The organism is Xanthomonas sp. D-109 (assembly GCF_017746095.1).
GTDB classification, from domain to species: Bacteria; Pseudomonadota; Gammaproteobacteria; order Xanthomonadales; family Xanthomonadaceae; genus Xanthomonas_A; species Xanthomonas_A sacchari.
Genome location: NZ_JAGHWV010000010.1, coordinates 1 through 56153 on the forward strand (window position 1 = coordinate 1; position 56153 = coordinate 56153).

Below are 56153 nucleotides of genomic sequence, written 5' to 3' on the forward strand. Positions count from 1 at the left end.
GCACCTGCAGCGCGACCGGCACGGCGGCGCCCTCGGCCGGAGCCTCGAACAGTGCGCGCTCGACCGCGACCACCGCCTGCGCGAACGGCTCCAGCCGCTCCAGCGCATGCGCCGTGTCCGCCGCCGCCGCGCGCGCCTGCGGCAGGCTCGGCAAGGCCTCGGCCAGTTGCGTCCACGGCGCGGCCACCGGCTCCAGCACCCGGCCCAGCGGATGCCGCGAGCGCTGCCCGGCCCAACTGCGCAGTTCCTCGCCCCACCACGCCAGCTTGGCGTCGGCCGGCAGCGGATCGCCGGCGATGTTGAGGATGTCGTCGAACTCCTGCAGCAGGGCGAACCAGGCCACGGTGCGGGCGCGCTGCGGCGCCGGCACGAAGGCCTCGGCCACGGCCCATTCCGGCCAGCGTCGGCGCCATTTGTCGAGGAAGGCATCCAGGGCGGACGAACTGCTCATGCGATCGGTGGATCCGGATTCAGGCGCGCGCAGCGAAGACGTCGCACACGGGGAAGGTGAGCGCGGGCGTCGCGCAGGACGCGCAGTTTACGTGGGTGGCCGGTGGATGCCGAGCGACGTCGACATGCATGCAGCGACGCGGCGGTCGCCGCATCTGCACGCGTCGCCGCTGATGCGGCCGCGCCGCCGGCTTCAGGAAGCGGCGGCGGCCACCGGCCAGGCCGCAGCGGGATACAGCTCGGCCGGCGCCGCGACCATCGTATCGGCGCGCCAGGCCAGCGGATCGTCCTCGTCCAGCCGGTAGCCCCACAGCACCGCCACCGAGGCCATGCCGGCGGCGCGCGCGGCGAGGATGTCGCGTTCGTCGTCGCCGACGTAGGCCACCTCGTGCGGCGCGACGCCCAGGCACTGCGCGGCGACCTGCAGCGGCAACGGATGCGGCTTGCGCTCGGGCAGCGTGTCGCCGCCGATCAGCACCGCGCAGCGACGTTCCCACTGCAACTGCGGCAGGATCAACCGGGCCAGCGCCTCGGGCTTGTTGGTGACGATGCCCCACACGCTGCCGGCGTCTTCCAGTCGCTGCAGCAGTTCCGGGATGCCGTCGAACGGCTGCGAATGACGGCCGATCAGCGCCTCGTAGTGACGCAGGAACGCCGGGATCAGCGCATCGCGTTCGGCCGCTGGCAGGTCCGGGAAGGCGATGCCGAGCATCGCCCGCGAACCCTTGGACACCACCGGCCGCAACTGCGCCAGATCGAGCGCAGCACGCCCGTGCTCGGCCAGCAGCGCATTGGCCGCGGCCAGCAGATCCGGCGCACTGTCCAGCAGCGTGCCATCCAGATCGAACAGCACCACCCGCGGGTAACCTCGCCGCGGCAGCGGCGCTTCCCTATTCCCCATTCCCGATTCCCGGCTTTGCAGCACACGCCAGGTAATTCACCTCGGTCCGCGAGGACAACCGCGCACGATTGCGCCACGGCTCGTAGGCCAGGCCGCTGACGTCGCGCAGCTGCAGTTCGGCCTGGCGCAACCAGGCGGCCAGCTCCGCCGGCTTGATGAAATCCTGGTAGCGGTGGGTGCCGGTGGGCAGCAGCCGCGCCACGTATTCGGCACCGACGATGGCCAGGGCGAACGCGGCCGGGGTGCGGTTGAGGGTGGACAGGAACAGCTGCCCGCCCGGCTTGAGCAGGGTTGCGCAGGCGCGCACGATCGCCGCCGGGTCGGGTACGTGCTCGAGCATCTCCATGCAGGTGATCGCATCGAAACTGCCCGGCTGCGCCGCCGCCAGGTCCTCGACCGACTGCACGCGGTAGTCGACCTCGACCCCGGATTCGAACTGGTGCAGGCGCGCGACCTTGATCAGTTCCGGCGACAGGTCGATGGCGGTGACCTGCGCGCCGTCCTTGGCCAGCGCCTCGCTGAGCAGGCCGCCGCCGCACCCCACGTCCAGCACCGTCGCGCCGCGCAGCGGCAGGCGTTCGGCGACGTAGCGCAGACGCACCGGGTTGAGCGCGTGCAACGGCTTCTGCGGGCCGTCGGCGTCCCACCAGCGGGTGGCCAGGGCGCCGAACTTGTCCAGTTCGGCCTGATCGAAATTGGCGGAGGCGTTGGCGGCGGAAGCGGTCATGGCGAATTCTCGTTGGGGCCGCGCGCACGGCGCGGCGCGGCGAACATAGCGGATCAGGCGTGGACGCTGCGGATACGTTCGCGCCATTCGCGCGCATTGGCGACCAGCGCGTCGACATCCATGTCCACCAGCACGCGCTGGCTCAGCTTGGGCTGGCCGGCGATCCACACGTCGCTGACCTGCTGCCGGCCGGTGGCGTAGACCAGCTGCGACAGCACGTTGTGCAGCGGCTGGGTCTCCAGCGCCGACAGGTCCACGCAGATCAGGTCGGCCTGCTTGCCCGGCTCGATCGAGCCGATCGTCTCGCCGAAGCCCAGCGCGCGCGCGCCGCCCAGGGTGGCCGCGCGCAGCGTGCTGGCCGCGTCCAGCGCCGTGGCGTCGTTGGCCACTGCCTTGGCCAGGATCGCCGCGGTGCGGTTCTCGCTGAACATGTCCAGGTCGTTGTTGCTGGCGCAGCCGTCGGTGCCGATCGCCAGGTTCACGCCCGCACGCTGCAGCGCGCAGGCCGGGCAGAACCCGGAAGCGAGCTTGAGGTTGGATTCGGGGCAATGCACCACGCTGACCCCGCGCTCGGCGCACAGGTGGATCTCCGCGTCGGTGAGCTGGGTCATGTGCACCGCGATCAGGCGGTCGTTGACCAGGCCCAGCCGGTCCAGCCGCGCCAGCGGGCGCTGCCCGTACTGCTTGAGCGAGTCGGCGATTTCCTGCGCGGTCTCGTGGGTGTGCAGGTGCACCGGCACCTCGAGCTGGTCGGACAGCATCCGCACCCGCTCGAAGTTGGCGTCGTTGACCGTGTACGGCGCATGCGGGGCGAAGGCGATGCCGACCAGCGGATCGTCGCGCCACTGGTCGTGCACCTCGCAGGCGCGGGCGAAGTACTCGTCGGACGTCTTGGCCCAGGCGGTCGGGAAATCGATGATCACCGTGCCAACCCGCGCGCGGAAGCCGTGCTGCTTGTACACCGCGGCCTGCACGTCGGCGAAGAAGTAGTTCTCGTTGGCGCAGGTGGTGCCGCCGCGCAGCATCTCGGCGATGGCCAGCGCGGTGCCGTCGGCGACGAACTCCGGGCCGATCACCGCGGTCTCCACCGGCCAGATGTGCTGCTGCAGCCACACCATCAGCGGCAGGTCGTCGGCGATGCCGCGCAGCAGGGTCATCGGGTTGTGCGTGTGCGCGTTGACCAGGCCGGGCAGCAGTGCCGCATCCGGGCGCGAGACGGTACGCGCGGCGGCGAAGCGCGTGCGCGCCTCGGCGGTCGGCAGCACCGCCACGATCTCGCTGCCGCGCACCGCCACCGCGTGGTCTTCCAGCACCACCGCATGCGGCTCGATCGGGACCACGTAGCCGGCTTCGATCAGCAGGTCGCAGGATTCGGGAATGGAGGTCATCGCAGGGACTCGGGAAAAGGAAGGATCACGGTGCCGGTGCCGCCTGGGCCTGGCGGATGCGCCGCTGGTACACACGCAGCACCAGCCACTGCAGCAGGAAGATCGCCAGGAAGCCGAAGCGGCCCAGCCAGGGCGCGACGATGCCCAGCGGAATGCACAACGCGAACACTACCGGCGAGACCGCCGCGCGCAGCTTCATCGCCTGCGCCTGCAGCGGGCCCAGCCGCTGCGCCAGGCCTTCCTTGCGCACCGCGTAGGCATGCAGCCAGTACCCAGCCAGGCCGATCGCGGCCAGATGCGCGCAGTACACCGAGAAGGCCTCGTGGCTGCCGAAATAGTCCGAATACAGCGCGGTGGAGAACGGCAGCAGGCCGATCAGCAGCAACTGCAGCACGTTGAGCCAGATCAGCCGGTCGTCGAACTGGCGGATGTGCCGGCACAGCTGCAGGTGCGACTTCCAGAACAGCGCGGTGACCAGGAAGCTGACCGCGAAGCCGATGAACAGCGGCAGCATCCGGTGCAGGGCGGCCAAAATGCCGCCAGCGGCCTCGACCTCGGCATGCCCCGGCACCTTGATCTCCACCGCCAGCAAGGTGATGGCGATGGCGAACACCGCATCGCTGAAGAACACGACCCGGTCGTGCGGGTACTTGCTGTCGGCGCTGTCGGCGTGGCTGGTGGTCACGGGAATTCCTGGAAGCGAGGTGGTCCTTCACCGCCGCGCGGCGCTCCGGCGCTCCGGCGCTCCGGCGCTTGGCGCTGCCTGGCCGCCGCACGCCAGCGCGTGCACATGCCCGCGGCCAGCGGCGGCCGCGGGCGTGCCGGCTTACTTGACGCGCGAGACGTATTCGCCCGAACGCGTGTCGACGCGGATCACTTCTTCCTGGCCGACGAACAGCGGCACGCGCACCACCGCGCCGGTCTCCAGGGTGGCCGGCTTGCCGCCGCCGCCGGAGGTGTCGCCGCGCACGCCCGGGTCGGTCTCGACGATCTTCAGTTCGACGAAGTTCGGCGGGGTGACCTGGATCGGCGTACCGTTCCACAGCGTCACCACGCAGTCTTCCTCGCCCTTGATCCACTTGGCCGCGTCGCCGACGCCGGCCTTGTCGGCCTGCACCTGCTCGAAGGTTTCCTGCTGCATGAAGTGCCAGTACTCGCCGTCGCTGTACAGGTACTGCATGTCGGTGTCGACCACGTCGGCCGCTTCCACGCTGTCGGTCGCCTTCATGGTCATTTCGACCACGCGCCCGGACTTGATGAAGCGGTACTTGACGCGGGTGAACGCCTGGCCCTTGCCGGGCTTGACGTATTCGGTATCGGTGATGATCGCTGGCTCGCTGTTGACCAGGATCTTCATCCCGTTCTTGACGTCGTTCATGCCGTAGCTGGCCATCTGAAACTCCTCGGGTAAGGCAAACCCGCCGCGTTCGGCGGCCGGCCGGATAGAATGGAAGCCCCGCCGCAACGGCGGGCGCTCGTGTGATGACCGCCTATGATAACCGCAGCCCCCCGCCCGATGCAGCCGTCCCCGCCCCTGCCCACCGCCGCGCCGCCGCGCTGGCAGCAGGCCTGGCGCGACGCCGTGCGCGATCCGCGCGAGCTGCTGGCCTTGCTGGGCCTGGATCCGCAGGCGCTGGGCGTCTCCGAACAGGCTGCGACGCAGTTCGCGCTGCGCGTGCCGCGCAGCTTCGTCGCGCGCATGCGCTCGGGCGACCCGCACGATCCGCTGCTGCGCCAGGTGCTGCCGATCGACGACGAGCAGCGCCTGGTCGCCGGCTTCGCCCTGGATGCGGTCGGCGACACCGCGGCCAAGAAGGCCGACGGGGTGATCCACAAATACCGCGGCCGCGCCTTGCTGGTGGCCACCGGCAGTTGCGCCGTGCACTGCCGCTACTGCTTCCGCCGGCATTTCCCGTATGCCGACGAGACCGCGGCGCGCGATGGCTGGCGCACGGCGGTGGCGGCGATCGCCGCCGACCCCAGCATCGAGGAAGTGATCCTGTCCGGCGGCGATCCGCTGTCGCTGGCTACACCGAAACTGGTCGAACTCACCGAGGCGCTGGCCGCACTGCCGCAGCTCAAGCGCCTGCGCATCCACAGCCGCCTGCCGGTGGTGCTGCCCGAACGCGTCGATGCGCCGTTGCTGGCCTGGCTGCGCACACTGCCGTGGCCGCTGGCGTTCGTGATCCACGCCAACCACGCCAACGAATTCGATGCCGGCGTCGATGCCGCGCTGGCGCGCCTGCGCGAGGCCGGTGCGCAGCTACTCAACCAGGCGGTGCTGCTGCGCGGGGTCAACGACAGCGTGGAGGCGCTGGCCGCGCTGAGCGAGCGCAGCTTCGCCGCCGGCGTGCTGCCCTACTACCTGCACCAGTTGGACCGGGTGCAGGGCGTGGCCCATTTCGAAGTGGACGATGCAACCGCGCTGGCGCTGCACCAGGCGCTGGCCGCGCGCCTGTCCGGTTATCTCGTGCCGAAGCTGGTGCGCGAGATCGCCGGCGACACCGGCAAGCGCCCATTGATGCCCTGATCCGCGTGATGGTCACCGCCCGTTGCGCGGCAGCCGCGGACCGCAGTGCCGGTGCCGGTGCCGCGGCGATGCTCAGGCATCGGCCGGCGGCGCATCCTCGTTGGCCAGCAACTTGCGGAACTCCTCAGCGCTCAGCGGGCGGCTGAGCCAGAAGCCCTGCCCCAGTTCGCAGCCGCGCTCGCGCAACAGTTCGAACTGCGCCTCCTGCTCGATGCCCTCGGCGACCACGGTGATGTCCAGCGAATGCGCCATGGCGATGATCGCGGTGGTCAACGCCAGATCGTCCGGATCGCGCTGCAGGTCGGCGACGAAACTCTTGTCGATCTTGACCCCGTCCACTGGCACCTGGCGCAGGTGGCTCAGGCCGGAGAAGCCGGTACCGAAGTCGTCCAGCCAGACCTTGACCCCGGTGCGGTGCAGCCGCGCCAGCATGCTCGCCGCCTGCAGCTCGTCGCCGATCACCGCGGTCTCGGTCAGCTCCAGGTGCAGTTGCGCCGCCGGCAGCCCGGACTCGCGCAGGCAGTCGGCCACCACTTCGGGCAGATCGCCGCTGCGCAACTGCCGCGGCGAGACGTTGACCGAGACGAACAGGTCGGCGCTGCCGTCGGCGCGGCGCCACTGGGTGGCCTCGCTGCAGGCCGCGCGCAGCACCTTGGGGCCGATGGTTTCGATCAGCCCGCTCTGTTCGGCCACGTCGATGAACACCGTCGGCGAGATCGTGCCCATCGCCGGATGCTGCCAGCGCAACAGCACTTCCACGCCGACCATGCGCCGGTCCTGGGTGCGGAAGATCGGCTGGTAGGCCAGCTTGAGTTCGTCGCGCTCCCAGGCGCCGCGCAGCTCGTGCTCCATGTGCACGCGCCGCTCCACCGCATAGTCCATCGCGCGGCTGTAGAAGCGATGGCAGTTCTTGCCGGCCAGCTTGGCCTGGTACATGGCGATGTCGCCATTCTTCAGCAGCGCCGACGCATCCTCGGCATCGCCCGGATAGACGGTGATGCCGATCGAGGTGCCCATGAACACCTCGCGGCCCTGGATCCGCAGCGGCTCGCGCAGTTCCTGCACCAGCCGCTGCGCCAGCGCGGTGGCGACCTTGGCCGCCTGCGCGTCCTCGACCAGGATCACGAACTCGTCGCCGCCGAAGCGCGCCAGCAGCGCGTCGTCGCCGCCCAGTTGCTCGACGGCCAGCTGGATGCGCCGCGCGAACTGCAGCAGGGCTTCGTCGCCGGCCTCGTGACCGAGGGTGTCGTTGATCCGCTTGAAGTCGTCGATGTCGGCGAACAGCAGCGCCAGCCGGCGTTGCGAGGCGCGTGCCGACAGCATGCGATGGTCCAGCGCCTCGCGGAACGCGAGCCGGTTGGTCAGCCCGGTCAACGCATCGGTGTAGGCCATGTGGCGCACATCGCGGTCGTGGCGGGCGATCGCCTCGCTCATCCGCCCGAATGCGCGCAGCAATTCGCTGACCTCGTCGTGGCGGCCGCTGTCGCGACGCTCCACCGCGTAGTTGCCGGCCTCGATCTGGCGCGCGGCCGCCGCCATCCAGCGCAACGGCGCCACCAGCGTGCGCTGCACGTAGACCGTCACCATCGCCGCGGTCAGGCCCAGGGCCGCCAGCAACAGCAGCAACCAGCCGAGATGGCGCTTGCCCAGTTCGCCCAGGCGCTGGTCGAGGTTCTGCCCGGCCTTGCGCTCGTATTCCTGCGCACGCGCCCAGGACATGCCCACCCGTACCCCGCCCACGCGCTGGTCGCCGATCATGATCGGCATCGACACGTCGAGGAACTCCGGCGACTCCTGGGCCAGCAGTCCCTTTGCGCGGATCGCGGCCTCGGCCATCGGCCCGCGCATGCGCTGTCCGTACCCCGCCATGCCCTCGCTGCCGTCGTGGATCAGCCGCCCATCGGCGTCGTAGACCAGCACATAGGCCACCGCGACATAGCCCAGCGCGCCGCGCACCTGCGTGCCGATCGCGTCCAGGTCGGAGTAGTACACCGGGTTGGCGAGCGAATCGGCCAGTTGCCGCGCCAGCGACTCGCCGCGGGTGCGCATGCTGCTGTCGAACAGGCTGTGGATGGCGTTGCCGCTGAGCGTGCGCACCTCGCGCTGCATCGCCGCCTGGCGTTCCAGCAGCAGGGCCAGGATCGCCATCACCAGCAGGGCAGCCACGCCCATGGCCAGCAGGAACCTGGCCTGCAACCCGAAACGCATGCTCTTCATTCCACTTCCAGCCTCACCCGCGCCACGCCGGCGCGCAGGGTGTCCAGGCGCTTTTGCGACGCCGGATCGATCGGATAGAACCCGGAGGTCCCGAAGAATTGGCGCAGCGCCGCGCGCCCCTGGGGATCGTCGGCGGCATGCAGCAGGACCTCGCGCAAGCGCGTCTCCACCTCCGTGGGCAGGTCGCTGCGGACCATCTCCACCGCGCGCGGATACGGCTCGCTCCGGTAGATCACCCGGAAATCGCGCAGGAATGCCGGCGGAATGCGGCGCTCGTCGTCCCAGTCGAGGTTGCTGAACGCCCCCGCATCCACCAGATGCTTGTGCACGAAGGCGGCGATGTTCAGCTCCGAGCGCGCGAACACATAGCCGACCGTGTCCGCCGACGGCTGGTCCTTGGTCGAGAGCAGGATCTCCGGATGCAGATCGTGCTCGAACAGCGTCATCATCGGCACCAGGTAGGCGCTGGTGGACAGCGTGCTCTGCAGCGCCAGGGTATGGCCGCGCAGATCGGCAAGCGCATGCATCGGCGCATCGCGGCGCACGAAGAACACGGTGTGGTACTGGCGCACGCCGTTGCGCTCGGTCAGCAGCAGTGGCTTGGCACCGCCGCGCTGTTCCAGCGCCATGGCGGTGGCGGCGGTCTCGGTGACCCAGTCGACCCGGCCACGGCGCAGGTAACTGCTCATCTGCTGGCTGTCGCGGGCCATCAGGATCTGCCCGGAGGTGATGCCGACCTCGCGCATGCGCGGCACCACGTAGTCCAGCAGCGGCTTGAGTTGCTCGTAATGGGCCTTGGGGTTGTCGCTGATGCGCCCCAGCACCAGGACCGAGGGCCGCGCGTGCACGGACGCGGGCCAGCAGATCGCCAGCGCCAGCCACACCACGACCACCCGCCAACGCGAACTGGACAAACCACGATCCCCAAATAGACCTTGCAAAGCCTAGCCGAAAGCGCATGCCGGTGACAGCGTCACAGAATGGCGCCCGCCGCGCCCGCGTCCCTGGCCCCGCCCGCGCCTCGCGACAGGTGCCGCGCTCGTCGCCTTCGCGCCTCGACGGGCCTCAGTTTCCGGCCTGTCCGGCCAGCCGCGCCATGCGCTGCGCATCGGACAGCACGCCACGCAGCAGGCGCACCTCCTGTTCGGTCAGCTCGGTGCGCAGGAACAGCCGGCGCAGCTTGCGCATCGCCGAATCCGGGGCGCGCCCCTTGTGGAAGTCGATGTCGTCCAGCGTCTCGGCCAACTGCCCGAACAGGCCTTCCACCTGCGCGTGACTGGCCGGCGCCTCGCGAAAGCCTGGTGCCGGCGCGGGTGCCGGGGCGACGCCGCGCAGCTGCGCCAGGCGCAGCTCGTAGGCCAGCACCTGCACCGCCGCGGCCAGATTGAGCGAGCTGAACGCCGGATCGGAGGGAATGTGCACGGCCGCATGGCATAGCTGCAGTTCCTCGTTGGTCAGGCCGGTGCGCTCGCGACCGAACACCAGCGCCACTTCCGCCGGCTCGGCGCTGGTCGCGGTCAGGCGCTGCGCGGCATCGGCCGGCAGCAGTTCCTCCAGCGACACGCGGCGGCTGCGTGCGGTGCAGCCGAGCACCAGCCGGCAATCGGCCACCGCGTCGCTCAACGCGGGCAACACCGGCGCCTGCTGCAGCAGGTCCTCGGCCCCGGCAGAACGCCGGTAGGCCTCGGTCTCGAGCTCGCACTCCGGCGCCACCAGCACCAGCCGCGACAGCCCCATGGTCTTCATCGCGCGCGCGGCCGCACCGATGTTGCCGGGATGCTGGGTCCCGACCAGGACGAAGCGGATACGGGTGGAATCGGTCATGGCGGCACGGCAGGCGAAGCGAACGGGGGCGTAGATGGTAAACTGTGCGGCCGGCCTTCGCGCCGGACTGCTCTTTTCCTCCTCCAGACCCACCTCCGCCTTCTCGGGAGCCGTTGCCATGCAAAAACCCGCCGTCACCGTCATGGTCAAGGCCGCCCGCCTCGCCGGCAACGTCCTGTTGCGCCACATCAACCGTCTGGAAGCGCTGAACGTGGTGCAGAAGGACCGCATGGACTACGCCAGCGAAGTCGATGCCGATGCGGAAAAGGTGATCGTCAAGGAACTGCGCCGCGCCTACCCCGACTACGGCGTGATGGGCGAAGAAGGCGGCGTGCAGGGCGGCGGCCGCTACATGTGGGTGATCGATCCGCTCGACGGCACCAGCAACTACCTGCGCGGCTTCCCGCACTACTGCGTGTCGATCGCCCTGGTCGAGAACGGCGAGCCGGTCGACGCGGTGATCTTCGATCCGCTCCGCAACGAACTGTTCACCGCCAGCCGCGGCAATGGCGCGGTGCTCAACGACCGCCGCATCCGCGTCAGCGAGCGCAAGGAACTCAACGGCGCCATGGTCCACACCGGCTTCGCCCCGCGCGAGCGCAAGCGTGCCAGCCCCCAGCTCAAGTGCGTGGATGCGCTGCTGGTGCAGGCCGAGGACATCCGCCGCACCGGCTCGGCGGCGCTGGATCTGGCCTATGTCGCCTGCGGCCGCAGCGACGCCTACTTCGAAGCCGGGGTGAAGGCCTGGGACATCGCCGCCGGCGTGCTGCTGGTGCGCGAGGCCGGCGGCCGCGTCACCGATTTCAAGGGCGGCACCCTGGGCCGCATCGACGACCGCGGCCCACAGCAGTTCCAGGTGGTGGCCGGCAACCTCAAGGTCGGCGACGCGCTGCAGAAGCTGATCGTCAACACCGGCTTCGCCGGCGAGTTCGACGCGAAGTTCTGAGCGAGACGACCGGCCCTGCGCCGGCGCAGCGACATCGACACAGCAGAAAGCCGCGCACTCGCGCGGCTTTTTTTTGTGCCCGGCATTCGCAGATCACGCACTCTGGGATTCCCGGCGATCGCCGCGCGCGGTGCCGGCCGCGTCCTGCGAGAACGACATCGGCGCCCGAGGGCGGCACGCGGCGCGTCAGTCGCCTCACGCCATGCTCACGCATTGCACGCCGCGCGCTTCACCGCTGCTTGATTGGCGCTTGCGTAGAAGAACACGTTACGACGTGCGCCATGCAGGCGCCGCGGCCTGGGGCGATGCGCACGCTGCGATCGGCGAAGACAACCCTAAAGATCCCGAAAACACGGCCGATACCGATGCGGGTTTCTGCCCGAACTTCCCCCGCTGATCCGTGCCTGCATTGCCGTCCCTGCGGCAATGGAGCCGGTGGCGCCGCTCTCTCGCATCTATCGGAGATCTCGCGTGTCCTTCCATCATCTCACCGTCACCAAGCGCCTGGCAATCGGCTTCTGCGGCGTGATCGCCATGTTGTTGCTGGTGGGCATCACCAGCCTGATCGGCTTCCGCAAGTTCACCAGCGCCGCTGCGCTGGACGCGCATACCTACAAGGTCATCACCCTCGGCGACCGCATGCTGGTGAGCCTGCTCAACATCGAGAGCGGCGCGCGCGGCTTCGCGCTGACCCGCGACAAGTCCTACCTGGAGCCGTTCGACCTCGGCGAACGCGAGTTCCAGGCGCAATGGCAGGAGTCCAAGCAGCTGACCGCCGACAACGCGGCGCAACAGGCACGCCTGCAGACCCTGATGCAGGACTACACGCAGTTCATGGCCACCAAGCGCAAGGCGGTGGAGCACATGCGCACTACCGTCGCCGACAGCGACGACGCCTAGCTGGAAGCGTTCCGGACCGTCGGCAAGCAACAGATGGACGGGCTGCGCGCCACCATCGGCCAGTACGAGGACGCCGAACGCGCACTGCTGCAGGTGCGCAAGGCCGAGAGCGAGGCGCGTGCGCAGTCCGGCGAATGGACCAGCCTGGGCGGCATGCTGGTCGGCATCGTCGCGGCGATCCTGCTCGGCCTGCTGGTGCGCAGCAGCCTGATGCGCCAGCTCGGCGGCGAGCCCGCCTACGCGGCCGACGTGGTCCGCCGCATCGCCAGCGGCGACCTGTCGCAGGACGTGCGCCTGCGCACGCAGGCGCCGTCGCTGCTCAACGACATGCGGCAGATGCAGGAGGAACTGCGCACGGTGATCCAGGCGCAGACCGAGATGGCCCGGCAGCATGCCGCCGGCCAGATCAGCTTCCGCATGGACGAGGCGCGTTTCCCCGGCGACTACGGGCGCATGGTGCACGACACCAATGCCCTGGTGCACAGCCATATCGCGGTCAACCAGCGGGTGATCGCGCTGATGGGCGAGTACGCCGAAGGCGACCTCAGCCGCGACCTGGAGCAGTTCCCCGGCGAGATGGCGATCCTCACTGAGACCATGGCCAAGGTGAAGCGCAACCTCGGCGCGATCAACCACGAAATCGACCTGCTGGTGCGCGCCGCGGCGCAGGGCGACTTCTCGCGCCGCGGCGAAGCGCAGCGCTTCCGCCACGCCTTCCACGACATGGTCGCCAATCTCAACACGATGATGACCGGCACCGAGACCAATCTGGCGGCGCTGTCGCAGTTGCTGCGCGCCATCGCCGCCGGCGACCTGACCCAGACCATGCAGGGCGAGTTCCACGGCGTGTTCGCACGGATGCGCGACGACGCCAACGCCACCGTCGCGCAGCTGACCGACATGGTCGGCCGCATCCAGCAGGCCGCGGCCAGCATCGACACCGCCGCCGGCGAGATCGCCAGCGGCAACGACGACCTGTCGCGCCGCACCGAGCAGCAGGCCGCCAGCCTGGAGGAAACCGCCGCCTCGATGGAGGAACTGACCGCCACGGTGAAACAGAACGCCGAACACGCGCGCCAGGCCAACCAACTCGCCGCCGGCGCCGCCGCGGTCGCCTCGCAGGGCGGCAGCGTGGTCGGCCAGGTGGTCACCACCATGGACGGCATCGAGGTCGCCTCGAAGAAGATCGCCGACATCATCGGCGTCATCGACGGGATCGCCTTCCAGACCAACATCCTGGCGCTCAACGCCGCGGTGGAAGCGGCACGTGCCGGCGAACAGGGCCGCGGCTTCGCCGTGGTCGCCAGCGAGGTCCGCACCCTCGCCCAGCGCTCGGCCAGCGCCGCCAAGGAGATCAAGACGCTGATCGACGACTCGGTCGAGCGCGTGAGCGCGGGCTCGACCCTGGTCGCCCAGGCCGGCACGACGATGCAGGACATCGTGGCCTCGGTGCAGCGCGTCACCGACATCATGGGCGAGATCGCCGCCGCCTCGCAGGAGCAGTCGGCCGGCATCGAGCAGGTCAACCAGACCGTTACCCAGATGGACGAGACCACCCAGCAGAACGCCGCCCTGGTCGAGGAAGCCACCGCCGCGGCACGCGCGATGGAGCAGCAGGCCGGCGACCTGGTGGAGATCGTCGGCCAGTTCCAGGTACGCAGCGAGACCTACCCGATGGTGGCGCAACTGGTCGCCCGCGCGACCGCCAACGCGGCCTAGTCGGAACGCCCCACGCGGCGCGCACGGGCACGGGCCGTCGTCGACGGCCCAGCCCCATGCTGCCGGCACGCGCTGCAACCCAGCCGACGTTGCCGTAGGAGCGGCTTCAGCCGCGACGCATTACCGGTCAGGCATCGCGGCTGAAGCCGCTCCTACGGCAGAGGAACCCCGGCGTCCGCACAAAGAAAAAGCCGCGCATCCGCGCGGCTTTTTTGTCACAGAAGGAGGTGCTTCAGGCCCAGGACATCATGCTTCTACGATTCCCCATTCCCGATTCCCCACTCCCCGCCCATCAGGGCCGACGCGCCAGCGCCTCCACATCCTTGGCCTTCGGCAGCAGGTCCTGCTTGGTGACCTGGAACGGCCCGATCGACAGCAGCGGCACCGCCACGATCACCGAGGAGACCACCACGATCACCGCACCGATCATGTGGGTCAGCGCCAGGCCTTCCATCGACTCGCCGCCGTACAGGTACAGCGCCAGCGCCGACAGGAAGAACATCACCGCGGTGATCACCGTACGCGACAGGGTCTGGTTGATCGAGCGGTTCAGCACCTCGATCGGTTCCACGCGCAGGCTGCGGAAGTTCTCGCGCACGCGGTCGAACACCACGATGATGTCGTTGATCGCAAAGCCCATCACCGACAGCAGGCCGGCCAGCACGGTGAGGTCGAACTCGCGGCCGGTGACCGACACGTAGGCCACCGTCACCAGCAGGTCGAACAGCGCGGTCAGGCTGGCCACCACCGCGAACTTCCACTCGAAGCGGAAGGCGATGTAGATCAGGAAGCCGACCAGCATGAACACCGTGGCGTAGACGCCGTTCAGCGCCAGGTCCTTGCCGACCTGCGGGCCGACGAACTCGCCCGGCTTGACCGTGGCCGGGTTCTGCGGCGTGCTCACCGCCTTGCGCACCTGCTCGGCGAGGTTCTTGGTGATGTCCTCGTTGTTGTGCTCGCCCTGCGGCTGCAGGCGGATCACCACCTCGTTGCCGCTGCCGACGTTCTGCACCTGCGCGTTCTCGAAGCCGGCCTTGGCCAGTTGCTCGCGCACCTGGTCCACGTCGACCGGCTTCTGGAAGCTGGTCTGCACCAGTGCGCCGCCGGTGAACTCCAGCGCGTAGTTGAAGCCCTTGGCGAAGATCACCGTGAACGAGGCCAGCGCCAGCACCAGCATCAGCACCAGGGTCGGGTGCCGCCAGCGCATGAAGTCGATCTTGGTGTCGTTGGGGATCAGGTGAAGCGGGAAGATTTTCATTGGAGACCGCTCTGCGATTTTTTGGACCCCGCGCCTGCCGGCGCGGGGACGTGCGGAAGGTGGCGTGCGTGGCTCAGATCGCCACGGACTTGATCTTCTTGCGACGGCCGTAGATCAGCACCGCCAGCGCGCGCGACACGGTGATCGCGGTGAACATCGAGGCGAAGATGCCGATGATCATGGTCAGCGCGAAGCCCTTCAGCGGGCCGGTGCCGAACGCGTACAGCGCCACGCCGACGATCAGACCGGTGAGGTTGGCGTCGAGGATGGTGCCGCCGGCCTTCTCGTAGCCGGCCGCGATCGCCGACTTGGGCGGCACGCCCAGGCGCAACTCTTCGCGGATACGCTCGTTGATCAGCACGTTGGCGTCCACCGACAGGCCCACCGACAGCGCCAGGCCGGCGAAGCCCGGCAGGGTCATGGTGGCGCCGAACAGCGACATCACCGAGACCACGATCAGCAGGTTCATCAGCAGCGCGACCGAGGTGATCAGGCCGAACATGCGGTAGTACACGCTGAAGAACACCAGGGTGAACAGGAACGCGTAGACCACCGCGGTGACGCCGCGCTCCACGTTCTCCGCGCCCAGGCTGGGGCCGATCACGTATTCCTCGACGAAGTCCATCGGTGCGGCCAGCGAACCGGCACGCAGCAGCTTGGCCAGGTTCTCGGCCTCGGTCTTCTCCAGGCCGGTGGTCTGGAAGTTCTTGCCGAACACGCCGGCGATACGGGTCGGCGCCAGCGCTTCCTCGTTGACGCGCACGCTGCGCACTTCCTTGCCATCGACCATGGTCACGGTGGGAATGCGTTCGATGTAGACCACCGACATCAGCTTGCCGGTGTTGGCGCTGGTGTAGTCGAACATGCGCTGGCCGGCGGCGTTGTTGAGCGTCACTGCCACGGCCGGCATGCCGTTCTGGTCGGTGCTGACGGTGGCGTTGACCATCTGGTCGCCGGACACCAGCACGCGCTTGCTCAGCAGCACCGGGGCGCCGCTGTCGCGCAGGCGGTAGACCTTGGCGTCGGGCGGGATGTTGCCGCTGCGCACCGCGTCCTCGGCATTGCCGTCGACCACGCCGCGGAACTCCAGCGTGGCGGTGGCGCCGATCATGCGCTTGGCCTCGGCGGTGTCCTGCACACCCGGCAGCTCGACCACGATGCGGTCGTCGCCCTGGCGCTGGATGATCGGCTCGGCCACGCCCAGCTGGTTGACGCGGTTACGCAGCGTGGTGAGGTTCTGCTCGATGGCGCCGGCGGCGATCTGCTTCAGCTCCGCCTCCGGCACGGTGACGGTGATGGTCTGCCCGGACACCGCGTAGCTCAGGGTCGGCTGCGCCTTGGCGATGGCGGCGCGCGCGGCGCTGGCGTCCACGCCCTCGCCCAGGCTGACCTGGATGCTGTTGTCCGGACGGCGCTCGACCGAGCGGTAGGCCAGACGGCCGTCGCGCAAGGTGGTGCGGATGTCCTCGGCGAAGGCGTCCAGGCGCTTTTCCAGCGCCGCCTTCTGGTCCACCTGCAGCGCGAAGTGCACGCCGCCGACCAGGTCCAGGCCCAGCACCATCGGCTTGCCGCCCAGCCGCGACAGCCAGTCCGGCACGGTCGAGGCCAGGTTCAGCGCCACCGTGTAGTTCTCGCCCACCTGCTGGCGCAGCACGTCGTTGGCACGGGTCTGCGCCTGCAGGTTCGGCAGGCGTACCATCAGGCTGTCGCCTTCCTTGTCGACCCGCTTCGGGGTGATCCCGGCCGTCTTCAGGTCGGCGAGGACCCGCTCGCGCAGGGCGTCGTCGATCTTGCCGCCGCGGCTGGCGGTGATCTGGACCGACGGATCCTTCTGGTACACGTTGGGCAGCGCGTACAAGGCGCTCAACGCCAGCACGATCAGGATGAGGACATACTTCCAGCGCGGAAACTCGAGCATTGCGGAACCCCGCACGACGCCACGCCGGCGTCGCGCCTAGCAGTAGGAGAAATGGATCAGGCGGACTTCAGCGTGCCCTTCGGCAGGACATTGCCGACGGCGCCCTTCTGCACGCGGATGCGCACGTTGTCGGCCACTTCGATGGTGATGAAATTGTCGCCGATGTCGGTGACCACGCCGGCCACGCCGCCGGAGGTGATGACCTCGTCGCCGCGGCCGAGCTTGTCCAGCATCGACTTGTGTTCCTTCTGGCGCTTCATCTGCGGCCGGATCATCACGAAATACATCACCGCGATCAGGATGATGGGCAGCAGGAACATCTGCAGGCCGCCACCGGCCGGGGCGGTGCCGCCGGCGGTCTGGGCCTGGGCGACGGGGATCAGGAAATCGAGCGGATTCATCGGGTGCGTCCTATGGTTTGGGTAGCCCGCCGCCCTGGGGGCACGGACCGCTGGTTTGCCTTGAGGCGGCAAGCAGCCGCCGATTATGCCACGATCTTCCCCTTGCCCCCGGAACGGCCGCGGCGCCCTTCCCTTCTCCCGTCGGGACCCACGGCCCCCTTCTCGGGGGAAGGTGCCGCGTAGCGGCGGATGAGGGTCACTTGGACTGCACGAGGCTGCGCCCGGACCCTCGTGTCACTTGGACTGCACGAGGCTTCGCCCGGACCCTCACCCCAACCCCTCTCCCGGTGGGAGAGGGGCTTCAGCCTTGCTCCGACGGGAGTGGTGTGGCTTCGACCCCGCGCGCCGCATAGAAGGACCGCCGGAACTGGGCAAAGGTTCCCGCGGCGATCGCCGCGCGCATGTCGGCCATCAGCTTCTGGTAGTACCAGAGGTTGTGCAGGGTGCCGAGCATCGGCGCCAGCATCTCGTTGCAGCGGTCCAGGTGGCGCAGGTACGCGCGGGTGTAGCCGCTGCTGCAGGCGTGGCAGCCGCAGCCCGGCTCGATCGGGTCCAGGTCGCGCTCGTACTTGGCGTTGCGGATGCGCACGGTGCCGAACGAGGTGAAATAGTGGCCGTTGCGCGCGTTGCGGGTCGGCATCACGCAGTCGAACATGTCCACGCCGCGGGCCACGCCCTCGACCAGGTCCTCCGGCCGGCCCACGCCCATCAGGTAGCGCGGGCGGTCGCCGGGCAGGCGCGGATGCAGGTGCTCGAGCATGGCGTTACGCTCGTGCTCCGGCTCGCCCACCGCCAGGCCGCCGATCGCGTAGCCGTCGAAGCCGATCGCCTGCAGCCCCTCGATCGAGCGGCTGCGCAGGTCCGCATGCACGCCGCCCTGGACGATGCCGAACAGCGCCGCATCGTTGCCCAGCGCGTCGTGCGCGTCGCGCGAGCGCTGCGCCCAGCGCAGGCTCAGCTCCATCGAGCGCCGCGCCACGTCCTCGGTGGCCGGGTACGGAGTGCACTCGTCGAAGATCATCACGATGTCCGAATCGAGCACCCGCTGGATCTTCATGCTCTCCTCCGGCCCCAGGAACACCTTGGCGCCGTCGGTCGGCGAGGCGAAGGTGACGCCCTGCTCGCTGATCTTGCGCCGGTGCGCCAGCGAGAACACCTGGAAACCGCCGGAATCGGTGAGGATCGGCCCGTCCCAGCGGGCGAAGCCGTGCAGGCCGCCGTGGTCGCCGATCACGTCCAGGCCCGGGCGCAGGTACAGGTGGAAGGTGTTGCCGAGGATGATCTGCGCGCCCAGCGCCTTGATCTGCTCGGGCAGCACGCCCTTGACCGAGCCATAGGTGCCCACCGGCATGAACGCGGGGGTCTCGACCGTCCCGCGCGGGAAGGTCAGGCGGCCGCGACGGGCGGCGCCGTCGGTGGTGTGGAGCTGGAACTGCAATCGGGACATGGTCTGGCGAACGTCGGTAAGCCGCGCATTGTCGCATTGCCGGGCGGCGGGCGCCGCCCCTGGGCCAGGCACGGCGTCCCGCCGCCCGCCGGCAGCGCCGCCAGGCGTGCCCTGCCCCGCTGCGCCGCAGCCGCCTGGCGCGGCGCCGTTTTCAGTCCGCCGCGACGAAGCCGCCGGTCTGGCGCGCCCACAGCCGCGCGTACAGGCCGCCGCGGGCGACCAGCTCGGCGTGGGTGCCGGTCTCGACGATGGCGCCGCGGTCCATCACCACCAGCCGGTCCATCCGCGCGATGGTCGAGAGCCGGTGGGCGATCGCGATCACCGTCTTGCCCGCCATCAACTCGTCTAGGCTGTCCTGGATCGCCGCCTCCACTTCCGAATCCAGGGCCGAGGTGGCCTCGTCCAGGATCAGGATCGGCGCGTCCTTGAGCAGCACGCGGGCGATGGCGATGCGCTGACGCTGGCCGCCGGACAGCTTGACCCCGCGCTCCCCGACATGGGCGTCGTAGCCGCGCTGGCCCTCGCCGTCCTGCAACTGTTCGATGAACTCGTCGGCGCGCGCCTTGGCCACCGCGGCGAGCAGCTGCGCCTCGCTGGCGTCGGGGCGGCCGTACAGCAGGTTGTCGCGGATCGAGCGGTGCAGCAGCGAGGTGTCCTGGGTGACCAGGCCGATCTGCTGGCGCAGGCTCTCCTGGGTGACGCCGGCGATGTCCTGCCCGTCGATCAGGATGCGGCCCTGCTCCAGGTCGTACAGCCGCAGCAGCACGTTGACCAGGGTCGACTTGCCGGCACCGGATGGCCCGACCAGGCCGATCTTCTCGCCCGCGCGCACCTGCAGGTCGAGCCCGGCGATGACCCCGCCGCGCTTGCCGTAGTGGAAGTGGATGTGATCGAAGCGCACCTCGCCGCGCTCCACGCGCAGCGGCACCGCGTCGGCGCGGTCCTGCACCTGTGCCGGTTGCGCGATGGTCTCCATGCCGTCCTGCACCGCGCCGATGTCCTCGAAGATGCCGTTGACCGTCCACATGATCCAGCCGGACATGTTGTGGATGCGGATCACCAGGCCGGTGGCCAGGGTGATCGCGCCGACGCTGATCTGGCCGCGGCTCCACAGCCACAGCGCCAGCCCGCAGGTCACCGCGATCAGGAAGCCGTTGACGATGGCGATGGCGCTGTCCATCGCCGTGGTCATGCGGGTCTGCCCGCGGTGCTTGACCGCCAGTTCGTCGATCGCCTCGCGCACGTAGGCCTGCTCGCGCCCGGCGTGCGAGAACAGCTTGAGCGTGGCGATGTTGGTGTAGCCGTCGACGATGCGGCCCATCGCCTTGGAGCGCGCGTCCGAGGCGATCCAGGCGCGCTGCTTCATCCGCGGCACGAAGTAGACCATCAGCCCCACGTAGACCAGCACCCACACCAGCAACGGCGCCATCAGCCAGGGATCGGCCTGCGCGAACAGGTACAGCGCGCTGCCGGTGTAGACCACGATGTACCAGAGCGCATCGACCATCTGCACCGCCGACTCGCGCAGCGAGGTGCCGGTCTGCATCACCCGGTTGGCGATGCGCCCGGCGAAATCGTTCTGGAAGAAGCCCAGGCTCTGCCGCACCACGTAGTTGTGCATCAGCCAGCGCGCGCGGTTGCTCAGGCCCGGCACGATGGCCTGGTTCACCAGCAGGTTGTGCAGGGCCACGAACAGCGGCCGCGCCACCAGCACGATGACGGCCATCCACAGCAGTTCGCCGGCATGCCGCTGGAAGAAGTCCGGCCCCGGCTGCTCGGCGACCATGTCGACGATGCGGCCGAGGAAGTCGAACATCGCCACTTCCACCAGCGCCAGCGCCAGACCGGCCAGCAGCGTGGCCAGCAGCAACGGCCACAGCGGGCGCAGATAGTGCAGATAGAAGCGCACCACCCCACGCGGCGGCATCTGCGTCTCGATCTTCGGAAAGACCTCGATCAGGGACTCGAACCAGCGAAACATCGCCACGTCACGCTTTAAAAGGGGCGTCAGGGTAGCGTATCTGGCGTCACGGGCCGTGACGCTGGGAATGGGGAGTGGGGAATGGGGAATCGCAAAAGCGGCTGCCCGTGCGCATCGCTTTCCCTTGCAGGAGCGGCTTCAGCCGCGACGCGGTAGCGCCGAGATTGGGGATTTGGGATTTGGGATTCGCGACAGTGGCTCCTCCATCTCTCTCCCTCGTAGGAGCGGCTTCAGCCGCGACGGGCTTCACCGAGGAAGCCCGGTCGCGGCTGAAGCCGCTCCTACCATTCCCTATTCCCCATTCCCGATTCCCAGCAGTCACTCCACCGGCGTCAGCACCAGGTCCTGGAAATCGAAGCTGAAATCGGTAAGCGGCGAAATCGCCTGCATGCGCGCCTCGCGTACCTTGCCGTCGGGCGTGAGCGCGAAATTGATGAAGGCGTCAGCGTTGAGCGAGCGGTCGCGCCAGCGCACGATGAAGGTGTCGTGCTGCCAGTGCTCCAGGGTGCCGACCAGTTGCACGGTCTTGCTGAACTGCAGTTCCAGGCGCTTGCCCTGCTGGCGCACCACCACGTCGCCGTACCACGGGTCGCGGTAGGTGCCGGCGTAGCCGGACAGCGGCAGCGACGGAGTGGACTTGGCGTCGCGCGCCGCGACGTGCTTGGCCCAGTCCTCGTCGGCGTTGGCGTCGGCCTTGGCCACGGCCTTGGCGTAGGCGGCGGTCCAGTCGGTCGCCGGCGCGCCCAGGTAGGCGTCCAGCACCCGCAAGGTGATCGCGTTGAAGGCGGCGCCGACCTCCTGGTTGGTCAGCACGATCACGCCCAGCTTGCGCTCCGGCACCAGGGTCAGCCGCGAGACCATGCCCGGCCAGCCGCCGGTGTGCCAGACCAGCTTGGCGCCGCGGTAGTCGCTCAGGCTCCAGCCCTCGCCGTAGCCGGCGAAGTTGGGCCTGGCCGGCAGCAGTTCCGGCACGCTCGGCTCGGAGATCGCGATCGGCGTGATCATCTGCCACATCTCCTGCTGGCGCTGCGCGCTGAACAACTGCCGCGCCTGGCCGTCGGCCGCCGGCAGGCGGCCGCCGTCGAGCTGCACCTGCATCCACTTGGCCATGTCGTGCACGTTGGCATAGATGCCGCCGGCACCGGAATTGTTGGACCAGGTCAGCGGCGCCACCGTGCGCAGCTCGCGGAAATCGAACTTCGCGTGGCCGACCGCGGCTGCATCGCCCGGCTGCAGATGGTCGCTGTTGATGCGCGCGCCGGTCATGCCCACCGGCACGAAGATGCGCTGGCGCACGAACTCGGCATAGCTCTGCCCGGACACCTGCTCGATCAGCTTCTGCGCCACCGCGTAGAGGATGTTGTCGTAGGCGTAGCGGTCGCGGAAACCGCCCTTCAGCGGCACGTGCGCCAGGCGCCGCACCACGTCTTCGTTGCTGTAGCTGGTGGCCGGCCAGAACAGCAGGTCGCCGGCGCCGAGGCTCAGGCCGCTGCGGTGGCTGAGCAGGTCGCGCACACGCATCTCGCGGGTGACGTAGGCATCGGACATCTGGAACCACGGCAGGTGGTCCACCACCCGGTCCTCGAGCTTGAGCTTGCCCTCGTCGGCCAGGATCGACAGCGCCGCGGCGGTGAAGGCCTTGGTGTTGGAGGCGATGGCGAACAGGGTCTGCGCGTCCACCGATTCCGGCTTGCCGAGTTCGCGCACGCCGTAGCCGCGTTCCAGCACCACCTGCCCGTCCTTGACGATGGCGATGGCGATGCCCGGCACGTCGAACTGCTTGCGCACGCGCTCCACCTGCGCGTCCAGATCCTGCAGCCCCGGCGGCAATGCGGCCGGCGCCGGTGCGGGAACCGCGGTGGGGGCCGGCGCCTGGGCCTGCACGGTGGCGCTCATCGCCAGCAACAGGCCGCAGCCCATCGAGATGCTCTTCAACTGCGTCGCTCCTGAAGAAGGGAAACCGAAGCCGCACGCCACCGCGCGCGCACCTGGCGAGTGTAGAGCCTGCCAGGCCCTTTGCGGCAGGCCCACAGAAGCAACGGCGAGTGCCGTCGTGACGACTGCCGCTCCGACCGGTGCCTGCGCTGACGGCCCACGTCGACAAGCCAGGCAGCGCGACGCCACAACCACGTCCCATCCTTGTCCCCGCAAGCGCCCGCCGGCGCGCCATACGACCTCGCGTATGCCCCGAACCCCCACGCAGGCCATCGCCGCCATCGCCACGACACGTCCAGCCCCTGCGTCCCGCGACGACACCCCGCAACGCCACGCTGCGGCACAATCGCACCCCGCCCGCAGCCGGACACGCCCGCATGAACGACCTCTTCGACTCCGCCCCGGCCGCGCCGGAGGGTATCCGCGTCGGCATCGGCGGCTGGACCTACGCGCCATGGCGTGGCGGCATGTTCTACCCGCAGGGCCTGGTGCAGCGCCGCGAGCTGGAATACGCCAGCCGCCACGTCACCAGCATCGAGATCAACGGCACCTACTACGGCGCGCAGAAGCCGGACACCTATGCGCGCTGGCGCGACGAGACGCCGCCGGGCTTCCTGTTCTCGGCCAAGGCGCCCAAGCGCATCACCGCGCTGCGGCGGCTGGCCGGCGCCGGCACGCAGATCGAGGACTTCGTCGGCGGCATCGCCAGCCTGGGCGACCGCCTCGGCCCGCTGCTGTGGCAGTTCGAACACGGCCACCGCCTGGACCTGGACGACCTGGCCGCGTTCCTCGACCTGCTGCCGCGCAAGGTCGGCGGACGCCGACTGCGCCACGTGCTGGAAGTGCGCGATCCCGATTGCGTCGGCCCGGAACTGCTGCAGCTGACCCGGCGGCACGGCGTGGCCACGGTGTTCACCGATTCGCCCGAATTCCCCTCCTTCGCCGACCTGAGTACCGACTTCGTCTATGCACGGCTGATGCGCAGCCGCGCCGACCTCGCCCATGGCTACCCGCCCAAGGAACTGCAGGCCTGGGCCGCGCACGCACAGGCCTGGCGCCGCGGCGAGGATCCGCAAACGCTGCCGCACGCGGATACGAGCGTGGCCAAGACCACGCCGCGCGAGGTCTTCGTCTACTTCATCAGCGCCGCCAAGGAACGCAATCCCGCCGCAGCGATGGCATTGCTGAAGCTGCTGGGGTCCGCCGCACAGGCGTGACGCGTTCGGCCACGCCCACGCGACGTGGCGCACGGCGCAAGCGCGACCGGCGACGCCACGGCCGCAACACGACTGAACTGAGCCTCGCGCGCGCACGCCCGGCGACACCCGCCGGTCGCCCCGCTGCGGTACAACACCGCCCGTCCGGCGCCGTCGCCGGGCCGCGGCCCCGCGCCGCGCCTCCACACGCGGAGCCCTCGATGCGGATCAAGCACACGCTCGAACGTCTTCCCGGCGGCATGATGTTGGCACCGCTGCTGCTCGGCGCCCTCTGCCACACGCTGTGGCCGCAGGCCGGCGCCTGGTTCGGCTCGTTCACCCAGGGCCTGATCGGCGGGTTGGTGCCGATCCTGGCGGTGTGGTGCTTCTGCCTGGGCGCCTCGATCCGGCTGCGCAGCGGCGGCCGCGTGCTGCGCGCCTCCGGCGTGCTGGTGCTGACCAAGATCGCGGTGGCGTGGCTGACCGCGGTGATCGCCGCGCGCCTGTTGCCGCCAGGCGGCATCGTCGCCGGCCTGTGGACTGGCATGTCGGTGCTGGCGCTGGTCGCGGCGATGGACATGACCAACGCCGGCCTGTTCGCCGCGCTCATGCAGCAGTACGGCCGACGCGGCGAGGCCGGTGCGATGGCGCTGATGTCGCTAGAATCCGGACCGCTGGTGACCATGCTGATCCTTGGCACTGCCGGCGTCGCCAGCTTCGAGCCACGCCTGCTGCTGGGCGCGGTGCTGCCGCTGCTGGCCGGTTTCGCGCTCGGCAACCTGGACCCGGCGCTGCGCGCGCTGTTCGCGCGGGCGGTGCCGGCGCTGATCCCGTTCTTCGCCTTCGCCCTGGGCAACACCCTGGACCTGCGCATGGTCGCCCATGCCGGCGTGGCCGGGATCGCACTCGGCCTGCTGGTGATCGTGGCGACCGGGATCCCGCTGCTGCTGGCCGATCGCTGGCTGGCCGGCGGCAACGGCAGTGCCGGCCTTGCCGCCTCCAGTACCGCGGGCGCGGCGGTGGCCACGCCCGCGCTGGTGGCGGCGGTGGCGCCGCAGTTCCGGGCCACCGCGCCGGCCGCGACCGCGCTGGTGGCGACCTCGGTGGTGGTGACGGCGCTCCTGGTGCCGCCGCTCACCGCCGCCTATGCGCGCAGGATGACGCGGACCGCGGGGCCGCCCGCACCAGACGCCTGACGCGTGTGCCGATACGCGACCGTCGCGGCGCGCTTTGCGCGACAATACGCGGATGCCGATGCACCCCACCACCAAAGCCCAGCTGCAAATCCATTTCTGCGTCCTGCTGTGGGGGATCACCGCGATTCTCGGCAAGCTGATCACCCTGCCCGCGCTGCCGCTGGTGTGGTGGCGCATGCTGATGGTGGTGGCGGCGCTGGCGCTGCTGCCGCGGGTGTGGCGCGGACTGGCGGCGCTGACGCCGAAACTGGCGCTGGGCTATGCCATCGTCGGCGCCCTGGTCGGCCTGCACTGGCTCACGTTCTACGGTGCGATCAAGCTGGCCAACGCCTCGGTGGCGGCGACCTGCATCGCGCTGGCGCCGGTGTTCACCGCGGTGATCGAACCGTGGGTGGCGAAGCGGCCGTTCCGCCCCAGCGAACTGGCCTTCGGCCTGGCGGTGCTGCCCGGCGTGGCGCTGGTGGTCGGCGGGGTGCCGCACGGCATGCGCGCCGGCGTGGCGGTCGGCGCGGTGTCGGCGTTGCTGGTGGCGGCGTTCGGCTCGCTCAACAAGCGCCTGGTCGACCATGCCGATCCGCTGACCGTGACCGCGCTGGAACTGGGCGCCGGCACCCTGACCCTGACTGCGCTTGCGCCGTTGCTGCCGTTCGTGCTGCCGGCGTTGAGCGGGCCCTTGCTGGTGCTGCCCAGCCTGCACGACACCGCGCTGCTGCTGGCGCTGGCGCTGCTGTGCACGCTGCTGCCGTTCGCCCTGGCACTGGTCGCGCTGCGCCGGCTCAGCGCCTATGCGGTGCAACTGGTCACCAACCTGGAACCGGTCTACGCGATCGTGTTCGCGATCGTGCTGCTGGACGAGCAACGCCAGCTCACCGGGCTGTTCTACCTCGGCGTGGCGGTGATCCTGGGCGCGGTGTTCCTGCATCCGCTGCTGACCCGCACGCGTCCGCTCCAGCACCCGGAACTGCTGGCCACCTGCGAGGCGAAGAACGTGGTGGAGTGAGCGCTGGGGCGTTCACTCCGGGATTGGGGATTGGGGATTGGGAAGTCGGGATTGGCCGCGCCCCGTGCAGTTGCGGCATGCTCGGGAAATAGCCCCTCTCCCCCCGGGAGAGGGGTTGGGGTGAGGGTACGGCGCGAAGGCGTCCGGCGCGATTTGAGTTCGCGAGGTGGCGTGCCTACGCCGCCAGCGACACGCAATCGCGGCCGGCACGCTTGGCCTGGAACAGGCCCTGGTCGGCGCGCTTGAGCAGGGCCTCGGCGCTCTCGTGGTCCTGCAGCGTGGCCACGCCGATGCTGGCGGTCAGCGGGATGCCGAGTTGCAGCAGGCTGGTGTCCTGGCGCAGGCGCTCGCAGGTGCGCATGGCCTGCACCGCATCCATGCCGGGCAGCAACAGCGCGAATTCGCCGCCGCCGTAACGCGCCACGACGCTGTCCGGCGGCAGGCGCGCGCGCAGCATGTCAGCCAGCGCCAACAGCGCCTCGTCGCCCTTGTCGTGGCCGTGCAGGTCGTTGACGCTCTTGAAGTAGTCCAGATCCAGGATCGCCACGCTCAGCGGCGCCGAGCCCGGCTGCGCCGCCTCGGCGTGGATCATCAACGCGGTAGCGAAGGCACGGCGATTGAGCAGGCCGGTCATTGGATCGGTGCGGGCCTGCTCCAGCAACTCGGCGTTGAGCGATTCCAGCGACTCCTGGTACTGCAGCAACTGTTGCTCGTACCAGGCGCGTTCGCGCAGCTGCAGCGCCAGCGCATGGCTGCTGCGGCGCAGTTCGATCAGTTGCATCACCTGCCGCGACAGCGCCTGCAATGCCGCCAGTTGTTCCGGCTCCAGGGTGCGCGGGCGATTGTCGAGCACGCACACCGTGCCGACCGGCAAGCCCTCGCGGGTCAGCAGCGGCGCGCCGGCATAGAACCGCACCCCGCCCTCGGTGACCAGCGGATTGTGCTGGAAGCGCGCATCGGCGGTGGCGTCGGCGACCACCATGACCTGCTCCGGGGTCAGGATGGTGTGCCCGCAGAACGACTCGTCGCGCGCATTGCTCAACAGGCACACGTTGCGCTGCGCCTTCAGCCACTGGCGTTCGGCGTCCACCAGCGAGATCAGCGCCGAGGGCGTGTCGCACAGCTTGGCGGCGATGCCGACCAGATCGTCGTAGGACGCTTCCGGTTCGGTATCGAGGATCTGCAACGCATGCAGCGCCTGCAGGCGTGCGGCTTCGTTGGCGGGCTTGCGAGGCTTGATCACGGAGTACCCGGTGGAAGCGACGGTTGGCGTTGCGCAGTATGGCCAAATCCGTGGCGGACGCCAGCCCCGGCAGGGACGGCGCCCGTGCCGCCAGCCCGCGCGGCGGCGGCCGGCCGCCGGTACCGGGACGCGGTTACCACTCCTGCCGCTGCGGCAGCAGGCCGCGCAGTTCCTGTTCGGTGAGATTGCGCCATTGGCCCGGCTTCAGCGCGCCGAGCTTGATGTTGTCGATGCGCACCCGGCGCAACTGGGTGACCCGGTAGTCGAACGCCGCGGCCATCAAGCGGATCTGCCGGTTGAGTCCCTGCTCCAGCACGATGCGGAAGCCGAACTTGGCGATCCGCGCGGTGCGGCACGGCAGGGTCATCTGGTCGTGCACGCGCACCCCGCGCGCCATGCCGCGCAGGAATTCGTCGGTGACCGGCTTGTTCACCGCCACCAGGTATTCCTTCTGGTGGCGGTTCTCGGCGCGCAGGATCTCGTTGACGATGTCGCCGTTGCTGGTCATCAGGATCAGCCCCTCGGACTCCTTGTCCAGGCGCCCGATCGGGAAGATGCGCTGCTCGTGGCCGACGAAGTCGACGATGTTGCCCTTGACCGCGCTCTCGGTGGTGCAGGTCACCCCGACCGGCTTGTTCAGCGCGATATAGACGTGGCGGCGCCCGCTCTTGGCCTTGGCCCGCGCGCGCAGCGGCTGCCCGTCGACCTTGACCTCGTCGCCCTCGCCCACCACCGAGCCGACCCCGCCCGGCTGGCCGTTGACGGTCACACGGCGCGCGGCGATCAGCCGATCGGCCTCGCGGCGCGAGCAAAACCCGGTCTCGGCGATGTGCTTGTTGAGGCGGACTGACATGGGCTGGGAGCGGGGATTCGGGATTGGGGATTGGGGATTCGTCAAAGCACGTGATCGCTTACGGCGACGAGTAAGAGTAGTCAGGCAATCAAAGCGGCAGGCGGCAGGCGGACGTCGACCGGGTAGCGGCTCGCATGCCCGAGTCACCGCATGGAAGCGACCTGCCCGACGGCACGGGAGACATCGGGATCAGGGAACGCGACAACGAATCCCCAATCCCGAATCCCCAATCCCGGCCTCTCAGCGCTTCGGCGGCCCCTTGCGCGGCGGGCGGTCGGCGGCGAAGCGGCCGGCCGGGCGCGGGCCGGCGGCGTTGGGCTTGCCGCCGGGCTTGCCGGTACGGGCGAACTTCGGCTTGAACGGCGCGCCGCCGGCATCGTCGCCGTCGAGCTTGCGCATCTGCAGTTGCTGGCCGGACACCCAGACCTTCTTCAGGTGCGTCAGCAACTCGCGCGGCATGTCCGCCGGCAGGTCCAGCACCGAGTGGTCGTCGTGGATGTCGATGCGGCCGATGTACTTGCTCTCCAGCCCGGCCTCGTTGGCGATCGCGCCGACGATGTTGGCCGGCTTGACCCCATGCTGGTGGCCGACCTCGATGCGGTAGGTCTCCATGCCCACTTCCGGCGCGCCACGCGGCGCTTTCGGCGCCTTGTCGCGGCGCGGCGCCTCGAAACTGCCGACATCGCGGTGGTAGTCGAAATCCTCGCCGCGCGCAGCCGGCGCCGGACGCGCGGGCCGCTCGCCCTCGTCGCGGCGCGGCGCACGCGGTTCGCGCTCGAACTTCGGCTCGAAGCGGGGGCGCTCAGGGCGCTCGCCACGCTCGGGCCGCTCGCGCCGCTCGAAGCGTTCGCCCTGCGGCGGGCGCGGACGGTCCGGGGCCAGCAACAGCGGCGTCTCGCCCTGCAGCAGGCGCGCCAGGGCCGCGGCCACTTCCACCATCGGCACGTTCTTCTCGGCCTCGAACTTCTGCAGCAGGTCGCGGTACATGTCGATGCCGCCGCCGGAGATGGTCTCGCTGATCTTCTCCATGAAGCGGCTCACGCGCTGGTCGTTGACCGCGTCGACGCTGGGCAGCTGCATTTCCTCGATCGGCTGGCGGGTGGCGCGCTCGATCGCGCGCAGCATGCCGCGCTCGCGCGGGCTGACGAACAGGATCGCCTCGCCGCTGCGCCCGGCACGACCGGTGCGGCCGATGCGGTGCACGTAGCTTTCGGTGTCGTAGGGGATGTCGTAATTCAGCACGTGGCTGATCCGCTCCACGTCCAGGCCGCGCGCGGCCACGTCGGTGGCGACCAGGACGTCGAGCTTGCCGTCCTTGAGCTGCTGGATCACCCGCTCGCGCTGCGCCTGCTGGATGTCGCCGTTGATCGCGGCCGCGGCCAGGCCGCGCGCCTGCAGCTTCTGCGCCAGCTCGTCGGTACCGGCCTTGGTGCGGGCGAAGATGATCATCGCGTCGAACGGCTCGACCTCCAGGATCCGGGTCAGCGCGTCGAGCTTGTGCAGCCCGCTCACCGCCCAGTAGCGCTGGCGGATGTTGGCCGAGGTGGTGGTCTTGGAGGCGATGATCACCTCGGCCGGGTCGTTCAGATAGGTCTGCGCGATGCGCTTGATCGCCGGCGGCATGGTCGCCGAGAACAGCGCCACCTGGCGCGACTCCGGCAGCTTCTTCAGCACCGCCTCGACGTCGTCGATGAAGCCCATGCGCAGCATCTCGTCGGCTTCGTCGAGCACCAGCGTCTTCAGTTCGGACAGGTCCAGGGTGCCCCGGTCCAGGTGATCGATCACCCGCCCCGGGGTGCCCACCACCACGTGCACGCCGCGCTTGAGCGCCGACAGTTGCTGCACGTAGGGCTGGCCGCCGTACACCGGCAGCACCTGGAAGCCGGGGATCGCCGCGGCATAGCGATGGAACGCCTCGGCCACCTGGATCGCCAGTTCGCGGGTGGGCGCCAGCACCAGCGCCTGCGGCTTGCGCTGGGCGAAATCCAGCCGCGACAGGATCGGCAGCGCGAACGCGGCGGTCTTGCCGGTGCCGGTCTGCGCCTGGCCGAGCAGATCGCGGCCGGTCAGCAGCGCCGGGATGGTGGCGGCCTGGATCGGCGACGGCGACTCGTAGCCGACGTCGGCGACCGCCTTCATCACAGCAGGGGAGAGGCCGAGATCTGCGAACAGCAGCGGCGCGGGGGTATCTTGGGACATGGGAGACTCCGGGGGCGCCGCAGAGAACCGGCAGGCGCAAAGAAGCCCCTATTGTGCGCCCTGACGGGCCGCATGTCGAAAGCAGGTGAAGGGCACCGTTCAGGCGTGACCCGCTCCGCACTGCCGGACGACGGCCTTGGCGCGGGGTGCACAAGGCGCGGCGCAGCGGCCCGCCGCCGCGGCAACAGCCTGCAGCCAGCGACACGCTGGGCGTTTTGTCCGCGAATGACCGACAATGGGCGCCGATTTCCGAGCAGCCCCCAATGCAGACCATCGATCTTCAGCTAGAAAGCGACTACGTGGAACTCAAGCACCTGTTGAAACTGACCGGCCTGTGCGACAGCGGCGGCGCGGCCAAGGCCGTGATCAGCGAAGGCCAGGTGCGCGTGGACGGTGAGGTCGAACTGCGCAAGGCCTGCAAGGTGCGCGCGGGCCAGGTGGTGCAACTGGGCGACGTGCAGGTACAGGTGCTCGGCAAGCTGTGACCGCCCTCGGCGCGCCCGACCTGCCACGCAACGGCCTACGGTGCCGGGCAATGCGGGGTGCCGAACGATGCTGATCGAACTCGGCGCCCGCAACATCGCGCCGTCCGCGGAACATCCGCGCCACGACGTGTACATCGTGCAGCTCGATCCCGACGCGGAGCGCCCGTTCTGCCTGGGCCAATCCATCTGCGGCGGGCATGCCGAGCGCGGCGGCTCCATCCACCTGGCGCTGGACGAACTGGAGGCCTGGCCTGGCGACTGGCGCCAGCACCTGCGCCATGCCGGCTGCGCCTGGGCCATCGCCCCGATCGAAGCGGCGCAGCGCGGCGGCGACCTGCAAGCCGCCCTCGCCGAGCTCGTCGCCGGCGCGGCGCAACCGCGTTCACCCTGAAGGCTTGCCTTGCGGCCGCCACGACAACCACCACATCGCATGTGCCGACGCGCCGATCCGCTCGCCGCGTGCCTGACCTCAGCGCCCCATCGCCGCCACGCGCTGGGTCAGGTGCGCGGCGATCGCGCGCTTGAACGGCGCGACCCGGTCGGCCACGCGCAGCGCGGCGCTGCGCAGGGCGCGCGCCGGCAGGCGGTCGTCGGTGTAGAGCGCGGCGATCGCATTGGTCGCCTCGTACAGCGGACGGGTGGCCAGGCGGTGTCCGCGCTGGTAGCCGGCCAGCAAGGCCGGCGCGGCGATGTCGCCGCCGCGCGCAACCGCGTCGTGCAGCGCGCGCGCCAGCCGCGCCTGGCTCTGCAGGCCGAAGTTGAAGCCATGCGCGGTCACCGGATGCATGCCCACCGCGGCGTCGCCGATCAAGGCATAGCGCTCGGCAACGAAGCGCTGCGCGTACACCGCCACCAGCGGATAGGCCTGCGGCCGCACCAGCGGCGTCATCGCCCCGAGGCGATGCTCGAAGCAGGCGCCGATCTCCGCCCCCAACGCCGCCTCGTCCATCTGCAGCAGCGCCTGCGCGCGCTCCGGCGGCAGGGTCAGCACCGCCGAGGCCTGGTTGCCGTGCAGTGGCAGCAGCGCCATGGTGCGGCCGTAACCGAACCACTCCCAGGCCGTTTGATGGTGCGGACGTTCATGGCGCACCCGGCACACCAGCATGGTGCGACCGAAATCGCGCAACTGCGCGCCGATTCCGCTCATGCGCCGCGTGCTGGAAAAACGGCTGTCGGCCGCCACCACCAGCCGCGCGGCCACGCTGCGCCCGTCGGAGAGCTGTAGTTGCGCCTGGCGCGCGTCGCGGCGCAGCGCCTGCACCGAGACTCCATCGAGCAGGGTCAGGCCGGGCTGGCCCTGCACCGCGGCGAACGCGGCGCGGCGGATCAGGTGATTGGGCACCAGCCAGCCCAGGTCGCCACGATCGCCCTCGCCCGCGGCGAAGGTCAGCGCGAACGGCGAGGAACCGTTCATCACCCGCGCATCGCGCAGCGGCGCGATCGCCTGCGGGTCGATCCGCGCCCACAGGTCCAGTTGTTCCAGCAACGCCCGCGAGGCATGGGTCAGGGCGATTTCGCGGCCGTCGAAGGCGGCCTCGGCCAACGCCGCGCGCGGCTGCGGCTCGATCAGCGCCAGCGACAGGCCGCTGCCGGCCAGCGACCGGGCGAAGCACAGGCCGGCAGGGCCGGCCCCGACGATGGCGATATCCACTTGCATGCGGCGACTCCGTGATCGGACCCGGCCAGCATACGACCGCCGCGCACCGCGTCCTTGATCTGGATCAGCGCTGCGACGATCGGTCGCAGTGCGGCGCGCTCAGAACAGCGCCCACACCAGTTGCAGGATCGCCCACAGCGACACCACCCACACCAGGCTGCGCACGTACGGCACGCCGGCCGCGTACAGCGGCACATAGGCCACCCGCGCCCACAAATAGATTTGCGCCGACAGCGCGGTGTGCGCATCGCCCCTGCCCAGCGCGGCCACCGCCACCGCGGCGGCGGCGAAGAACGGGAAGGTCTCCAGGAAATTGCGCAGCGCGCGATCCAGGCGCCCGGCCACGCCGGCCGGCGGCGGTTGCGGCGCATCGCGTGCTCCCGCGTTCCACTTCAAGCCGCGTTGTGCAGTGACGAAGGCGGAGGCGAGCAGCAGTTGCACGATCCCGAGCAGGATCGCCCAGGCCAGCATGCGGATTTCGGTGGGCATCGGAGCCTCATCGGGAACGGAAAGATGGCGCGCAGCATGCCGCTCAATCGGGCATGGCGACGTGATAACCGACTAGGCGCCAGGTCTTGTCCTCGTCCAGCCGCAACGACACCAGTTCGCGCACCGGCTGCGGCGCATTGGCGAAGCGGCTGGGGAAACTGATGTTGACGTAGGTGCCCGGCGGCACCTGCGAGCCGGCGGCGTACTGCACCCGCGCCACGCTGGCGACGCCGCGGCCGAGCAGCGCGCCCAGTCGGGCGCGCGCGGCGTCGATTTCGCGCACGAACACCGCGCGCGTCACCGCCTTCTTCGCCACCGCCGAGGCGCCGTCCCACAGCTCGCCGGTGCGCCCGGCGTCGACCAGTTGCGCGGCGCGCAGGCCGGCCTGCGCCATCTGCGCATCCTGCTTGGCCAGCGGTCCAGGCGCGGGCGCGGCGGGGCCGGCATGGCGCGGCGCCGGTTTCGGGGCTGCCGCGGGCGTGCCAGCAGGTGCGGCGGGTGCCGCTGGCGGGGCAGTCGTCGGCGCGGGCGCAGGCGATGCCGGGGGCGTGGTCTGCGCGGAAGCGACGCCAGCGACGAGCGCCAGCAGGACGAGCGTAAGGCGGAACGGGACGGAGATGGACAAGGACATCGCTCGGCAGCGGCGGTGGCAAGGGCCGCAGTCTACGCGGCCTGTGCGGACCAGCGCAGCGGCCTACGGCGTCTCCTCGCCCGCCACGACCGCAGTCTCGCTCGCCACTGCCGCAGCCGCGGTCGGGGCGGCGTAGCGCTGCCGGTGCCAGGCGCGCCAGCTGGCCCACAGCGCCCAGGCGGTCGCCGCCAGCAGGGCGAGCAGACTCAGCAGCGAGCCGGTCCGCGCCAGCCAGGGCGCGTGCAGGCCGTTGGCGAGGTGCAGCAGCACTTCGGCGATCACGAAGCCGCCCAACGCCAGCAACGCTGGGGGCAGATACAGCCGCAGCATCAAGCGGGTTCCGGCGGCCATGCGCGTGCTCCGGGATGGAATGTGGCGACGCTAGCCCCGCGTCCATGCCCACCACGTGAATGGGCACCGCGCGCCGCAGCGGCCGTTCAGGCGCCGGGCGAGGCCAGCGGCAGTGTCGCCACGTCGATCTCCGACAGCGGGCTCTCCGCCGGACAGGCCTGGTCCGGGAACCCGAAGCGCTGCTTCAGCGCCTGGCCGCAGGCGGTCAGGCTCTCCAGATCCACGTCTTTTTTGGTCTTGCACTCCTGGTCGAAGGCGACCAGGAACGCATCCTTGCGCCGCACGAAATCATCGCCGCACTTGCGCAACTGCTTGATCCGCTCCAGGTCGTCCTGCACCGCGTTGGTGCCATCGAGCCCGTATTGCTTGAGTTCGTCGCTGCTGAGCAGGCGCAGGCTGCGGTTGGGCACGGTCATCATCAGGTCGGCCACCGCCACCGCCACGCCGTTGCGCTCCAGGTAGTCCTTGACGTTGCCATAGACCTCCTGCAACTCGCGATTGAGTTCGGCGCGCGAAGTCGCGGTGGAACTGATCCGCATCATCCGGTGGATGCCGACCTTGCCGGAGATCAGCCGGTTGTCGCCGGCGGCCAGCACGAACACGCAGGCGCTGTGGCAGACCGAACCTTCGCGCACCCACACGGTCCAGCCGGATTCGCCGATCGCGTCGCCGGCGCGGATCGCCGCCTCGACCTGGCCGCCGCTGGAATCGAGGTCGAGCACGCGCTTGCCGATGCCGCTCTGCCTGGCCACCTCGGCCAGGCGCCGCACCATCTCGGCGAAGCCGGCGTTGATCTTGCCGACATAGCGCACCCGCATCAGCCCGCGCTCGCGGCACGGCGCCAGCGCCGCTTCCACGGCTGGCCGGTCCAGCCCGGCCAGCGGCTGGCCGTCGCCGGCCTCGGCGGCGTAGTCGGTGTCGCAACTGACGAAGGCCTCGCCGTTCTCCAGGGTGGCCTCGTCCCAGGCCTGCGGGTCGCGCTTGGGCGCGACCGCGTGCGGCGGTGGCGCCGGCGGCGTGCCGATCGAGACCATGTGCTCGCCGTCGGCGGAGGGGCTGTCGGCGACGGTGCGCGGTGCCGACGCCGGCTGCTGCCCGCAGGCCAACAGGCCCAGGCAACACAGCGACAACCAGCAGAGTCTGAACGGAGCAGCCAAGCGCAGGATCCACGGCGAACACGGAACGCAGGCGCAGCGCGCCCGCCGACCTAGTCTAGTGCGGCAGCGCGGAACGTCCCCAACTGCGCCTAAACCGCGGGTACCTCGGCCACGCGAGCGCGACGGCATTGCTGTCCGAAAACGGCCAGTGCGCCGCGCCGGGGCCGACTAGACTGGCGCCATGCCCGCCCTCGCCGCCGCCGATCACGCCCTCTACGACCGCGCCCGCCAGTCGCGCGATGCGCGCTTCGACGGTGTGTTCTTCACTGCGGTGCGCAGCACCGGCATCTACTGCCGGCCGGTCTGCCCGGCACCGCCGCCCAAGCGCAGCAACGTGCGCTACTACCCCAGCGCCGCGGCCGCCGCGGCCGCCGGCTACCGGCCGTGCCTGCGCTGCCGTCCCGAACTGTCGCCGGAAGCGCAGCAGCAGGTGGGCGAAGAGGTGGTGCGGCGCGCACTGGCGCTGATCGCCGAGGGCGCGCTGCAGGACGCCAGCGTCGCCGCACTGGCCGCCGAACTGGGGATCAGCGCGCGCCAGTTGCAGCGGCTGTTCGTGGCCCAGCTCGGCGCCACCCCGGCGGCGGTGCACGCCACCCGGCGTCTGTTGCTGGCCAAGCAACTGCTCACCGAGACCGCGCTGCCGATCACCCAGGTGGCGCTGGCGGCCGGCTTCAACAGCCTGCGCCGCTTCAACGCCGCGTTCCTCGACGGCTGCGGCATGCCGCCCTCGGCGATCCGCAAGCAGCGCGCCGAGAGTCCCGGCGGCGACCTGGTGCTGCGCCTGGGCTATCGGCCGCCGCTGGACTTTCCGGCGATGCTGGCGTTCCTGCGCAAGCGCGCGATCCCCGGCATCGAGCGGATCGGCGAGGCCAGCTACGAGCGCGTGCTCGGCCCCTGCGAGGCCTCCACCCGCATCCGCGTCGAGGCCGATCCGCAGCGCCACGAACTGCGCCTGCACATCGCCGCGGCCGATCCGCGCGCCATTCCCGACATCGTGCGGCGGGTGCGCCGGGTGTTCGACCTGGATGCCGACCTGCGCGCGGTACACGCCACGCTCGGCGAGGATCCGCTGCTGGCGCGCGCCATCGCGCGGCGCCCCGGATTGCGTGTGCCAGGCGGTTGGGACGGGTTCGAAGTGGCGGTGCGCGCGGTGCTCGGCCAGCAGGTCAGCGTGGCCGGCGCCGCGACCCTGGCCGCGCGCCTGGTCGAGCGTCATGGCGCCGTGCGGCCCGGCCAACCGCCGGGGCTGGACCGCGCCTTCCCGACGCCGCAGGCGCTGCGCGACGCGCCGCTGGAAGCGATCGGCCTGCCGCGCTCGCGGGCGGCGACGATCCGTGCGCTGGCGCAGGCGGTACTGGACGGCCGCCTGTCCTTCCGCGCCGGCCAGCGCCTGGACGACTTCGTCGCCCACGCCATCACCTTGCCCGGCATCGGCGCCTGGACCGCGCAGTACATCGCCCTGCGTGCGCTCGGCCAACCCGACGCCTTCCCCGCCGGCGACCTGGTGCTGCAACGCATGCTCGGCGAAGGCGGCGCACGCCTGAGCGAACGCGCCACCGAGGCGCGCGCGCAGGCCTGGCGGCCCTGGCGCGCCTACGCGGTGCTGCACCTGTGGCACCTGGCCAACGATCCTCCCGAGGAGACCCGCGCATGACCGCGTCCCCACTGTCCTACGACCGTTTCGACACCCCGATCGGCATGCTCACCGTCGCCGTCGGCGCCGATGGCGTGCGCCACATCCTGTTCCCCGAGAACCGCTACGACGCCCGCGGCCGCGCCGACTGGGTGCACGATCCGGCGCCGGTGCGCGCCGCGCGCGAGCAACTGCTGGCCTACTTCGCCGGCGAGCGCGACCACTTCGACCTGCCGCTTGCGCCGCACGGCACCGACTTCCAGAAGCGGGTGTGGCTGGCGCTGGCCGAGATCCCGTTCGGCGCGACCTGGAGCTACGCGCAACTGGCGCAGCATCTCGGCCAGCCGCGCGCGGTGCGTGCGGTTGGCGCCGCCAACGGGCGCAACCCGCTGCCGATCGTGCTGCCCTGCCATCGGGTGATCGGCGCCAATGGCGCGCTCACCGGCTTCGGTGGCGGCCTGCCGACCAAGGCGGCGCTGTTGGCGCTGGAGCGGCGCGCGGGTGGCAGCGCGGCCGCCGGCACCATGGCGCCGCTGTTCGGCTGAGCGTGTCGGCCACACGGGGGCGGCGATCGACGTCCATCCCTGGCTTGAACCACCTGCTCCCTCTCCCTGCCGCGCCCGACGACGGCGATCCGCCGGCGCCGCGCTGAGCGCCAAGGCAACGGCCGCGGCGCGCCGGCGTCCGCCCAGGGCGACGCGTGCGACAATAGGCCGATGCACTCGCCCGATTCCGCGCAACCGCCGCGCCTGCGCCATCGTCTGCGCCCGCTGATCTCGCAGGAGAGCTGGAAGCAGCGCGCCGTGCTGTGGGGCGGCGCGGTGGCGGTGGCGCTGGTCTCCATCGTCTTCGCCAAGGCCAGCGACGCCGCCTTCCATCTGTTCCAGCGGATCATCGGGCATTCGCCGTGGTGGGCGCTGCTGCTGACCCCAAGCGTGTTCGCCCTGCTGGCCTGGCTGACCAACGGCGCACTGCGCCCCACCCGCGGCAGCGGCATCCCGCAGGTGATCGCCGCGCTGGAACGTCCCGACGACGGCTTCCGCCAGGCCAACCTGTCGCTGCGCGTGTCCGCGGGCAAGCTGATGCTGACCACCATGGCCCTGTTCGGCGGCGCCTCGATCGGCCGCGAAGGCCCGACCGTGCACGTCGGCGCCAGCCTGATGTACGTGTTCGGGCGCTGGTTCGGCTTTCGCGATGCGCGCCAGGCCAGCCATTTCCTGCTGGCCGGCGGCGCCGCCGGCATCGCCGCGGCGTTCAACACGCCGCTGGCCGGCGTGGTGTTCGCCATCGAGGAACTGAGCGGACGCTTCGAGCACAACTTCTCCGGCACCCTGCTGACCGCGGTGATCGTCGGCGGCGTGATTTCGCTGGGCCTGCTCGGCGACTACACCTACTTCGGCCGGGTCGCCACCGCCGGCCTGCCGCTGGGCAAGGCGTGGCTGGCGATCCTGCTGTGCGGCGTGGTCGCCGGCCTGCTCGGCGGCGCCTTCGCGCGCATGGTGCTGCTCACCGTCGCCGGCAAGCCGCGCTGGCTGGGCGAACTGCGCCGGCGCCAGCCGGTGCTGCTGGCCGCGCTGTGCGGTCTGGCGCTGGTGCTGCTGGGCCTGATCTTCGGCACCGGCGCGTTCGGCACCGGCTACGAGCAGGCGCGCAGCCTGGTGCAGGGGCATGCCAGCGTCGGCCACGAATTCGGCCTGATGAAACTGCTGGCGAACCTGGTGTCCTACGTGGCCGGCATCCCCGGCGGCCTGTTCTCGCCGGCCCTGGCGGTCGGCGCCGGGCTGGGCCACAACCTGGCCGTGCTGATGCCGGGCGTGGACCCGCGCATCTTCGTGCTGCTGGGCATGTGCGCCTATCTCACCGGCGTCACCCAGGCACCGCTGACCTCGGCGGTGATCTCGCTGGAACTCACCGACAGCAGCGACATGCTGCTGCCGATCCTGGCGACGGTGCTGATCGCCCGCGGCGCTTCGGCGCTGGTCTGCCGCACGCCGATCTACCGCGGCCTGGCCGAGCTGTTGCTGGTGGCGCCGCCGCCGGCGCCCACGCCGCCCGCGGAAGAGGAAACGCCGACCTCGCTGGTGGCCGACCTGGCCGGCAGCGACCACGACGACGATCGCGACGACCACCCCACCGCGCCACGCCCGCACTGACTGGCGGCGCGTGCCCGGCGCTGGTGCGACCGGAAAGCGCGCTGCCACTGCCGCTTCCGCGGCAGGACCGCCGCCGGCCGCCTGGCGGCGACGGCCAGGGATCACACGGACATAAAAAAAACGCGGCGCAAGCGCCGCGTTCTTCGTCGCACCCGGTGGCTGGCTCAGCCGGCCTTGGCGACCGTCTTCTTGGCCACGGCCTTCTTCACCGCCGGCGCCTTGACCACCGACTTCTTCGCGGCCGGCGCGGCAGCGCCCACGGCCACCTTGCTCACGCTGTGCGAGCGCGAATTGCCGTAACTGGCGTTGTAGCGCTTGCCCTTGGCGGTCTTGCGGTCACCCTTACCCATGCTCATCGACTCCTGAATGTATGTGCGAAAACCCCCGCGCGATGCACGGGGTTTGGCGAGGCCAACGCGGTCGGCGCCCTCGCGCAAGGGCGGCAAGCCTACCACGTGCGCTCAATGGGCGCAGCTTGCGTCGTGCACGTGGCCGTGGTTCAGGCGCAGGTTGAGCAGGTGCGCCAGCCCGACCAGGGTACCGCCGAAGGTCATGATCGCCGCGTGCGGCGCCACTGCATGATGCAGCGCCGGCACCAGCAGGCCGGCCCACAGTGCCAGCAAGCCGAGGATGAGCAATCCCAGCGCCTGCCAGACGCGGTGGCGGCGATAGCCAAGCACCAGGCTGAACAGGCCCAGGCAGGTCACGAACAGCACCAGGGTGCGCTCCACGCCCTCGCCCAGCCACATCGCCAGGCCCAGCGACGGCAGCACCGCCAAGGCCAGCGGCAGCACCGCGCAATGCACTGCGCACAGCAACGAACCCGTTGCGCCAAGGCGGTCGAGCGCGGCACGCAGATCGAACGGTGAGGACATGACGGTCGGCACGGGTTGAAAGTGTTACGGAATAATATAACATTCGGCCGCCGGCGACCAGCGCGTCCCGTGCCTCTTCCTCGACCGTCCGCCGCCATTGCGCGGCGCCGGTGGTGCGCGCGTCGCCCCGAATGTCCCTTCTGATGGAATGCCCATGCCCGCTCCCCGTCCTGCCCTGCTCCGCCGTTCCGCCCTGTCCCTGGCCCTGCTTGGCCTGCTGAGTCCGTCGCTGGCCCTGGCCGCCGACCCCACCGCCACGACCACCGCGGCCGATGCCACGCCGCCGGCGAGCGACAGCCGCCACGGCGCCGGCCACACCCAGGACCGGCACGTGAAGGACATGGACCAGGTGGTGGTGACCGCCAGCCCGCTGCGCGATGCCGCCGGCGCGCTGAGCCAGCCGGTGGACGTGCTCGCCGGCGAGCGCCTGGACGAGAACCGCGGCGCCAGCATCGGCGAGACCGTGGCCAGCCTGCCGGGCGTGCAGAGCTCCAATTTCGGCCCCGGCGTGGGCCGGCCGATCATCCGCGGCCTCGACGGCCCGCGCGTGGCGGTGCTCAACGACGGCCTGTCCTCGCAGGACGTGTCCACGGTCAGCCAGGACCATTCGCCGGCGGTGGAGTCGTTCCTGGCCGATCAGATCGAAGTGCTGAAAGGTCCGTCCACCCTGCTGTACGGCTCCGGCGCCATCGGCGGCGTGGTCAACGTGGTCGACGGGCGCATCGCCGAGACCCCGGTCGACGGCGTGCACGGCCGTGCCGAGGCGCGCTGGGAAGGCGGCGACAAGAGCGGCAACACCGACATGTTCCGCGTCGATGCCGGCAACGGCAGCGGCCTGTCGATCCACGCCGACGGCGTGTACCGCAACCTGAAGGACTACGACACGCCGGAAGGCCCGCAGCTCAACTCGTTCGTCAAGTCCAAGGTCGGCTCGATCGGCAGCTCGCTGGCCGGCGACTGGGGCTTCGTCGGCGTGTCGGTCTCGCGCTTCCGCGACGACTACGGCAACCCGGGCGAACCCGGTGACCCGGCTGCCGGCGAGCGCGGCGTCTCGCTGCAGCTGCACCAGGACCGCTTCGAGCTCAAGGGCGCGCTGAACGACCCGTGGGGCGACGGCAGCGCGCTGCGCTACAGCTTCGGCCACACCGCCTACACCCACACCGAATTCGAAGGCGCGGAGGTCGGCACCAAGTTCGACAAGCGCGCCAACGAAGGCCGCGTGGAGGCCTCCTTCGGCCTGGGCAGCGGCTGGCAGACCGCGGTCGGCGTGCAGGGCAGCGACTCGACCTTCCAGGCCATCGGCGAAGAAGCCTTCGTGCCGAAGACCGATACCCGCGCCATCGGCGTGTTCGCGCTGGCGCGCAACAGCTGGGACCGCGTGCAGGCCGAAGTCGGCGCGCGCGTGGACAAGACCAAATACGAGACCGACACCGGCGTGGACCGCGACTTCACCCCGAAGAGCCTGTCGCTGAGCGGCGGTTTCCGCTTCAACGAACAGTGGCGCCTGACCGCCAACCTCGACCACGCCGAGCGCACCCCGGCCGAGGAAGAGCTGTTCGCCAACGGCCCGCACATCGCCACCCTCGCCTACGAGATCGGCAACCCCGATCTGAAGACCGAAAAGGCCAACCAGGCCGAACTGGGGCTGATCTTCAAGAACGACTGGGTGGATGCCAAGGTGGCCGGCTACTACAACCGCTACGACGACTTCATCTACATCGTCGACACCGGCGGCCAGTGGTACCACGAGGAAGACAACGACTTCCTGCCGATCCGCCAGTGGACCCAGGCCGATGCGATCTTCCATGGCTTCGAAGGCGAGGCCACCTTCCACCTGGCCGACAACGACAGCGGCGCCTGGGACCTGCGCGTGTTCGGCGATACCGTGCGCGCGCGGTTGAAGGACGGCGGCAACCTGCCGCGCATCGCGCCGGCGCGCTACGGCGCGCAGCTGCGTTGGGACGCCAGCCACTGGCGCGCCGCGCTGGGCGCCACCCGCTACCAGAAGCAGGACAAGGTGGCGGTCAACGAGACCCCGACCGCCGGCTACACCCTGGTCGATGCGCACCTGGCCTATCACGTCGATGCCGGCAGCACCGCCTGGGAAGTGTTCCTGGACGGCAACAACCTGACCAACCAGGACGCGCGCGTGCACACCTCGTTCCTCAAGGACGAGGTCATGCTGCCCGGCCGCAGCGCCTCGTTCGGCGTGCGCCTGTTCTTCTGATCGGCACGTTTGCCGCAGCGTGAGGAGGCCGCCTTCGGGCGGCCTTTTCTTTGGTTAATGCGGCGCGCTGCGCGAGAACACGTTGATCACCACCACGCCGGCGACGATCAGCGCCATGCCGACGACCGCCGGCGGATCCAGCGCCTGGCCGAACCGCCACCACGCCAGCAGCGAGATCAACACGATGCCGATGCCCGACCAGAGCGCATAGGCCACACCCACCGGCACGCTGCGCAGGGTCAGCGACAGCAAGTAAAAGGCGATGCCATAGCCGCACAGCGCCAGCAGCGTCGGCCACAGCCGGGTGAAGCCCTCGCTGGCCTTCAGCGCCGAGGTCGCGACCACCTCGGCGAGGATGGCCACCAGCAGGAACAGCCAGTTCTTCATTGCAGAACGCTCTTGCATACACGCGCGCCACGATAGCAAGTGGCGCGTGGCGACGATGGCGACGGCGTTTTCCCGATTACCCAGGTGCAACCGTGCATGCACAGGCAACGCCACGCTGCGCAGTACACGCCGTGCGCGGCGGTGCGATGGCGGCCTGCGTGGGCAACCTGTCACGCAAACCTCCTCCTTACCGCGCTGCACAACAGCCCAAGCGCTGGACGGCGTTACAAAGGGCGCCGCGCGTCGCCCCCTGCTTCGCGCCATACCGGCCGATACGACGCGGCCGCGCGCTGCACGCGCGTGCCGCACCCCGGCCGATCGTTCCGAATGAAGAAAGGAGAGATTCTTCATGCATCTTGCGCCGCTTCGTCATCTGCTGCCCCTGTCCATCGCCGCCACCCTGCTCGCGCCTCCCGCGCTGGCGCAGACCGCCGACGCGCCCGCTGCGCCGGCAACGCAACCCGACGCCACCACCCTGGATACCGTGGTCGTCAGCGGCACTGCGCGCTTCAGCGGCCTGCGCAAGCGCGACGCGAGTTTCTCGATCACCACCGCCACACCCGAACAGATCCAGCAGGCGGTGCCGCAGAGCAGTGCCGACCTGCTGAAGATCGTGCCCGGCGTGTGGGCCGAGCCCAGCGGCGGCGGCACCGGCGCCAACATCTTCGTGCGCGGCATGCCGTCGGAAGGCGATGCGCCGTTCGTCACCTTCCAGCTCGATGGCGCTCCGCTGTTCCCGCCGCCGACCCTGTCTTTCCTGGAAAACTCCACGCTGTTCCGCACCGACGACACCATCGAACGCATGGAAGTGCTGCGCGGCGGTTCCAGCCCGATCTTCTCCAACGGCCAGGCCGGCATCACCGTCAACTTCATCCAGAAGAAGGGCCAGGACGAGCCGGAAGGCAGCGTGCGCCTCACCGGCGGCAGCGACGCCCTGCGCCGCATCGATCTGTTCAACAGCGGGCCGATGGGCAACGGCTGGTACTACAGCATTGGCGGCTTCTTCCGCGAGACCGACGGCGTGCGCGACCCGCAGTTCCCCGCCGACAAGGGCGGCCAGTTCAGCGCCACCCTGAGCAAGCGCTGGGACAGCGGCGAGCTGTCGTTCTATGCGCGCCATACCGACGACAACAACGCCTTCTACACCGCGATTCCGCTGCTGTCGCGCAACAACGGCAGCGACCTGTCCAGCTTTCCCGGCCTCGACGCGCAGCACGGCACGCTGCTGAGCAACGACTTCCGCAACGTCACCCTGCCGGTCGGCCCCAACGGCCAGACCATCCGGCGCGACCTCGGCGACGGCCGCGGCGTCAACATCGACGTGTTCGGCGGCGAGCTGAACTGGCAACTGGGCGACTGGACCCTGGCCGACCGCTTCAACGTCATGGGCGGCACCGCGCCGACCTATGCGCTGTTCACCGGCGACGCGCCGCAGCGGCTGGGCGATTTCATCGCCGGCTACGGCAGCACCGGCAACGCGCGCTATACCAATGGCGGCGGCGCGGTCGATCCCAACCAGCAGGTACTGGAAGCCGGCTGGTGGTCGGTGGACAAGCGCCTGAACTCCTTCACCAACGATCTGCGTCTGAGCCGCACGCTGTTCGCCGGCAACACGCTGACCGTGGGCAGCTACTACGCCAGGTACACCTCCAACGACACCTGGTACCTCGGCAACACCATGCTGCTGACCGCGCAGAACCATGCGCGGCGCATCGACGTGACGCTGGACGACGGCCGCCAGCCGACCCGCGACGGCTTCACCAGCACCGCCTTCCTGGCGCTGCGCGCGCATTACGAGGGCGAGAACGCCGCGGTGTTCGTCGCCGACGAATGGGAACTGGACGAGCGGTTGCGCCTGGACCTGGGCGTGCGCTACGAGCGCCAGCGCGTCACCGGCACAGTGCACGACACGGCCACCGTGGACCTGGACGGCAATCCGGCCACGCTCTACGACAACGCCACCTCGATCTCGCTGCCGAGCGCGCGGCGCATCGACCAGGACGACAACGCGCTGTCGTGGACGGCCGGATTGAACGTCAAGCTCGACGCGCACAACAGCGTGTTCGCGCGGGTCAATTCCGGGGTCAAGTTTCCCGGCTTCGACAACCTGCGCGACGGCCAGACCAAGGTGCAGGACATCCGGCAGTACGAACTGGGATTGAAGTCGGGTGCGGCCAACTACGATCTGTACCTGACGGCGTTCTACAACACCTTCAAGAATTCGCCGTTCCAGGCCTTCCTGGCCAACGGCAGCAACTTCACCACGGTCGGCGATTCGCGCGCCTACGGCCTGGAGGTGGAAGGCGCGATCCGCCCGTTCGGCGGCTTCGAACTGGCCGGGACGGGGGTGTGGCTGGACGCGAAGTATCGCAACTACCGCGAATACACCGGCAACCAGGTCATGCGCCAGCCAAAGCGCCAGTTCCGGCTGACGCCGAGCTACTACTGGATGCTGCCGTTCGGCGACCTGCGCGTGTTCGCGACCTATTCCTACATCGGCGAACGCTACGCCGACCTGGCCAACAGCCAGCGCCTGCCGTCCTACGACATGCTCGACGTCGGTGCCAGCCTGCACAGCGGCGAGCACTGGGAGCTCACCGTCAGCGGCAGCAACGTGACCGACACGCTGGGCCTGACCGAAGGCAATGTACGCGTGCCCGGCGCGGCCACCGGCGGCGTGTTCATGGGCCGCCCGATCGCCGGCCGCCAGTATCAGGTGTCGGTGGCGTATCGCTGGTAGCGCGTGCCGCATCGCAGACGCACGTGACGCCATCGCCATACTGACGTCGCGTTGCGCCAGCCACGACAGGCCCAATTGGCCGCCTGTCGTGGCGGCAATCGCATCTGCAGGAGCGCATACACGCGCATCCCGATCCGGCACGGCCACCCGTCCGTATCACTGCCCCGACACCCTCCCTTCGCGTTCTCTTCGCAATCCCTTCGCGGTCCCGCCGCGATGCTCGCGCTCGGGTGCCGATGCGTGCCCGTACGTCGGCGTCGCGATCGCGGCGCCGCTACCCAGGTCGATTCGCTCCATGCTGCGCCACGGCGCGCGCGGTGGCGGTCCCCCAGGCAGGAGAGACCGATGCAGCATGACCCTCACCGTTCCGAGGCCGCGTCCGGCGCTGCCGACAGCGCGCGCGACACCCCATTGAGCGAGGACGAGGCCGCGCTGGCGCGCCGGCTCGGTATCAACGGCCTCTCGCGCCGCGAATTCCTCGCCCTGCTCTCGGCCGCCGGCCTCAGCAGCGCGGGTGGGCAGATCCTCTTCAGCGAGGCCGCGTTCGCCGCACCCGCCGCCAAGGCCGCGCCGCCGCAGAACGCGTTGCCGGTCGTCCTCGAGGTCAATGGCCAGCGTCACGCGCTGCAGCTGGATCCACGGACCACGTTGCTGGATGCGCTGCGCGAACACCTGGCGCTGACAGGCACCAAGAAGGGCTGCGACCACGGCCAGTGCGGTGCCTGCACGGTGATCGTCGACGGCGAGCGCCGGCTGTCCTGCCTGACCCTGGCGGCACAGGCCGAAGACACGCAGATCACCACCATCGAGGGCCTGGCCGACGGCGAGCGACTGCATCCCATGCAGGCCGCGTTCGTGCAGCACGACGGGTTCCAGTGCGGCTACTGCACCCCTGGGCAGATCTGCTCGGCGGTGGCGCTGTTGAACGAGATCAAGCGCGGCGATGCCAGCCACGTCAGCACCGACGTCAGCCGGCCGGTCACCGAACTCAGCGACGCCGAGGTGCGCGAGCGCATGAGCGGCAATATCTGCCGCTGCGGCGCCTACCCGAAGATCGTCGCCGCCATCCAGGACGTGCACAGCGGCGGTGCGCCGCGGCCGCTGACCTGGCGCTATGTCGACCAGTCCGAACTGACCGCCCTGAAGATGGCGAAGGAGGTGGCCGATGACGCCGTTTAAGTACCAGCGCGCCACCTCGCCGGAGGACGCGGTGCGCCGCGTCGCCGCCAACCCGAACGCACGCTTCCTCGGCGGCGGCACCAACCTGCTCGACCTGATGAAGGAAGGGGTGACCGGTGCCGACGAAATCGTCGACCTGACCCGGCTCAAGGGCCTGGCCGAGATCGCCGAAACCGCCGACGGCGGCCTGCGCCTGGGCGCGCTCGCCAACAACACGCAGACCGCCAACCATCCCTTGGTGCGCCAACGCTATCCGCTGCTGAGCCAGGCGATCCTGGCCGGGGCCACGATGCAGCTGCGCAACATGGCCAGCAACGGCGGCAACCTGCTGCAGCGCACGCGCTGCGGCTACTTCTACGACACCGCCCTGCCCTGCAACAAGCGCGAACCCGGCAGCGGTTGCGGCGCCCGCGAGGGGCTCAACCGCACCCACGCGATCTTCGGCCACAGCGCGCACTGCGTGGCGGTGCACCCGTCGGACATGTGCGTGGCGCTGGCCGCGCTGGACGCAACGGTGCAGGTGCGCACGCCGGCCGGCACCCAGCGCGAGATCCCGTTCGCCGAATTCCACCTGCTGCCGGAGACGCGCGCCGATGTCGACAACCAGCTCGCGCACGGCGAACTGATCGAGTCGATCACCCTGCCGGCGCCGGGGTTCGCCGCGCACAGCCACTACCTGAAGGTGCGCGACCGGGCCAGCTACGCGTTCGCCCTGATCTCGGTGGCCGCGGCGCTGGCGCTGGAACCGGACGGGCGCATCCGCGAAGCGCGCATCGCCATGGGCGGGGTGGCGCACAAACCCTGGCGCGCGCGCGCCGCCGAACGTGCACTGGTCGGACGACCTATCGGTGAGGCTGCCTTCGCCGCCGCCGCGCAGGCCGAGATGGCCGCGGCACGGCCGCTGGCGCACAACGCCTACAAGATCCCGATGGGCACGCACGCGATGATCCGCGCCCTGCACCGCGCCAGCGGCAGCGATGCCGCGTGAGCAGCCAACCGGAGAACCGGCAATGAATTACATCGGCAAGGAAATGCGCCGCGTCGACGGCTTCGCCAAGGTCACCGGCAAAGCGCGCTATGCGGCGGAATTCCAGATCCCGCACCTGGTCCACGGCTACATCCTCACCAGCACCATCGCCAAGGGCCGCATCGTGCGCCTCGACACCCGCGCCGCCGAGGCCGCGCCGGGCGTGATCAAGGTGCTGACCCACCTCAATGCGATCAAGCCGGTCTCCGACGCGGTCAAGAAGAAGGGCGAAGACCTGTCGTTCCGCGCCCTGGTCGACGACCGCATCCACTTCAATGCGCAACCGATCGCGGTGGTGGTGGCCAGCACCTTCGAGCAGGCGCGGCATGCGTCGCGGCTGATCCAGGTGGAGTACGCCACCGAGACCGCGCACACCGATTTCGACGCATTGCTCGGCCAGGCGCACGATCCGACCCCGGAAGAGTCGCCGAAGCCGCGCGGCAACCCGGCCGCCGCGTTCGCCGCCGCGGCGGTGAAGCTGGAAGCCGCGTACACGATGCCGGTGGAGCACCACAACCCGATGGAGCCGCACGGCGGCATCGGCTACTGGATCGGCGACACCCTGACCGTGGTCAACAAGAGCCAGAACGTCTACCAGGACCGCGAACAGCTGGCCGGCTACTTCGGCATTCCGGTGGACAAGGTCAACGTGGTCTCGCTGTTCGTCGGCGGCGCGTTCGGCTCCTGCCTGCGCCCGAACTACTACACCTTCCTGCTCGGCGCGGTGTCCAAGGCGGTCGGCCTGCCGGTGAAGATCGTCTACACGCGGCGGCAGATGTTCAGCGGCCATGGCTACCGCCCCTACTACCGCGTGGAACTGGGCCTGGGCGCCGACACCGCCGGCACGCTGCAGGCGATCCGCTATCGGCACGTGCTCAACACCTCGCGCATCGAGGCGTTCAACGAGGCGATCTTCCGCAATGCGCGCTCGCTGTACGCCTGCCCCAACGTGGAGGACCGCTTCGAGGTGGTGGAGACCGACCTGCCGACACCGCAGGCGATGCGCGCGCCCGGCACCATCAGCCAGATGTTCGGCATCGAGTGCGCGATGGACGAACTGGCCTATGCGCTGAAGATGGACCCGCTGCAACTGCGCCTGGCCAACTACGCCGAGACCGACCCGGAAACCGGCAAGCCGTTTTCGAGCAAGGCGCTGCGCGAGTGCTACGCGCTCGCCGCCGAGACCTTCGGCTGGAGCAAGCGCACGCCCGAGCCGCGCTCCATGCGCGATGGCCGTCTGCTGGTCGGCTGGGGCATGGCCACCGGCACCTGGGCGTCGATGCAGATGCCGGCGCTGGCACGGGTGGTGCTGAAGGCCGACGGCAGCGCCCGGGTCGGCAGCGCTACGTCCGACATCGGTCCCGGCACCTACACGGTGATGACCCTGATCGCCGCCGAATATCTGGGCATCGACGCCAAGCGCGTGCAGTTCGAACTCGGCGACACGCGCCTGCCGAAGGCGCCGGCGCAGGGCGGCTCGTGGACCACCGCCAGCGTCGGCAGCGCGATCCACGGCGCGGCGCGCGAGATCCGCGGCAAGCTGCTGGAACTGGCCAGGCAGGATGGGCAGGCGGCATTCAGTGGGCTGGACGTGGATGCGGTGGAACTGGTCGATGGCCAGCTGCGCCCGACCGGCAAGCCCGAGGCCGGCCTGGAGGTCGCCAAGTTGATGCGCCAGCACGGCCTGCAGGAACTGGAGGTAGTGCACGAATCCAAGCCCTCGGCCGAGCGCAAGCAGTACGCCACCGCCGCGCACGGCGCGCAGTTCATCGAGGTCAAGGTCGATCCGGACACGGGTATGGTGCAGGTGACGCGGGTCATCGAAGCCACCGCCTGCGGCAAGATCATGAACCCGCTGACCTCGCACAGCCAGGAAATCGGCGGCGTGGTGATGGGCATCGGCATGGCGCTCAGCGAAGGCACCGAGATCGACCACCGCTACGGACGCATGCTCAACGCCTCGCTGGCCGATTATCACGTGCCGGTCAACGCCGACGTGCACGAGATCCAGACCATGTTCGTCGAAGAGAACGACACCATCGTCAACCCGCTCGGGGTCAAGGGCATGGGCGAGCTGGGCATGGTCGGCATTCCCGCGGCCATCGCCAATGCCGTATTCCACGCCACCGGCAAGCGCATCCGCGACCTGCCGATCACCCCGGACAAGTTGATCGGCTGAGTGCGATCGCCGCGTGCTGCGCCGCGTTTTTGCGCGCAGCTTGTTCTCGCAGGAGCGGCTTCAGCCGCGACAGGCGTGACCGGGAATGCCTGTAGCGGCTGAAGCCGCTCCTACAGGGGGGCGTCGGTCACCGCAACACCGCGCCCGACGCAACCGCTACGGATCCAGCCACCCCTTCGCCACCGCCGCCTGCACGTCCTCCGGCGTGTCCAGGTCCAGCGCCAATGCCGGCGCGACGATGCAACCGAGGCTGTCCGGTGCCAGCGTCGCGAACAGCGCGCGCAAGCCCTGGTCGCCGCCCAACGGCAGCGTGCGCCAGCGCTGTTGCGCCACCACCGCCGGCATCCCGCGCACGCCGGCGTAGGCGCTGACCGCACAACCGGACGCGGCCCGCGCGGCCGCTGCCAACAGATCCTGCAGATGCACCGCTGTCAACGCCGGTTGGTCGCAGCCGAGCACCAGGCTGCGGGCGATCGTGGCATCGTCGCGTACCGCCGCGCGCAGGCAGTCGAGGCTGCCGCCCATGCCGGTGGACCACTCTGGATTGCACACGCATTCCACCGGAAGCTCCTCCAGCAGCGGGCGCAGCGCCTCGGCCTGCGCGCCCAGCACCACCACGCAGCGCGCCGGCGCCGTGGACAGCGCCAGACGCACGACCCGACGCAGCAGCGGTTCGCCGTCGCTGGTCAGCGTTTGCTTGGCGCGGCCCAGGCGACGGCTGCCGCCGGCGGCCAGGATCAACGCCGCGTGCGCCTGCGTCATCAGCCGCTGCCTTCGGCCAGCAATGGCCGCACCACCGCCACTGCATCGCGCGGCGATCGCCGCGACCTGTCGCCTGTCTGTGCGACCGCGCTCAAACGTGGCGGCGCCGCCCGGCTGGCCTGCAATTGCGCGGCGATGCTCAACGCGATCGCCTCCGCACCGTTGCCTCCCAGGCGCAGCCCGATCGGCGAATGCAGCCGCGGCGAGAGCTGCGCACGTTGCGTCGGGCTCAGCAGGCGGAACAGGTCCTCGCGTCGCCGCACCGGTCCCAGCAGGCCAAGGAACGGGATGGCGCTGCCGGCCAGCGCATCCAGCGCTTCACGGTCCAGTTCGAAATGGTGGTGCATCACCAGCGCCGCATCGCTGTCGGCGCAGTCGACCAGTCCGCGCGTCGGCGTGCACGCGAGCGCGCGGTCGGCCAGCGCCGCCAGTGCGGCCCAGCGCGGCCGCTGCTCGACCAGGGTGGTCATCCAGCCCAACTGCCGCAGCAAGGGCAGCAGCACGGCGGTTTCCGGGCCGGCGCCGAAGACGCTGACCCGCGGCGGCGGCGGCACGTGCACCTCGCCAAAGCGCGGCGACGGCGCCGACACCATGCGCCACGGCAGGCGCCAGCGCGACATCTGCCCGGCCACACTGGCGACAAAATCGCCATCGGCCTCCAGCGCCAGGGTCAAGCCACCGCGCCCCTGCAGCCAGGCCTGGGCCAGCGCGTCGAAACCGGGCAAGGCGTGCAACGGCAACAAGGCCAGGTGCAAGCGCCCCCGGCAACCGGCTGCCGAGCCGGACAGCAGGTCTTCGTCCTCGCGCGTATCGATCTCCATCCACGCCGGCGTAGCGGCGTCGGCGGCCTCGGCGGCGCAGCGCGCGATCTCCGGCTCCAGGCAACCGCCGCTCAGCCAGCCCTGCTGCGCACCCTCGGCGCCGAACAAGGCCATCGCGCCGGCATGCGCGTAGGTGGAGCCTTCGCGGGCCATCGCCACGGCCAACACCGCGGGTGTACCGCGGCGGCAGGCGTCGAGCGCATCGTGCAGACAGTGGCGGGCAGCGGACATGCGTCGGCCAGGCAAAGGGGGAACCCGGAGCCTAAGCGGCTGCCTGTGGTCGCGAGGTGACCCCACGGCTGTCAGCGGCGGCGGCAGCGCAAGGAAATCGGGGATGCCCGCCACAATGCCTGCAACCAACGCTGTGTGGCGGATGCAGGGGCCGCCAGCGCTCGCCGCCAGCAGCGACACGTCCGCGGCGACGGCCCGCTACGCCAGATGGAAGCGCTCGAAGCGCTGCAAGGCCGCGTCGATCGTCGTCTGCAGCGCCGCGCGACGCGGCACCAGCCAGGTCCATTGCTGGATCAGCAGGCGGCCAGCGCGACGGTCCATCTTCAGATCGAGTGCGGCGACGATGCGGTCGCCGATCAGCACCGGCAACGCGAAGTAGCCCAGCACCCGCTGCGGCGCCGGCACATAGGCCTCGAAGCGGTGGGTATAGTCGAAGAACTGCTGCAGCCGCTTGCGCTGGATCACCAGCGGATCGAACGGCGACAGCAGCAGCGCCCGCGTCGGATCCGGCGGCGGCGGTGTACTGTCCAGCAGCTCCGGCTCGGCCCACAGAGCCACGCCTTCCTGGCCCTGCAGATGCACCGGGATCAGGCGCTTGCGCGCCACTTCCGCGGCGATCAACGCTCGCACCGCCGGCTTGGCGGCGGTCTCGCCATAGCAGATCGACTCCACGCCGACGATGCCCTGCGCGCGCAACGCACGCTGCAGCAGGTAGCGTGCGTACTGCGCGCCGCTGACCGCACGTGGTCGCTGCCGCCAGCCGAAATGCCGCGCCGCCAGCTCGTAGGTCTTGAGCATGCCGCTGCGCTGGCTGATCACCAGGTCGCCACTGAAGAAACCGTACTGCAACGCGGCCCGCGAGGGCTTGCGGCTGCCCCACGGGTGGGTCTTCTCGACCAGCACGTCGTCGTCGATGTCGCGGATCGACAACGGCCCCTCGTTGCGAATGCGCCGCAACAGCCGCGCATAGTCCTGCGCATCCACCGCGCCCCTGGCGTCGGCCTGTGCACGTCGGCGCGCCATCTGCGCCACGTACATGCGGTAGTCGGCGACCGGCACGTAGGCCAAGGCATGGGTCCAGTACTCGAACAGCGACTTGTCCTGCGACTGCGCCTGTTCCAGATCCCGTTCGCGGTACTCGGGAATGCGCGTATACAGCACGTGGTGATGGCTGCGCGCGATCACGTGGATGGTGTCGATCTGCACATAGCCCAGGTGCGCGGTCGCCTGCCGCACGGCCTCGGCGCCACTGCCGAACGGCGCCGGCGTGGTCAGGCGCTGCGCATGCAGCCATAGCGCACGCGCCCGGCCGGGCGCGATCGGGACGGAAGCGACGGGAGTGCGCATCGGAACGACCTTCCTGGCAATGCGGTAGCGCCCATGAGGATAGCAACCCGGATTGCGCAATGCGGACCGCGCTGCATCCGTCGCGGTGCGTTTCGTCGGCACATGCCGCACTTCGTCCGCCGCGGCCGCCACCGGTCCGATCACGCAGGCGCGGCAGCGCCGCACTGTCGACACTGCGTGTCACCGCCACCGCTGCGCACGCCGCCATGCCCTCGATCGTCTCCACCCCGCACCACCCCGCTCCCGCCGCGCCGCACCTGGCGGGGCCGGCGCAACCGCACGCCGGGCAAGGCTGGGCGACACGCCTGCTGCGTGGTGCCGCGGCGCTGTGGATGAGCATCGCCATCGGCGGTCAGCTCGCCTTCGCCGCCTATGTCGTCGGCTTCTACGGACGCACCGCGCTGGCCGGCACCCCCGAGCGCTGGAACCAGGTGATGGCGCGCGGCCATGTCGCCGGCGACACCGTGTTCAATGCGGTACTGGCGCTGCACCTGGGCCTGGCCGTGGCGATCGTGCTCGGCGGCGCAGCGCAGTTGCTGCCGGCGTTGCGGCGCAGGCGTCCGGCCCTGCATCGCTGGAACGGACGCATCTACCTGGTCTGCGCCGTGGTGCTCAGCCTGGGCGGACTGGCGATGATCTGGATCCGCGGCGGCGTCGCTGGCGACCTGGGGCAGCATCTGGGCACCAGCGCCAATGCGTTGCTGATCCTGCTGTGCGTGGCCATGGCCTGGCGCCACGCCCGCCGCGGCCAGTGGCCGGCGCATCGGCGCTGGGCGCTGCGCCTGTTCCTGGCCGTCAGCGGCGTGTGGTTCTTCCGGATCGGGCTGATGGGCTGGCTGGCCCTCAACCAGGCACCGGTCGGTTTCGATCCGGACCGTTTCGTCGGCCCGACGCTGACCGCCCTGGCGTTCGCGCAGACCTTGCTGCCGCTGGCGGTGCTGGAACTGTATCTGCGCGCACTCGACGGCCGCCGCAGCGGACCGCAGTGGTTGGCGACGGCGATACTCGCCGCCATGAGCGCGGCCACCCTGGTCGGCACCCTCGCCGCGGTGGCGGGAATGTGGTGGCCGGTGCTGCGGCACGCCTGAGCGCAGCTACCGCGGCGAACGCCCGCGCTCCGGTATGCTCGCGGCCATGTCGCCTCCGTCCCCGCTCTCCGCACCGCCGCGCATGCCTGCGCTGCTGACCTGGGCGCGCATCGTGCCGGTGTTCCTGGTCTCCGGCACGCTCGGCCTGCTGATGAGCCTGAGTTGGGACAGTCCCCTGCCGGTCCTGGTCCGCAGCCTCATGCTGGGCGCCGCCGCGCTGGGCGCCTACACGCTGTTGGAGCGCCGGCCGCAACGGCTGCCGCGCTGGCTGGCGCGCTGGGCGCTGCAGGTGGCCGGCGTCGCACTGGCGATCCCGACGACGACCCTGCTGATCTACCTGGGCTCCACCCACGCCGGTGCGCCGCCGTTCTGGCAGGACCCGGATCGGCTGTCCGGCTTCGCCACGCTGACCATCGTCGGCGTGCTGATCGCGCCATGGATGGCGCTGGCCGCCCTGGTGCGGCAGAAGGATGCGTTGGCCCGGCACCAGGCATTGGCGTTCGCGTTGGAACGCAGCGAACTGGAGCGCGAGGCGCTCGACGCGCGCCTGCAGCTGTTGCAACGCCAGGTCGCCCCGCATTTTCTGTTCAATACCCTGGCCAACGTGCAGGCGCTGATCGATGTCGGGTCGCCGCGGGCCGCAGACCTGATGCGCAGCCTGACCGCCTACCTGCACGCCGCGGTGCCGCGCATGCACGAGGCCACCAGCACGGTGGGCGACGAGCTGGCGCTGGCGCGCGCCTACCTGGAACTGATGCACATGCGCATGCCCGACCGGCTGCACTACGCGATCGACGCCGAGGACGCCGTGCAGGCAGTGCGCTGCCCGACCCTCGCCGTGCTGACCCTGGTCGAGAACGCGGTCAAGCACGGCATCGATCCGTCCGAGGAAGGCGGCAGCATCGCCATTCACGCCTGGCGCAGCGGCGAGCGCTGCCATCTGCGTGTGGAAGACAGCGGCGCCGGCGAGGGCGACGGCCGCGGCGGGCTGGGCACCGGCCTGCGCACCTTGCGCGACCGCCTCGCGCTCGGCTTCGGCGATACGGCGCAGTTGCAGTTGCGTCCGCGCCTGCCGCACGGCACCTGCGCCGATCTCAGCCTGCCGATGACGGTACCGCCCCGATGATCCCGCCCACCGCGCTGATCGCCGACGACGAACCGCTGCTGCGCGAGGCCCTGCGGTGTCAGCTGGCGCGTCTGTGGCCCGAGTTGCGGATCGTCGCCGAGGCGCGCAACGGCCGCGAGGCGGTGCGCCTGTTCGAGGACCATGCGCCGCAGATCTGCCTGCTCGACATCCAGATGCCAGGCCTGTCCGGCGTGCAGGCCGCGCAGCAGATCGGCCGCCGCGCGCATCTGGTGTTCGTCACCGCCTACACCGACCATGCGGTGCAAGCGTTTGCCGAAGGCGCGCTCGACTACCTGGTCAAGCCGGTGCAGGACGCGCGCCTGGCCGATACCGTCGCGCGGCTGCAACAGCGCCTGCAGGCGGCGCAACCGGCGGCCGACCTCGGCGAGCAACTGTTGCGCCTGGCGCAGCGGCTGCGCCCACCCGAGCGCCCCGCCCCACTGCGCTGGCTGCAGGCACAGAGCGGCAGCAGCGTGCGCCTGATCGCCGTGGAGGCCATCGACTACCTGCGCTCGGACAGCAAGTACACCAGCGTGGCCTGGCGCGATCCGGACGGACAGGCGTGCACCTCGATCGTGTCCACGCCGCTCAGGGACCTGGCCGCGCAACTGGATCCAGACGACTTCCAGCAGGTGCACCGCTCGGTGGTGGTCAATCGCCGCGCGATCCTGCACGTGGTGCGTGGCGACAACGAGACCGCACAGATCCACCTGCGCGGCCGCGCGGAGACGCTGCCGGTCAGCCGCAGCTACCTGCCGCTGTTCCGGGCGATGTAGGGGCGTCCGCGACCTCGCGCATGCGACCGACAACGCATGCGGATTGCACATCGCCGGTCACTGCAGCGCAGCATTGCAATATGCGTATGTTCGCCGCGATTTAAGTCATTGGTCGACTGCGGCGGCGGCCACCTATCCTCGCCCTGCGCCGGCGCCCACCGGTGACATGACGGCAGATGCGCTGCCGAAGACATCGCAACCGCACAGAGGAACCCGAGCATGGCAGGACCGATGGGGCCGACGGCTCCGCTCTCACCTTCCGCCCAGTGTACAGGGCATGCGCCGTCCTACCGCACCGCGCTGTCGTTGCTGGCCTCGCTGTTCTTCATGTGGGGCTTCATCACCGTCATCAACAACACGCTGCTGCCGCATCTGCGCAGCGTGTTCGAGCTGAGCTACGCCCAGGCCACGCTGATCGAATCGGTGTGGTTCATCGCCTACTTCTTCGCCTCGCTGCCGTCGGCAAAGCTGATCGAACGCATCGGCTACCAACGCGCGCTGGTGATCGGACTGTGCATCATGGCGCTCGGCGCGCTGGGCATGATCGCCGCTGCGCGCCTGGTCTCCTATGGCATTACCCTCGGCGCGTTGTTCGTGATCGCC

General features: G+C 70.1%; 51 protein-coding genes (1 of these 51 running past the window's edge). 22 read left to right on the top strand and 29 right to left on the bottom strand.

Annotated features, from left to right (window positions below):
* The 6 genes from J7357_RS10590 to efp form a co-directional block, all read right to left on the bottom strand.
* The coding region (locus tag J7357_RS10590) for a squalene/phytoene synthase family protein (RefSeq protein WP_343237406.1) at positions 1–451 on the bottom strand (451 nt) is incomplete at its 3' end.
* Between the two features lie 192 nt (positions 452–643).
* Positions 644–1351 carry a phosphoglycolate phosphatase gene (locus J7357_RS10595; RefSeq protein ID WP_209246305.1) on the bottom strand — a complete coding sequence of 236 codons (708 nt, stop codon included), beginning with the start codon at positions 1349–1351 and terminating at the stop codon, positions 644–646.
* Positions 1341–2078, bottom strand: coding sequence for a bifunctional 2-polyprenyl-6-hydroxyphenol methylase/3-demethylubiquinol 3-O-methyltransferase UbiG (ubiG, locus tag J7357_RS10600; protein WP_209246307.1), 738 nt, complete (start codon positions 2076–2078; stop codon positions 1341–1343). The genes J7357_RS10595 and ubiG overlap by 11 nt, the downstream gene beginning before the upstream one ends.
* 53 nt (positions 2079–2131) lie before the next feature.
* Entirely contained in the window at positions 2132–3466 is a 1335-nt protein-coding gene (locus J7357_RS10605) for a TRZ/ATZ family hydrolase (RefSeq protein ID WP_010343530.1), read from the bottom strand.
* Positions 3467–3491: 25 nt separating this feature from the next.
* The gene (locus J7357_RS10610; protein WP_209246309.1) at positions 3492–4151 is read right to left on the bottom strand and encodes a TMEM175 family protein; all 660 of its coding nucleotides are present in this window, start codon (positions 4149–4151) and stop codon (positions 3492–3494) included.
* A gap of 141 nt (positions 4152–4292) precedes the next feature.
* Positions 4293–4859 (bottom strand): elongation factor P, encoded by a 567-nt coding sequence (gene efp / locus J7357_RS10615; protein ID WP_010343528.1) that lies wholly within the window; start codon positions 4857–4859, stop codon positions 4293–4295.
* A 99-nt stretch (positions 4860–4958) separates the two neighbouring features.
* Between efp and epmB the strand changes: the two genes are divergently transcribed.
* Entirely contained in the window at positions 4959–5996 is a 1038-nt protein-coding gene (gene epmB / locus J7357_RS10620; protein ID WP_209246311.1) for an EF-P beta-lysylation protein EpmB, read from the top strand.
* A gap of 72 nt (positions 5997–6068) precedes the next feature.
* On the opposite strand, the gene J7357_RS10625 is transcribed toward epmB, so the two are convergent.
* The 3 genes from J7357_RS10625 to J7357_RS10635 form a co-directional block, all read right to left on the bottom strand.
* Positions 6069–8213, bottom strand: coding sequence for an EAL domain-containing protein (locus tag J7357_RS10625; RefSeq protein WP_209246313.1), 2145 nt, complete (start codon positions 8211–8213; stop codon positions 6069–6071).
* Entirely contained in the window at positions 8210–9100 is an 891-nt protein-coding gene (locus J7357_RS10630) for a phosphate/phosphite/phosphonate ABC transporter substrate-binding protein (protein WP_209029421.1), read from the bottom strand. The genes J7357_RS10625 and J7357_RS10630 overlap by 4 nt, the downstream gene beginning before the upstream one ends.
* Before the next feature lie 178 nt (positions 9101–9278).
* Positions 9279–10037 carry an RNA methyltransferase gene (locus J7357_RS10635; protein WP_209246315.1) on the bottom strand — a complete coding sequence of 253 codons (759 nt, stop codon included), beginning with the start codon at positions 10035–10037 and terminating at the stop codon, positions 9279–9281.
* Between the two features lie 118 nt (positions 10038–10155).
* Between J7357_RS10635 and J7357_RS10640 the strand changes: the two genes are divergently transcribed.
* From J7357_RS10640 to J7357_RS10650, 4 genes are all read left to right on the top strand, one after another.
* Positions 10156–10983 (top strand): inositol monophosphatase family protein, encoded by an 828-nt coding sequence (locus J7357_RS10640; RefSeq protein WP_010343521.1) that lies wholly within the window; start codon positions 10156–10158, stop codon positions 10981–10983.
* A 202-nt stretch (positions 10984–11185) separates the two neighbouring features.
* Entirely contained in the window at positions 11186–11380 is a 195-nt protein-coding gene (locus J7357_RS10645; protein ID WP_209246317.1) for a hypothetical protein, read from the top strand.
* 74 nt (positions 11381–11454) lie between these two features.
* On the top strand, positions 11455–11883 hold the full coding sequence (locus tag J7357_RS21350; RefSeq protein ID WP_343237407.1) for a CHASE3 domain-containing protein: 429 nt from the start codon (positions 11455–11457) through the stop codon (positions 11881–11883).
* A 33-nt stretch (positions 11884–11916) separates the two neighbouring features.
* Positions 11917–13602 (top strand): methyl-accepting chemotaxis protein, encoded by a 1686-nt coding sequence (locus J7357_RS10650; protein ID WP_280515359.1) that lies wholly within the window; start codon positions 11917–11919, stop codon positions 13600–13602.
* 292 nt (positions 13603–13894) lie between these two features.
* On the opposite strand, the gene secF is transcribed toward J7357_RS10650, so the two are convergent.
* From secF to J7357_RS10680, 6 genes are all read right to left on the bottom strand, one after another.
* Positions 13895–14860 carry a protein translocase subunit SecF gene (gene secF / locus J7357_RS10655; protein WP_209246319.1) on the bottom strand — a complete coding sequence of 322 codons (966 nt, stop codon included), beginning with the start codon at positions 14858–14860 and terminating at the stop codon, positions 13895–13897.
* A 73-nt stretch (positions 14861–14933) separates the two neighbouring features.
* Entirely contained in the window at positions 14934–16778 is a 1845-nt protein-coding gene (gene secD, locus J7357_RS10660; RefSeq protein WP_209029404.1) for a protein translocase subunit SecD, read from the bottom strand.
* A 56-nt stretch (positions 16779–16834) separates the two neighbouring features.
* Positions 16835–17179, bottom strand: coding sequence for a preprotein translocase subunit YajC (yajC, locus tag J7357_RS10665; RefSeq protein ID WP_010343515.1), 345 nt, complete (start codon positions 17177–17179; stop codon positions 16835–16837).
* A 301-nt stretch (positions 17180–17480) separates the two neighbouring features.
* Complete coding sequence (tgt, locus tag J7357_RS10670; RefSeq protein ID WP_043095645.1) at positions 17481–18626, bottom strand: tRNA guanosine(34) transglycosylase Tgt; 1146 nt, start codon at positions 18624–18626, stop codon at positions 17481–17483.
* Positions 18627–18777: 151 nt separating this feature from the next.
* Positions 18778–20607 carry an ABC transporter ATP-binding protein gene (locus J7357_RS10675; RefSeq protein ID WP_209246321.1) on the bottom strand — a complete coding sequence of 610 codons (1830 nt, stop codon included), beginning with the start codon at positions 20605–20607 and terminating at the stop codon, positions 18778–18780.
* A 318-nt stretch (positions 20608–20925) separates the two neighbouring features.
* On the bottom strand, positions 20926–22542 hold the full coding sequence (locus J7357_RS10680) for a serine hydrolase (RefSeq protein ID WP_209246323.1): 1617 nt from the start codon (positions 22540–22542) through the stop codon (positions 20926–20928).
* 377 nt (positions 22543–22919) lie between these two features.
* On the opposite strand from J7357_RS10680, the gene J7357_RS10685 reads away from it, so the two are divergent.
* The 3 genes from J7357_RS10685 to J7357_RS10695 all read left to right on the top strand — a co-directional run bounded on the left by J7357_RS10685 (position 22920) and on the right by J7357_RS10695 (position 25934).
* Positions 22920–23759 (top strand): DUF72 domain-containing protein, encoded by an 840-nt coding sequence (locus J7357_RS10685; protein WP_209246325.1) that lies wholly within the window; start codon positions 22920–22922, stop codon positions 23757–23759.
* A gap of 200 nt (positions 23760–23959) precedes the next feature.
* Complete coding sequence (locus J7357_RS10690) at positions 23960–24934, top strand: 2-keto-3-deoxygluconate permease (protein ID WP_209246327.1); 975 nt, start codon at positions 23960–23962, stop codon at positions 24932–24934.
* A gap of 52 nt (positions 24935–24986) precedes the next feature.
* A complete protein-coding gene (locus J7357_RS10695; protein ID WP_017909938.1) occupies positions 24987–25934 on the top strand; it encodes a DMT family transporter in 948 nt (315 codons plus the stop codon).
* A gap of 175 nt (positions 25935–26109) precedes the next feature.
* On the opposite strand, the gene J7357_RS10700 is transcribed toward J7357_RS10695, so the two are convergent.
* The 3 genes from J7357_RS10700 to J7357_RS10710 all read right to left on the bottom strand — a co-directional run bounded on the left by J7357_RS10700 (position 26110) and on the right by J7357_RS10710 (position 30229).
* Positions 26110–27177 (bottom strand): sensor domain-containing diguanylate cyclase, encoded by a 1068-nt coding sequence (locus tag J7357_RS10700; RefSeq protein ID WP_209246329.1) that lies wholly within the window; start codon positions 27175–27177, stop codon positions 26110–26112.
* Between the two features lie 133 nt (positions 27178–27310).
* Positions 27311–28030, bottom strand: a complete 720-nt coding sequence (locus J7357_RS10705; RefSeq protein WP_010343505.1) for a pseudouridine synthase — start codon at positions 28028–28030, stop codon at positions 27311–27313.
* 240 nt (positions 28031–28270) lie between these two features.
* Positions 28271–30229, bottom strand: coding sequence for a DEAD/DEAH box helicase (locus J7357_RS10710; RefSeq protein ID WP_209246331.1), 1959 nt, complete (start codon positions 30227–30229; stop codon positions 28271–28273).
* Positions 30230–30492: 263 nt separating this feature from the next.
* On the opposite strand from J7357_RS10710, the gene J7357_RS10715 reads away from it, so the two are divergent.
* A complete protein-coding gene (locus J7357_RS10715; protein ID WP_010343502.1) occupies positions 30493–30714 on the top strand; it encodes an RNA-binding S4 domain-containing protein in 222 nt (73 codons plus the stop codon).
* A 67-nt stretch (positions 30715–30781) separates the two neighbouring features.
* A complete protein-coding gene (locus tag J7357_RS10720) occupies positions 30782–31105 on the top strand; it encodes a hypothetical protein (RefSeq protein ID WP_209246333.1) in 324 nt (107 codons plus the stop codon).
* A 78-nt stretch (positions 31106–31183) separates the two neighbouring features.
* On the opposite strand, the gene ubiM is transcribed toward J7357_RS10720, so the two are convergent.
* The 5 genes from ubiM to J7357_RS10745 form a co-directional block, all read right to left on the bottom strand.
* Positions 31184–32371: a 5-demethoxyubiquinol-8 5-hydroxylase UbiM gene (gene ubiM, locus J7357_RS10725; RefSeq protein WP_209246335.1), complete on the bottom strand. Its 1188-nt coding sequence runs from the start codon at positions 32369–32371 to the stop codon at positions 31184–31186.
* Between the two features lie 99 nt (positions 32372–32470).
* Positions 32471–32860, bottom strand: a complete 390-nt coding sequence (locus J7357_RS10730; RefSeq protein WP_209246337.1) for an MAPEG family protein — start codon at positions 32858–32860, stop codon at positions 32471–32473.
* 43 nt (positions 32861–32903) lie between these two features.
* Positions 32904–33491 carry a DUF4019 domain-containing protein gene (locus J7357_RS10735; protein ID WP_209246339.1) on the bottom strand — a complete coding sequence of 196 codons (588 nt, stop codon included), beginning with the start codon at positions 33489–33491 and terminating at the stop codon, positions 32904–32906.
* Between the two features lie 63 nt (positions 33492–33554).
* Positions 33555–33842, bottom strand: coding sequence for a hypothetical protein (locus J7357_RS10740; protein WP_010343497.1), 288 nt, complete (start codon positions 33840–33842; stop codon positions 33555–33557).
* An 86-nt stretch (positions 33843–33928) separates the two neighbouring features.
* Positions 33929–34999, bottom strand: a complete 1071-nt coding sequence (locus J7357_RS10745) for a hypothetical protein (RefSeq protein WP_244667435.1) — start codon at positions 34997–34999, stop codon at positions 33929–33931.
* Between the two features lie 181 nt (positions 35000–35180).
* On the opposite strand from J7357_RS10745, the gene J7357_RS10750 reads away from it, so the two are divergent.
* The 3 genes from J7357_RS10750 (at position 35181) to J7357_RS10760 (ending at position 38785) form a co-directional block, all read left to right on the top strand.
* Positions 35181–36653 carry a DNA-3-methyladenine glycosylase 2 gene (locus J7357_RS10750; protein ID WP_209246341.1) on the top strand — a complete coding sequence of 491 codons (1473 nt, stop codon included), beginning with the start codon at positions 35181–35183 and terminating at the stop codon, positions 36651–36653.
* Positions 36650–37177 carry a methylated-DNA--[protein]-cysteine S-methyltransferase gene (locus tag J7357_RS10755; RefSeq protein WP_209246343.1) on the top strand — a complete coding sequence of 176 codons (528 nt, stop codon included), beginning with the start codon at positions 36650–36652 and terminating at the stop codon, positions 37175–37177. The genes J7357_RS10750 and J7357_RS10755 overlap by 4 nt, the downstream gene beginning before the upstream one ends.
* 171 nt (positions 37178–37348) lie before the next feature.
* Positions 37349–38785 carry a chloride channel protein gene (locus tag J7357_RS10760; protein WP_209246345.1) on the top strand — a complete coding sequence of 479 codons (1437 nt, stop codon included), beginning with the start codon at positions 37349–37351 and terminating at the stop codon, positions 38783–38785.
* Positions 38786–38949: 164 nt separating this feature from the next.
* Here the strand turns inward: J7357_RS10760 and J7357_RS10765 are convergent, their stop codons facing one another.
* Together J7357_RS10765 and J7357_RS10770 are read right to left on the bottom strand one after the other, a co-directional pair.
* On the bottom strand, positions 38950–39135 hold the full coding sequence (locus tag J7357_RS10765; protein WP_010343492.1) for a 30S ribosomal protein THX: 186 nt from the start codon (positions 39133–39135) through the stop codon (positions 38950–38952).
* 111 nt (positions 39136–39246) lie between these two features.
* Complete coding sequence (locus tag J7357_RS10770) at positions 39247–39660, bottom strand: MerC domain-containing protein (RefSeq protein WP_019801916.1); 414 nt, start codon at positions 39658–39660, stop codon at positions 39247–39249.
* A gap of 154 nt (positions 39661–39814) precedes the next feature.
* Between J7357_RS10770 and J7357_RS10775 the strand changes: the two genes are divergently transcribed.
* Positions 39815–41887, top strand: coding sequence for a TonB-dependent receptor (locus tag J7357_RS10775; RefSeq protein WP_209246347.1), 2073 nt, complete (start codon positions 39815–39817; stop codon positions 41885–41887).
* Positions 41888–41941: 54 nt separating this feature from the next.
* On the opposite strand, the gene J7357_RS10780 is transcribed toward J7357_RS10775, so the two are convergent.
* Positions 41942–42274 (bottom strand): SMR family transporter, encoded by a 333-nt coding sequence (locus tag J7357_RS10780; RefSeq protein ID WP_209246349.1) that lies wholly within the window; start codon positions 42272–42274, stop codon positions 41942–41944.
* 349 nt (positions 42275–42623) lie between these two features.
* Here J7357_RS10780 and J7357_RS10785 point away from each other — a divergent pair, with 349 nt between their 5' ends.
* The 4 genes from J7357_RS10785 (at position 42624) to J7357_RS10800 (ending at position 49399) form a co-directional block, all read left to right on the top strand.
* A complete protein-coding gene (locus J7357_RS10785; RefSeq protein ID WP_209246351.1) occupies positions 42624–45014 on the top strand; it encodes a TonB-dependent receptor in 2391 nt (796 codons plus the stop codon).
* Positions 45015–45359: 345 nt separating this feature from the next.
* Positions 45360–46193 carry a 2Fe-2S iron-sulfur cluster-binding protein gene (locus J7357_RS10790; protein WP_209246353.1) on the top strand — a complete coding sequence of 278 codons (834 nt, stop codon included), beginning with the start codon at positions 45360–45362 and terminating at the stop codon, positions 46191–46193.
* Positions 46180–47181 (top strand): xanthine dehydrogenase family protein subunit M, encoded by a 1002-nt coding sequence (locus J7357_RS10795; RefSeq protein ID WP_209246355.1) that lies wholly within the window; start codon positions 46180–46182, stop codon positions 47179–47181. Before J7357_RS10790 ends, J7357_RS10795 begins: the two co-directional genes overlap by 14 nt.
* A 22-nt stretch (positions 47182–47203) precedes the next feature.
* Positions 47204–49399 (top strand): xanthine dehydrogenase family protein molybdopterin-binding subunit, encoded by a 2196-nt coding sequence (locus J7357_RS10800; RefSeq protein ID WP_209246357.1) that lies wholly within the window; start codon positions 47204–47206, stop codon positions 49397–49399.
* 156 nt (positions 49400–49555) lie between these two features.
* On the opposite strand, the gene J7357_RS10805 is transcribed toward J7357_RS10800, so the two are convergent.
* The 3 genes from J7357_RS10805 to J7357_RS10815 form a co-directional block, all read right to left on the bottom strand.
* Positions 49556–50161 carry a nucleotidyltransferase family protein gene (locus J7357_RS10805; RefSeq protein WP_209246359.1) on the bottom strand — a complete coding sequence of 202 codons (606 nt, stop codon included), beginning with the start codon at positions 50159–50161 and terminating at the stop codon, positions 49556–49558.
* Positions 50161–51213, bottom strand: coding sequence for an XdhC/CoxI family protein (locus J7357_RS10810; RefSeq protein ID WP_209246361.1), 1053 nt, complete (start codon positions 51211–51213; stop codon positions 50161–50163). Before J7357_RS10810 ends, J7357_RS10805 begins: the two co-directional genes overlap by 1 nt.
* A gap of 198 nt (positions 51214–51411) precedes the next feature.
* Entirely contained in the window at positions 51412–52560 is a 1149-nt protein-coding gene (locus J7357_RS10815; protein WP_209246363.1) for a crosslink repair DNA glycosylase YcaQ family protein, read from the bottom strand.
* A 206-nt stretch (positions 52561–52766) separates the two neighbouring features.
* On the opposite strand from J7357_RS10815, the gene J7357_RS10820 reads away from it, so the two are divergent.
* From J7357_RS10820 to J7357_RS10835, 4 genes are all read left to right on the top strand, one after another.
* Positions 52767–53648: a DUF2306 domain-containing protein gene (locus J7357_RS10820; protein ID WP_209246365.1), complete on the top strand. Its 882-nt coding sequence runs from the start codon at positions 52767–52769 to the stop codon at positions 53646–53648.
* A gap of 46 nt (positions 53649–53694) precedes the next feature.
* Positions 53695–54774, top strand: a complete 1080-nt coding sequence (locus J7357_RS10825; RefSeq protein ID WP_244667436.1) for a histidine kinase — start codon at positions 53695–53697, stop codon at positions 54772–54774.
* Positions 54771–55550: a LytTR family DNA-binding domain-containing protein gene (locus J7357_RS10830; RefSeq protein WP_209246367.1), complete on the top strand. Its 780-nt coding sequence runs from the start codon at positions 54771–54773 to the stop codon at positions 55548–55550. The genes J7357_RS10825 and J7357_RS10830 overlap by 4 nt, the downstream gene beginning before the upstream one ends.
* A gap of 219 nt (positions 55551–55769) precedes the next feature.
* Positions 55770–56153, top strand: partial view of a sugar MFS transporter gene (locus J7357_RS10835; RefSeq protein WP_209246369.1) — the beginning only. It continues 921 nt past the right edge of the window; the window shows 384 of its 1305 coding nt (coding positions 1–384); it begins with the start codon at positions 55770–55772; the stop codon falls past the right edge of the window.

Excerpts from the sequence above, each read along its gene's own strand:
- J7357_RS10740 (WP_010343497.1), bottom strand. The coding sequence starts at position 33,842 with ATGGCCGCCGGAACCCGCTTGATGCTGCGGCTGTATCTGCCCCCAGCG.
- J7357_RS10755 (WP_209246343.1), top strand. The coding sequence starts at position 36,650 with ATGACCGCGTCCCCACTGTCCTACGACCGTTTCGACACCCCGATCGGC.
- J7357_RS10815 (WP_209246363.1), bottom strand. The coding sequence starts at position 52,560 with ATGCGCACTCCCGTCGCTTCCGTCCCGATCGCGCCCGGCCGGGCGCGT.
- J7357_RS10645 (WP_209246317.1), top strand. The coding sequence starts at position 11,186 with ATGCTCACGCATTGCACGCCGCGCGCTTCACCGCTGCTTGATTGGCGC.
- J7357_RS10605 (WP_010343530.1), bottom strand. The coding sequence starts at position 3,466 with ATGACCTCCATTCCCGAATCCTGCGACCTGCTGATCGAAGCCGGCTAC.
- J7357_RS10825 (WP_244667436.1), top strand. The coding sequence starts at position 53,695 with ATGTCGCCTCCGTCCCCGCTCTCCGCACCGCCGCGCATGCCTGCGCTG.
- yajC (WP_010343515.1), bottom strand. The coding sequence starts at position 17,179 with ATGAATCCGCTCGATTTCCTGATCCCCGTCGCCCAGGCCCAGACCGCC.
- J7357_RS10795 (WP_209246355.1), top strand. The coding sequence starts at position 46,180 with ATGACGCCGTTTAAGTACCAGCGCGCCACCTCGCCGGAGGACGCGGTG.
- J7357_RS10820 (WP_209246365.1), top strand. The coding sequence starts at position 52,767 with ATGCCCTCGATCGTCTCCACCCCGCACCACCCCGCTCCCGCCGCGCCG.
- J7357_RS10760 (WP_209246345.1), top strand. The coding sequence starts at position 37,349 with ATGCACTCGCCCGATTCCGCGCAACCGCCGCGCCTGCGCCATCGTCTG.
- J7357_RS10775 (WP_209246347.1), top strand. The coding sequence starts at position 39,815 with ATGCCCGCTCCCCGTCCTGCCCTGCTCCGCCGTTCCGCCCTGTCCCTG.
- epmB (WP_209246311.1), top strand. The coding sequence starts at position 4,959 with ATGATAACCGCAGCCCCCCGCCCGATGCAGCCGTCCCCGCCCCTGCCC.
- J7357_RS10720 (WP_209246333.1), top strand. The coding sequence starts at position 30,782 with ATGCTGATCGAACTCGGCGCCCGCAACATCGCGCCGTCCGCGGAACAT.
- secD (WP_209029404.1), bottom strand. The coding sequence starts at position 16,778 with ATGCTCGAGTTTCCGCGCTGGAAGTATGTCCTCATCCTGATCGTGCTG.
- J7357_RS10750 (WP_209246341.1), top strand. The coding sequence starts at position 35,181 with ATGCCCGCCCTCGCCGCCGCCGATCACGCCCTCTACGACCGCGCCCGC.
- ubiM (WP_209246335.1), bottom strand. The coding sequence starts at position 32,371 with ATGCAAGTGGATATCGCCATCGTCGGGGCCGGCCCTGCCGGCCTGTGC.
- J7357_RS10650 (WP_280515359.1), top strand. The coding sequence starts at position 11,917 with ATGGACGGGCTGCGCGCCACCATCGGCCAGTACGAGGACGCCGAACGC.
- J7357_RS10710 (WP_209246331.1), bottom strand. The coding sequence starts at position 30,229 with ATGTCCCAAGATACCCCCGCGCCGCTGCTGTTCGCAGATCTCGGCCTC.
- J7357_RS10675 (WP_209246321.1), bottom strand. The coding sequence starts at position 20,607 with ATGTTTCGCTGGTTCGAGTCCCTGATCGAGGTCTTTCCGAAGATCGAG.
- J7357_RS10595 (WP_209246305.1), bottom strand. The coding sequence starts at position 1,351 with ATGGGGAATAGGGAAGCGCCGCTGCCGCGGCGAGGTTACCCGCGGGTG.
- J7357_RS10780 (WP_209246349.1), bottom strand. The coding sequence starts at position 42,274 with ATGAAGAACTGGCTGTTCCTGCTGGTGGCCATCCTCGCCGAGGTGGTC.
- J7357_RS10790 (WP_209246353.1), top strand. The coding sequence starts at position 45,360 with ATGCAGCATGACCCTCACCGTTCCGAGGCCGCGTCCGGCGCTGCCGAC.
- J7357_RS10635 (WP_209246315.1), bottom strand. The coding sequence starts at position 10,037 with ATGACCGATTCCACCCGTATCCGCTTCGTCCTGGTCGGGACCCAGCAT.
- efp (WP_010343528.1), bottom strand. The coding sequence starts at position 4,859 with ATGGCCAGCTACGGCATGAACGACGTCAAGAACGGGATGAAGATCCTG.
- J7357_RS10800 (WP_209246357.1), top strand. The coding sequence starts at position 47,204 with ATGAATTACATCGGCAAGGAAATGCGCCGCGTCGACGGCTTCGCCAAG.
- secF (WP_209246319.1), bottom strand. The coding sequence starts at position 14,860 with ATGAAAATCTTCCCGCTTCACCTGATCCCCAACGACACCAAGATCGAC.
- J7357_RS10625 (WP_209246313.1), bottom strand. The coding sequence starts at position 8,213 with ATGAAGAGCATGCGTTTCGGGTTGCAGGCCAGGTTCCTGCTGGCCATG.
- ubiG (WP_209246307.1), bottom strand. The coding sequence starts at position 2,078 with ATGACCGCTTCCGCCGCCAACGCCTCCGCCAATTTCGATCAGGCCGAA.
- J7357_RS10705 (WP_010343505.1), bottom strand. The coding sequence starts at position 28,030 with ATGTCAGTCCGCCTCAACAAGCACATCGCCGAGACCGGGTTTTGCTCG.
- J7357_RS10770 (WP_019801916.1), bottom strand. The coding sequence starts at position 39,660 with ATGTCCTCACCGTTCGATCTGCGTGCCGCGCTCGACCGCCTTGGCGCA.
- J7357_RS10685 (WP_209246325.1), top strand. The coding sequence starts at position 22,920 with ATGAACGACCTCTTCGACTCCGCCCCGGCCGCGCCGGAGGGTATCCGC.
- J7357_RS10695 (WP_017909938.1), top strand. The coding sequence starts at position 24,987 with ATGCCGATGCACCCCACCACCAAAGCCCAGCTGCAAATCCATTTCTGC.
- J7357_RS10715 (WP_010343502.1), top strand. The coding sequence starts at position 30,493 with ATGCAGACCATCGATCTTCAGCTAGAAAGCGACTACGTGGAACTCAAG.
- J7357_RS10765 (WP_010343492.1), bottom strand. The coding sequence starts at position 39,135 with ATGGGTAAGGGTGACCGCAAGACCGCCAAGGGCAAGCGCTACAACGCC.
- J7357_RS10785 (WP_209246351.1), top strand. The coding sequence starts at position 42,624 with ATGCATCTTGCGCCGCTTCGTCATCTGCTGCCCCTGTCCATCGCCGCC.
- J7357_RS10805 (WP_209246359.1), bottom strand. The coding sequence starts at position 50,161 with ATGACGCAGGCGCACGCGGCGTTGATCCTGGCCGCCGGCGGCAGCCGT.
- J7357_RS10730 (WP_209246337.1), bottom strand. The coding sequence starts at position 32,860 with ATGCCCACCGAAATCCGCATGCTGGCCTGGGCGATCCTGCTCGGGATC.
- J7357_RS10735 (WP_209246339.1), bottom strand. The coding sequence starts at position 33,491 with ATGTCCTTGTCCATCTCCGTCCCGTTCCGCCTTACGCTCGTCCTGCTG.
- tgt (WP_043095645.1), bottom strand. The coding sequence starts at position 18,626 with ATGTCCCGATTGCAGTTCCAGCTCCACACCACCGACGGCGCCGCCCGT.
- J7357_RS10830 (WP_209246367.1), top strand. The coding sequence starts at position 54,771 with ATGATCCCGCCCACCGCGCTGATCGCCGACGACGAACCGCTGCTGCGC.
- J7357_RS10690 (WP_209246327.1), top strand. The coding sequence starts at position 23,960 with ATGCGGATCAAGCACACGCTCGAACGTCTTCCCGGCGGCATGATGTTG.
- J7357_RS10810 (WP_209246361.1), bottom strand. The coding sequence starts at position 51,213 with ATGTCCGCTGCCCGCCACTGTCTGCACGATGCGCTCGACGCCTGCCGC.
- J7357_RS10640 (WP_010343521.1), top strand. The coding sequence starts at position 10,156 with ATGCAAAAACCCGCCGTCACCGTCATGGTCAAGGCCGCCCGCCTCGCC.